We start from the raw sequence: 56,269 nt of genomic DNA on the forward strand, positions 1-56,269 counted from the left end.
GCCCTGTTCGTAAAGGCTACGAGTGATTGCTTGCAACTGAGGGTTATCAGGAAAGTCCCACATAACGCCATGGCCTCCTGTAAAGTAAATTGCTGCGTATTCATCTGGCTCAATTTCTTCAAGAGAGAGGGAATGCGCTAGCGCTCGTTCTTGAAAATCGGCACTTTCATAAACCGCCATAATGGATGAATCTACATATTTCATACTCCGGGGATCCAAAGGGACATAGCCTCCTTGGGGACTAACATAGTCAACTGAAAATCCTGCTTTGGTTACTTCTTCCACGAACTCCGTGGCTTCACCTAGCCAGAGGCCAGTCGGTTCTTCGGTGCCGTGATAACGGGAAACGTTTGTGAGGACCACGAGAATTTTTTTCATGCTTGCTTCCTCCCTGGCATAATCGACGTAATGTGGGTCAATAGTTGTTGGAGTTGCTCAATTTTGGTGGTATCGTGAGAAAGTGAGTAATAATTTTTAGTTCCTTCACTGCGACAATCAATTAATTTGGCTTGTTTCAAAATTTTTAAGTGGTGAGAAACAGCGGGGCGTGAGAGCTGTGTCGCCTCTGTTAACTCAGTGACACGACGGCCAACACAGGCTTGGTCTTCTAACAGTGCAATAATAATTGCTTGGCGTTTTTCATCACCCAATGCGATTAAAAAATCACTAAGCGCAGTAAATTCTGTTTGAATTTCTTCTAATTCTTTCATATTTTTCCGCCTCTTTGGTTCGTATTTTTAAACGATTAAACCATTTTTCGTGTTTTTTGTCAATAAAATACGCTGAGGGCTGAAACTTGACGTGGATTCCATTCTTCGTTAAGATACTAATTGATTAAAGGTTTAAATTTTTAAACCAATAAAAGAGATAGAAAGAGAGGAAAGATTCAATGATGAAAGCCGCTTTAATTCATAAATACGGACAAAAAGAATTAGCAATCGAGGAGGTGCCCTTACCCACCATTCATGACAATGATGTTTTGGTCAAAATTATCGCTGCCAGTATCAACCCGATTGATTTAAAAACAAAAGATGGTAAAGTAAAGATGCTTTTAAATTATCAAATGCCACTGATTTTAGGCAGTGATTTTGCTGGGATTGTTGTCTCTGTTGGAAAAAATGTTCAAAATTTTAGGCTGGGCGATGCAGTTTACGGACGAGTACCCAAAAATCGCGTGGGAACTTTTGCTGAATATATTGCAGTGGATCAAGCGGCTGTAGCTATGAAGCCGAAAAATTTAACGTTTGAAGAAGCTGCGGCCATTCCGTTAGTCGGTTTGACAAGTTATCAAGCGCTACATGATATTATGAATGTGCAGCCAGGCCAGAAAGTCCTGATTCAAGCAGGTTCAGGAGGGATTGGAACCATTGCGATTCAATTAGCAAAACTAGCAGGCGCTTACGTTGCCACCACCACGAGTAGTAAAAATAAAGAATGGGTTCAAGCGTTGGGAGCAGATGAAGTGATTGACTATCGGACACAAAATTTTGAAGAAGTTTTATCCGACTACGATTATGTGTTTGATACAATGGGGGGGACAATCTTAGAAAAAGCTTTCTCAGTGGTTAAACCTCAGGGAAAAGTCGTTACATTGTCAGGCATTCCCAACGAACGTTTTGCTAAAGAGTATGGCTTGCCGCTTTGGAAACAATGGGCCTTTAAAATAGCTACTCGCAAGATTCATCGATTGGAGCAAGCCACAGATGTTAGTTATCATTTTTTGTTTATGCGTCCAGATGGCGAGCAATTAGCTTTACTCACTGAGTTCATTGAACAGGGAAAATTACAGCCGATAATTGACCGAGTCGTTCCTTTTAGCCAAATTCAAGAAGCGGTGGATTATTCACTGACAGGACGAGCACAAGGGAAAATTGTTGTGAAAATCGCCGATGTTGATCACGACTAAGTAAAGGAGAATTGCAAGAAAAATAGGCCTGTTTTTCTTGCAAGTCTCAAAATTTACCATTTAAACGCCGCCTAACGAAAGTGATTTTAGGCGGGAAAAGATTTTTATAGAAAATCCTCATTTTTCCAGTTTCTATTTTGCAAATTCGTTATTTTTTGTTATTCTATTGATGACTGTGTATGCGCTTTCTTTTTAGGCGGATACACAAAAATGAATGGAGTGCAGAAAGGAATGGTGTTCAAAGTGGGGAACGATTTATCGACAGGAAGAGGAGAAAACAGAGAAACAATTGTCAGTTGGCTGGGTCTTTTGTTATTGGTTGGCTTGACGTTTATCTTATTTAGTCTGTTTCATCAACCAATGGTCAGCCAAGCCAATGAGCCGACCCAAGAGAAACATTTTATGGTTTATTATCGGGCTTGGCGTGACAAAACGATGCAAGGAGTTAATACAACATTGCCAGATGAAAATTGGCTAACGATGCACGATATTCCTTATGGTATTGACATTGTGAATGTCTTTAGTTATGTGCCAAAAGGACAAGAAGCACTTGCACAGCCATTTTATGATACGTTAAAAAATGAGTATGCGCCAGCATTACATGCACGAGGTGTTCGTTTAGTTCGAGGGATTGATTATAGCGAGCTATTAAAAGTTCCTTATGCAGGAACAACGCCTACAGAAGCAGAATTTGATGCTTATGCGAAAGAGTTGCTAACCAAATTTGTTGATGATTTAGGAATTGATGGGTTAGATATTGACATGGAAACTCGTCCAAGTGAAAAAGATATTGTTTTATCTAATGGTGTCATTCGTGCATTATCAAAATACATTGGACCGAAGTCGGGAACGGATCGTCCATTTTTGTATGATACCAATGCAGAATATTTACCACCTTTACAAGATGTCAGTGACTGTTTCGATTTTCTCGCGTATCAACAGTACGGCAGCGATGACCAACGCACGCAACGAGCATTAAATAATTTAAGTCCGGTTCTCAATGGGGAACGATTTGTTCCAGGATTAACTTTCCCAGAAGAGCAAGATCGCAACCGCTGGTATGACACAAAAGAGCCGTATATGGAAAGTAACATGTATAAAGTAGCTCGTTATTCTTATGAAAATAATTTAGGGGGCATGTTCCTCTATGCCTTAGATCGCGATGGTCGCACCTATAATGAAGACGATTTAAATCAGATAAAACCTTCTAATTTACTTTGGACAAAAACGGCCATTGCAGAGAGTAAAGGCGTTTCTCTTGCAGAGATGAAAGCGGCTGCGCAACACTATTTAAAACGAATTAGCTACGCCAACACAGACCTTGAAGCACAAAATAGAGCCGCAGAAGCAGTGACACAAGCAACAACGCTTTATGATGTGAATAAAGCTATTTTAGGTGGCGATTATGGCCAAGGGATTTCAAATACCTATGATGCTGAATTAGAAAAAGGCCTGTTAGCCATTGACTTAACCACTTTATATCGTACGTTGGATCAAGCAGTTACAGCCATTGAAAAGGCAGAAAACTATACACCAGAAACGATTCAAGCACTACAAACAACAAAAGAGACAGTCGCAACAGAACTTGCGGGAAAAACGTATACAGCCGCGCAAGTGACTACTTGGCAAACGGAGGTCCAAACAGCTTTGGATAATTTAAAAGAGAAACAAACACAACCTTTAAAAAGTGTCTTCTCCATTGATGCGGGAAGAAAATATTTTTCCGTGGAACAACTGGAAGAATTAGTGGCCAAAGCCAGTCAAAATGGGTACACAGATGTCCAATTAATTTTAGGAAATGATGGCTTACGGTTTATCTTGGATGATATGTCGGTCAATGTGAATGATAAAAAATACAACCACAACCGGGTTTCAAAAGCAATCCAACGAGGCAACAACGCGTATTACAATGATCCTAATGGCAACGCGTTAACACAAAAAGAAATGGATCGGTTGTTGGCTTTTGCGAAAGCGCGCAACATCAACATCATTCCCGTGATTAACAGTCCAGGACATATGGATGCGTTGTTAGTGGCTATGGAAAAACTAGCGATTAAAAATCCCACTTTTGATGGCTCAAAACGCACAGTAGATTTAGGAAACCAAAAGGCAGTGAATTTCACAAAGGCGATTATCAGTAAGTACGTGGCTTATTTTTCCGCGCATAGTGAAATTTTCAATTTTGGTGGCGATGAGTATGCAAATGATGTCGACACAGGCGGTTGGGCGAAACTGCAATCTTCTGGGCGCTACAAGGATTTTGTCGCTTATGCGAATGATTTAGCTAAAATAATTAAAGATGCGGGCATGCAGCCAATGAGCTTCAATGATGGCATTTATTACAACAGCGACGATTCTTTCGGTACATTTGACCCAGAGATTATTATTTCTTATTGGACAGCCGGTTGGAGCGGATATGACGTAGCCAAACCTGAGTACTTTGTTCAAAAAGGACACAAAATTTTTAATACCAATGATGCGTGGTATTGGGTCGCTGGCAATGTTGATTCTGGCATTTATCAATATGACGATGCTTTAGCAAATATGTCGAAAAAAGCATTTACAGATGTGCCAGCAGGTAGCCCAAATCTTCCAATTATTGGAAGTATTCAATGTGTTTGGTATGATGACCCTCGTCGTGACTATGATTTTGAACGAATTTATACGCTAATGGATACGTTCTCGGAAAATTATCGTGAGTATATGGTGGTTAAATAAAACTAGTTAAAGCTAACGAGTTATCTATAAAGACTGGCACGAATCAAGCTTGATTCGTGCCAGTCTTCTTTAACGGAAGAAGATTTGTTTGAGTGCCAACAATCAATTTAGGAATGCCTTATTGAAATGTTCCTGTTCTTATTGTAGACTGAAAGAAGTGGTGGTGGAAAGCTATCACCATTAATAGAAAAGCAGGAAAATAAAAAGGATCTTGTTGGAAGTTTAACGCTTGGAAATGTAAGCGGAATCATTTTTGTTGGAATGCTAAAAAAGGGAGTAGAGTTATGAGTAATGAAAATATCGTCTTAGCAAGAAATACAGAGCGTGCACCAAAGCATCCTCTCGCAGCCCAAACAGTCGCATTTTCCCACTATAATCATTTGTCAGCACAGTTACCTATTGAGCCAACCTCTGGACAATTGGTAGAAGGTGGCATTCGGTCCCAAGCGACACAATGCTTGAAAAATATCCAAGCGGTTGTTGAAAGTATCAACCATGTGATGAGTGACATTGTCAGAATGACCATTTTTGTCAAAGATATGCGGGATGTTGCCGCAGTTGAGGAGGTCTATGCGGCCTTTTTTACCCATTATTATCCAGCTAAAACAGTGGTCGCCGTCGCAGATTTGCCGTTAGGCGCTTCTGTTCAAATGGAGGCACTTGTTTCAAATGGGGAAGGAACTATCCCTAATGCACCTCAAGCTGGGGATTTAATTAAATTAACAAATCAGACGGTTCAGGCACCAATTGATGCTTTAGCCAGTCAAACGGTTGCGTTTTCTCACTATAACAATCTGTCTGCACAATTGCCTATAGATCCTCAAACGGGCAGAGTTGTGGCTGGCTGTGTTAAAACGCAAACAAAACAATGTTTGAAAAACATAAAAGCCATTTTAACCAGTATTGATGTGCCTTTTGATGATATTGTGAAGATCAACATTTATTTAAAAGATTTATCTAAGCTGGAAGCTGTCAATCAAGTATATGCCGCTTTTTTCCCAGATTCAGGAATTGCGCGCACGGTCAATTATATGCCAGCACGAACAGTGGTTGCTGTTGCTGATTTACCAATGGGCGCGGCGGTGCAAGTAGAAGCGGTGGTTTCTCATGGAGATGGTACACCACCACAAGCGATTGAAGATCGACATGGATTAATTATTGAAGCAAATAATACAGATCACGCACCGAAGTGTCCATTTTCGACACAAACTGTTGCTTTTTCTCATTACAACCATCTATCAGCTCAGCTACCATTGGACCCTAAAACAAATGCGTTAGTCGCTGGCGGAATCAAGGAACAAACGACGCAATGTTTAGAAAACATTAAAGCGATTATTGAAAGTGTGGATCACAGCTTAGCTGATCTGGTGAAAGTGAATATTTTTGTGAAAGAGATTGAAGAGCTGGCGGCAGTAGATGACGTCTACCAAACGTACTTCCCTGAAGGCACGCCTGCCAGAAGAGTGATTGGTGTGACGGATTTACCAAAAGGTGCTCAGATTCAAATCGAAGCGATTGCTGGGAACGCAGAAGGTACGCCACCAATTGGTTAAACAGTAGAAGAAACAAACGTCAGCTGGCTTCTGAAGCCAGCTGACGTTTTTAGTATTTAGATAAATCAGTAAAGTAAGCTAGTTGCCATTTTTGTGTTTTTTTCGCGGTTTGATTAAGGTTTTGGCACCAAGAAGGATAAAAACGGGCTGCCATTTTGCCTTTTTGTTGGTGTGTTTTGAGAATTTTTTGTTGGATTAAACATTCTTTCGGCAGAAGAAAGAGACCTTGCTTTTCTTGATCAGAAATGACAATTGCTAACATTTCAGGGGCTTCCGTTGCATCAAAGGCTTCGTTCTGATTTTGTTGATTTTTTTCCCAAAAGGCTACAAAATAGCCTTCTTTTTTCGGCGTTTTTTTTGGCTAAGCGACTGCGGATAAGTTGTTGCGATTCATTAACTTGGCATAAAAAGCCTTCATATTCGGCATTTTGTTGTTCTTCGGAAAGCAGCGTGATCGCGCCGACTGCTTTTTCAAGTATCGGTAATGAATTCATCATCTTCCTCCAAATTAAATAGAATAGTTGCGAGAAACAAAGGGGACTTCTTCACCATTTTCGAGCTGATTTAGATACAAAGCTAACATGAAAAAGTAACCTGAGAATAAGTTGACTACATCATACAGCTGCGGATCAATTTTTTTACCACCATAGTCCATGCGATAAAGTAAACGAACAATATCTTTGGCTTTGGCTCTTAAAATGTGTGCATAAGAGGAACAGATTGTGCCCATCGGTAAAACAAAAGGACGATTTTCTTCGTATGTCAGTTCATTCATAGTATTGACACGTTCCAAAAGCCAAGCTATTTCTTCCTCTGTGACTGTTAATTTTGTTCGGGTCGTTGGATTGACATGGTAGATTAACTCGCAAATTTTAGCTAGTTCTTCTGTTAGTGCAGGCTGTTCAGGGACGTCTAATTGTTGCACATATCCTCGTAGAAGACCTGTCATCGAGGCCAATTCATCAGTCATTAATTCAAAATCACATCGTAAATCTTCTGGTTTAGAAGATAGATACGGGTACGCTTCATACGGACTGCGGTACATTTTTTCCATTCAATTTCCCTACTTTCTAAAAATAAAAAGCCCTCAAAAAGAATGCACGAAAGCCAATCTTTTTGAGCGCCATTGCTCGAATGTTCACAGTACACCATTGTACTTGCTAAGGTAATCATAGCCAAGAGTGAAGGGAGAGTCAAGGGGGAATCAAAGTTGGAGAAAGAAAATGAAGCTAAGAATTACCAGAAGTAAACCAATCAATAAACTGACAAAACCAGAGATTTGACCCAATCGTTGTTGGGTAGAAGAAGGTTGATCGGTAACAGTGAGCAAACTTGAGAAAAAGTTCATTTTTTTCACGAGTATTAAATACGCAACAATAAGCAAAAGAATACCCGAAAAAAGGTACGAAAGGGGCTCAGAAATAAATTTTTGGGCACGAAGTAAAAAAATTCCTATGAAGAGGACAACAAAACCATACTTAAGAAAAGTTGCTTTTGACATGTTGAAATCGCTTCCTTTTAATTGATGAATTTTATTAATAGCCACTATTCTTATGATTAAATTATAGGACTTTGAGGGCGGTGGAGCAAAGGAAAAACGGAGAATGGTGGGAGGAAAGTGTGATAACACAAAAGAAAACCCGCTAGAAACACCTATAAAATAGGTTTTCTAGCGGGTTGATTGTTATTCCCACTCCACAGTTGCAGGTGGTTTTGAAGTAATATCGTACACGATACGGTTTACATGTGCAACTTCGTTCACGATGCGCACAGAGATTTTTTGTAAAACATCCCAAGGGATACGAGCAAAGTCAGCGGTCATGCCGTCGATAGAAGTCACAGCACGGATACCGACTGTGTAATCGTAGGTACGGCCGTCACCCATAACGCCTACTGAGCGGATGCCAGGTAAGACAGTAAAGTACTGCCAAATGTCACGATCTAAGCCAGCTGCTGCGATTTCTTCACGTAGGATAGCATCTGAATCACGAACAATTTGTAATTTATCTTCTGTAATTTCACCAAGCACACGAATACCTAATCCTGGTCCTGGGAATGGTTGGCGCCAAACGATTGCATCAGGCATGCCAAGTTCAGTTCCTAAGGCACGAACTTCGTCTTTGAATAATGTATTTAAAGGTTCAATTAATTCAAATTGCATGTCTTCAGGAAGACCACCAACGTTGTGATGTGATTTAATTGTTTGCGCAGTTTCTGTACCAGATTCGATGACGTCTGTGTAAAGAGTTCCTTGTGCTAGGAATGAAACGCCTTCTTCCCCAGCAAGTTTAGTTGCTTCGTCATCAAAAACATACACAAATTCGTTACCGATGATTTTACGTTTTTGTTCAGGGTCAGAAACGCCTGCTAATTTGCTTAAGAAGCGTTCTTTTGCATCTACTTTAATAATGTTTAAGCCAAATTTACCGCCTAAACTTTCCATTACTTGTTCCGCTTCACCTTTACGTAATAATCCATGGTCAACGAAGATACAAGTTAATTGGTCGCCAATAGCTTTTTGTAAAAGCACGCCGACAACACTTGAGTCAACGCCACCTGATAAACCAAGTAAGACTTTTTTATCGCCTACTTGTTCACGAATTTTAGCGACTTCCATATCGATGAAGTTTTCCATGCTCCAGTCACCAGTACAGCCACACACATCAAAAGCAAAGTGACGTAATAAGTCGTTACCATATTCTGAATGACGAACTTCTGGGTGAAATTGTACGCCGTAGAATTTGCGGTTGGCATCTTCGATAGAAGCGATTGGACAGTCGTTGCTTGTCCCAACTTTTTCGAATCCAGGAGCGATTTCTGTTACTAAATCACCGTGGCTCATCCAAACGGTTTGTTTCGCAGGTGTTCCTTGGAATAATGTCGCATCACCAAGGATTTCTAATTCTGCTTTTCCGTATTCACGGTTTGCGGCAGGTTCTACTTTTCCGCCTAAGTTATGAGTCATTAATTGCATACCGTAGCAGATGCCAAGAATGGGAATTCCTAACTCATAAATTTCTGGATCAATGCTAAAAGCATCTTTGTCATACACGCTGTTTGGTCCACCTGAGAAGATGATTCCTTTAGGCGCGATTTTGCGAATTTCTTCTGCCGTAGTTCGGTGGCTTAATAACTCAGAGAATACGCCAAATTCACGAATACGACGAGTAATCAATTGGTTAAACTGACTACCAAAGTCTAAAACAATAATTTTTTCGACAGATGTCAAATCGGCAACGTTAGTCACGTCTATTACCCCTTATCCATTTAAATTTATCTAAAGAAAAGGCGGTTAAAAAGTGGTCAGCACCAAGAATTAAGAGAGGATTTTCAAAAATTGTTTTACGATTTTTAGAAAATTTTGGCTTAATTCCGCAGGGGCTACTTTTAAACAGCCGAAAATCAGGCGGTTAAAAAGTGGTTCACTTTTGCTCCGTACTCTTCTTTGTCTAGCTATACTTATTAAAACATTTTACTCCTTGAAAGTCATGCATTCTGCTGAAAATTTTCAAGGATATTTCTACAAAAGATACAGGATATTTCTTAGCTCGTCAACCCTTAATATTTACGTAGATAGATTTGGTCAATCAAATGATTTTCCGTTTTATGCAAAATAATGTCCGCACGTCCGCGCGTTGGCAAGATATATTCCTCCAAGTTCGGCAAGTTCACGGTTTTCCAAACATTCCGTGCCATGGCGAAAGCATCTTCTCGTTTGCCAATTGCATATTGGTAATAATAATTATTAGGATCTAAGAAAGCCGTATCTAATAAGGCCCCAAAACGTTCTAGGTACCATTTTTCAATTAAGGCTGGATCGGCATCCACAAAAATAGAAAAATCAAAAAAATCACTCACATAAATTTGTTGATTGGCGGGTAACTGTAAGGTGTTAATGCCTTCAACAATCAGAATATCTGGTTGTTGAATCAACTCATATTCGCCTTCGATAACATCGTAGACACTGTGAGAATAGACGGGTGCTTTAATTTCGTCTTTGCCGCTTTTGACTTCGTTTAAGAAATTAATTAGCTTTTCCATGTCATAACTTTCAGGAAACCCTTTTCGGTCCATCATTCCCTGTTCTTCTAACACTTTATTGGGATACAAAAATCCATCCGTTGTAATGAGTTGAACGTTTCTTCGTTTAAACGTTCGGGCCAGAATTCTTTGCAAAAGACGAGCGGTGGTGCTTTTACCAACGGCGACACTGCCGGCAATTCCAATGATGAATGGTGGTACAGAGACATATTCATGTAGGAATAATCCTTTGCTAAGTGTTAGCGATTCAAATTCTTTCATGTATAAATGAATAAGATGCGTTAAGGGTACATAAATTTCTTGTACATCTTTTAGTGAAATTTGGTCGTTCACACTTTTAATGTTATCCAATTCTGCTTCGGTTAACGGTGCTTTGCCGTCATGATAAAACCCATGCCATTCTTCTCTGGAAATTGGGTAGTAATTCATTTTATCGTCCATTGTTCCTCCACCAAACCCTGTTCAATCTTTGTACATTTTACCATAATTTCACAAGGGAAACACAGGATTTTACAAAAGAATTCCCTTCTTCGCCAATTTATGATGAAAATGGTATCATGAAAAGAGAAAACTGTTAGAAAAGAGGGGAAAAGCCATGAGAAAAATTGTATTATTTGGTGATAGCATTACTGCTGGTTATTTAGACGAAGCCGTCTCACCTGTTCTTGTTGACTTAGTGAAACGGGATATTGCTGCGATGGGTCTAGAAGAAGTGGCTGTTATTAATGCTGGAATGCCTGGCGATACAACAGAGGATGGTTTAAAACGATTAAATAAAGAAGTACTAATTGAGAAACCTGATGAAGTGGTGATTTTCTTTGGCGCCAATGATGCGTCACTGGATCGAAATATAACAGTAGCCACGTTTAGAGAAAACCTTGAAACAATGATTCACGAAATTGGTTCAGAAAAGGTGATTTTAATTACGCCACCATATGCGGATAGTGGCAGACGTCCAGAACGGCCACAAACGCGTATCAAGGAATTGGTCAAGGTTGCACAAGAAGTCGGAGCGGCACATAACCTACCAGTTATTGATTTGTATAAAGCAATGACTGTTTATCCCGGAACGGATGAATTTTTACAAGCAGATGGTTTGCATTTTTCACAAGTGGGCTATGAATTATTAGGTGCCTTGATTGTTCGAGAAATAAAAGGTAGACTAAAACCAAAACAAGCATAGATAGGAAGAACAAAATGGCGAATCATTATTATACAGAAAATCCAGAATTAGCACATGATTTAGAAAGCTGGTCTTTTCCATTACGTGGTCGGACCTTTCAGTTTACGACCGATAGTGGGGTCTTCTCAAGAGGAACAGTGGATTATGGTTCTCGTGTGTTGATTGATGCCTTTGAATGGGAAAATTTACCAGCAGGCCGTTTGTTAGATGTTGGTTGTGGCTATGGACCAATTGGGTTGTCCTTAGCAGCGGCGACTGGTCGACTGGTGGAAATGGTGGATGTCAACCAACGGGCAGTTGGGCTAGCTCAAATGAACGCCCAACGCAACCAAATTACTACTGTGGATATCCATTCTTCCAATGTGTATGAAACCTTAAACGAAACGACCTACGCGGCGATTGTTAGCAATCCGCCCATTCGTGCAGGCAAAAAAGTTGTCCATGGCATTTTAACAGGGGCTTTTCCGTTATTGAAAGTTGGTGGCACACTAACGGTGGTTATTCAAAAGAAACAAGGTGCACCTAGTGCAGAAAAGAAAATGGCTGAAGTATTTGGCAATGTTGAAATTGTGACAAAAGACAAAGGCTATTATATTTTACGAAGTGTTAAAGAAGCAGAGTAAAAAAGAACCTCCACTTTAGTGGCGGTTCTTTTTTAGAATAGATACGCTTGATCAATTTTTTGGTTCAACAGTTTTTTTTCGTCTGGCGATAAAAAAGCACCTGCAAGCGCATTTTTAGTGAGTTGCTTCATTTCGTCATAACTTAATTGATACCAAGTGGCCAATTTCATGAATTCTTTCGTTAACGTAGTATCTGAAACAGTGCGATTATCGGTATTGATGCAGACGGCTAAGCCAGCCTCTATAAATTGTTGAAAAGGGTATTCAGCCAATGTTTTGACGGTGCCTGTTTGGAAGTTGCTAGTTGGACACATTTCTAAAAGAACCTTTTTTTCTTTTAAGAGCGCCAAGTATTCGGGTGTATCTTTCAAAGCAATACCGTGGCCAATCCGAGTGGCACCTAAAGTGACAGCATCAGCGACATTTTTGCCACAGCCGCATTCCCCAGCGTGGAGTGTTAATGGAATTGACAATTGGTTGGCTAAAGCTAATACGTCTTCAAATGTGTAGGGAGGAAAATCGACTTCATTGCCAGCTAAATCAAAGCCGACAACGCCTGTCTCTCTGAAATCATGCGCTAAGTGAACGATTTTTTCTATGGCTTGTTGTTGATCATGCCGCATGCCGCATAACAGTGCATTGCTTTTTACACCAAAATCTTCTTCGCCTTGTTTTAAGCCAGTTAAAACAGCAGTCACGATTTCAGGTAACCGTAAGCCTTTTTCTGTATGTTGCGAAGGCGCAAAACGCACCTCTATGTAAGCCACGCCATCTTCGGCAGCTTGGCTAATCACGTCATACGCCGCTGCTTGCAAAGCTTCAGCTGTTTGTAGACAGGTGAGCACGAAGTCGAACCGAGTTAAATAATCATTCAAATCGGTGCATTTTTCAGGGGCAACCACTAACTCTTTCAAGGCTTGTTCGTCTTGGGGTAATGGAATGTTTTGTTTTTCAGCAATGGTGCGTAAAGTGGTTGGTCGAATCGACCCATCTAAGTGACAGTGCAGCTCGATTTTTGGTAATTGACGGACACGGGATTCTTCCATGAAAAAAATAGCCTCCATTTTCTTTTGTTTTTTAATCTTTTTAGTCTATTTCTTTTGTCTTTTTTTTGTTAAAATGTAAAAGATTCGATAAGTATTTTGAAGACTGTAACACGTCTACAAATGTCTGTCAATGCAAAAGGAGACGTTGGGAGGGGCGCGATGAAACTAACGATTAAAGAAATTGCTGATATGGCTGGTGTTTCTGTCACAACCGTCTCACAAATTCTGAATAATAAAGGGAGTCGTTTCAGTGAAAAAACCCGCAACAAGGTGTTGGCGGTAGTCGCTGAAAATCATTACAAACCAGATTACTTTGCTTCGAATGTAATCAACCGTCATTCCAAAACCATTGGTATGATTGTGCCAGATGTGACGGATTTCTTTTTCTCAAAAGTGATTGAAGGTGTGGAAACATATTTAAATTCGTTAGGCTACATGATTTTGTTATGCAATTCAAAGCATGATTCCGAACAAGCGATGCAATATGTTGGCGAGCTGATTCATCGGTCGGTAGATGGCATTATTTTTGCCACGCCGAATGTTTTGCCAGAAAATCATATTTTAAAAGACCGACGAGAACATCCGATTCCTGTCATTCTTGTCGATCGTGGGATTAATCCACGAGATAGTGGACGATTAATCGTTAAAGAGTACGAAGGTGCTTATCAAGCGGTCCATCATTTGATTCAACAAGGGCATCAGCATATTGGCATGTTGCGTGAAAGTGCCGGCTATTATCGTTTAACGGAACGAGTGACGGCGTATCAGCATGCGTTACAGGACAACAATTTACCTTTTCGTCCGCATTATGTTTGTGCTGGGGAATTGAACTTGCATGGCGGCTATGCTGCGGCGAAAGAAGTTTTGAAAAATGAAGAAATCACAGCAATTTTTTGTGGCAATGATGAAATGGCGATGGGAGCTTATCAAGCCATTGAAGAAGCGGGCAAGAAAATTCCTGACGATATTTCGGTGGTTGGTTTTGATGGCTTGGAAATTTCCGAATATTTGGTGCCGAGTTTAACAACCGTCTATCAGCCGAGTTTTGATATTGGCTATTATGCAGCAAAATTTTTGGTGGAAGCTATTGCAGATCCAACAGGGAAAGTTCCGAATAAAGTTTTCGATGCGACGTTTATTGCTAGAAAAAGCACAAAACCGATTTAAAAAACAGCTTAGAAATAGAATGTTCGTGTTGTTTGCGTTTTCACAAGAAAAAAATAATAGTAAACTGGTTTACTAAATGGTTTAAAGCTGAACGATTTTGTTGTATAATACATTATCGGGAAATCGGAGGGAACGAATTCATGAGAATGGTAGACATTATTGAAAAGAAACGTGACGGGCATCAACTAACAAGCGAAGAAATTCAATTTATTATCAACGGATACACAGATGGTTCAATTCCAGATTATCAGGTAAGTGCCTTTTTAATGGCTGTTTTTTACCAAGATATGACAGACGAAGAAATTACACAAATGACGTTAGCAATGGTCCATTCAGGCGAAATTGTGGATCTTTCTTCTATAGAAGGAATCAAAGTCGACAAGCATTCTACAGGTGGCGTAGGCGACACTACGACGCTTATTTTAGCGCCATTAGTTGCTAGTGTCGGGGTCAATGTAGCAAAAATGTCTGGTCGTGGCTTAGGCTACACGGGCGGTACGTTGGATAAATTAGAAGCGATTCCTGGTTTTAAAGTTGAATTGACAGAAGAACGTTTTATTCAATTGGTGAACGATACAAAAGTGGCAGTAATTGGTCAGTCAGGTGATCTAGCACCAGCAGACAAAAAACTTTATGCGTTACGTGATGTGACCGCCACTGTTGACTCAATTCCATTAATTGCAAGTTCCATTATGAGTAAAAAAATTGCCGCAGGGGCAGATGCGATTGTCTTAGACGTGACTACTGGTGAAGGGGCCTTTATGAAAGACCTAGCAAGTGCTCGTCGATTAGCGGAAACAATGGTTCGCATTGGGAAACTGGCAAATCGCCAAACGATGGCAGTGATTTCAGACATGTCACAACCTTTAGGGGAGGCCATCGGAAACAGTTTAGAAATCGTTGAAGCAATCGAGACCTTGCAAGGAAATGGACCAGAAGATTTAGTGGAGATGTGCTATGTCTTAGGAAGTCAGATGGTCGTTTTAGCTAAAAAAGCCGATACGTTAGACGAAGCAAGGGCTTTATTAGAAGAAGCATTAACAAGCGGTCGAGCACTCGCAAAATTTAAAGAAATGATTGAAAATCAAGGCGGCGACAGTTCCGTTGTTGACCAGCCAGAAAAATTATTAACCGCAACTTATCAATTTGATTTACCTGCCAAAGAAAAAGGCGTGGTACAAAAAATCGTTGCCAATGAAATTGGTGTTGCCGCAATGTTGCTGGGCGCTGGTCGTGCTACGAAAGAAGATACGATTGATTTTGCAGTTGGCTTGAAACTTCACAAAAAAGTAGGGAGCCCAGTTGAAAAAGGCGAATCATTACTAACTATTTATGCCAATCGTGAAGACGTGACAGAAGTCGAACAATTGCTTTATAAAAACATTGAAATTGGACCAACCGGCGAAGAGCCTATTTTGATTCACGATATTATTACGGAATAAAACAATAAGAAAAGAGGAATTCTCATCATGGAATTAAACCGCATGATTGACCACACTATTTTGAAACCAGAAGCGACAGAAGCCGCTGTCCAAAAAATTATTGACGAAGCTAAGGAGTACAACTTTTTCTCTGTATGTATCAATCCTTGTTGGGTCGCTTTTGCTAGCGAGCAATTAGCAGATACCGACGTCGCTGTGTGTACCGTTATTGGCTTTCCTTTGGGGGCAAATACACCAGAAGTTAAAGCATATGAAGCCGCTGATGCGATTAAAAATGGTGCGAATGAAGTGGATATGGTGATTAATATTGGTGCATTAAAATCACAACAATACGATCACGTACGTCAAGACATTCAAGGCGTAGTAGATGCAGCCAAAGGAAAAGCGTTAGTCAAAGTGATTATTGAAACAGCATTATTAACAGACGAAGAAAAAGTTAAAGCTTGTGAATTAGCCAAAGAAGCAGGTGCCGATTTCGTTAAAACATCTACTGGCTTCTCAACAGGCGGCGCTAAAGTAGCAGACGTTCGTTTAATGCGTGAGACAGTTGGTCCTGACATGGGCGTTAAGGCTTCCGGTGGCGTGCATAATGCAGAAGAAGCGTTAGCAATGATTGAAGCGGGGGCAACACGCATCGGTGCAAGTACGGGTGTAGCAATTGTTTCTGGCGTAACTGGCGAAGGGTATTAATTCGTATTTCAAATTAAACGAAGGTGTGGCGAAAAAGATGACAGTAAAACAAGAATGGCTTGATTGTGCCGTAGAAGCATTGGCACACGCCTATGTACCGTATTCTAACTTTCCTGTGGGCGCTTGCTTAGTGACTACAGACGGGAAAATGTATCAAGGAGTCAACATTGAAAATGCCTCCTTTGGTTTAACAAATTGTGCAGAAAGAACGGCGATTTTTAAAGCCATTTCAGAAGATGAACGGACCTTCCAACATTTAGTTGTAGCAGGTAATACAGAGGCACCCATTTCTCCATGTGGCGCTTGTCGTCAAGTAATGGCTGAATTCTTTGATCCACAAATGCCGGTCACGCTAGTTGGTAAAGATGGCGCGACTAAAACAATGACAGTTGAGGCATTATTGCCCTATTCATTTACAGATAAAGATTTTTAAAAAAAGGACATAAGGTTTCGTTGGGCTCAAAGTAGATTTCAATAGCATAAATGCGAATGAAATAATAGATAAAATAGTAGGGGGCTTTTCGGAAAGTGAAACAAGTAAAATTTTTAGGTCTAGGATTGGCAGCAGTTGCCTTAACCATTGGGTTAGCTGCATGTGGCGGCAATAGCAAAAAGAACGCCAACACAAAAGGTGATCCACAACATAGTGTCGTAATGGTCACAGATACAGCCGGCATTGATGACAAATCTTTTAACCAATCTGCGTGGGAAGGAATGCAAGAGTGGGGCAAAGAGCACAAACTTCCAGAAGGACCTCAAGGGTATGCGTATATTCAATCAAATGAAGCATCTGATTATACATCAAACATTGACCAAGCCATTTCAAGTCAATTTAAAACGATTTTTGGCATTGGCTATTTACTAAAAAATGCAGTAGTAGATGCAGCGGACGCCAACCCAGAAACGAATTTCGTTCTAATCGACGATACAGTTAATGGGAAAAACAACGTCGCTTCTGCAACATTTAGAGATAATGAATCTGCGTATTTAGCAGGTGTGGCAGCAGCTAACACTACGAAAACCAACAAAGTAGGATTTATCGGTGGGGTTGAAGGACCTGTTATTGGTCGTTTCCAAGCTGGTTTTGAAAAAGGTGTAGCAGATGCTGGCAAAAAATTAGGAAAAGATATTCAAATTACGTCTACTTATGCAGGGACATTTGCAGACGCTTCAAAAGGACGGGCCTTAGCTTCTTCTATGTATCAAGCAGGTGCCGACATTATTTATCACGCAGCGGCGACTACAGGACAAGGAATCTTCCAAGAAGCCAAAGCGCTAAATGAAACAGGTTCAAAAGATAAAGTTTGGGTGATTGGTGTTGACCGTGACCAAAACGAAGACGGTAAATATACAACCAAAGATGGCAAGGATGATAACTTAACGTTAGCTTCAACCATTAAAGGGGTAAATATTGCTGTGAAAAAAATCTCTGATCTTGCATTAGAAGATAAATTCCCTGGCGGCGAACATTTAACTTATGGATTGAAAGATGGCGGTGTTGATTTAACAACAGAAGCCCTAAGCGATCAAGCCAAAACGGCAGTTAAAGAAGGCAAAGAACAAATCATCTCTGGTGACGTAAAAGTCCCAGACCAACCTTAGAAACAACTTAGTTGTTTAAATACATTAAACTATTTTTAGGAGGCTTTACAGAAATGAAAAAAGCAAAATTATTCGGTTTTAGTTTGATTGCATTAGGTTTATCAGTTTCACTTGCAGCATGTGGTGGTGGCAAAGGCAAAACCGCTGAAAGCGGCGGTGGCAAAGGGGATGCAGCGCATAGTGCTGTAATCATTACAGATACAGGCGGCGTGGATGACAAGTCGTTCAACCAATCTTCTTGGGAAGGATTGCAAGCTTGGGGTAAAGAACATGATTTACCAGAAGGTTCAAAAGGGTATGCATATATTCAATCGAATGATGCAGCTGACTATACAACAAATATTGACCAAGCGGTATCAAGTAAATTCAACACAATCTTTGGTATTGGCTACTTGCTAAAAGATGCAATTTCTTCTGCAGCAGATGCCAACCCTGATACAAACTTTGTTTTAATCGATGATCAAATCGATGGCAAAAAGAATGTCGTTTCTGCAACATTTAGAGATAATGAAGCAGCTTACTTAGCCGGTGTTGCTGCTGCAAACGAAACAAAAACGAACAAAGTCGGTTTTGTTGGTGGTGAAGAAGGGGTCGTAATTGACCGTTTCCAAGCTGGTTTTGAAAAAGGTGTGGCTGATGCTGCGAAAGAATTAGGTAAAGAAATTACTGTTGATACAAAATATGCGGCTTCATTTGCTGATCCTGCCAAAGGGAAAGCTTTAGCTGCTGCAATGTACCAAAACGGCGTTGATATCATCTTCCATGCTTCTGGTGCGACTGGACAAGGGGTCTTCCAAGAAGCAAAAGACTTGAATGAATCAGGTTCTGGCGACAAAGTTTGGGTAATCGGTGTTGACCGCGATCAAGATGCTGATGGCAAGTACAAAACAAAAGACGGCAAAGAAGACAACTTCACGTTAACTTCAACCCTTAAAGGTGTCGGCACAGCAGTTCAAGATATTGCCAACCGTGCGTTAGAAGACAAATTCCCTGGTGGCGAACATTTAGTTTATGGATTAAAAGATGGTGGCGTTGACTTAACAGACGGCTATTTAAACGACAAAACAAAAGAAGCTGTTAAAACAGCAAAAGATAAAGTAATCTCAGGTGACGTAAAAGTCCCAGAAAAACCAGAATAATTTAAGCTCCTAAATGAAAAAAGAAGGGCTCATTATTGTTCCTTCTAAAAATGAAGTGGTCCTTGGCAGCGACGGCTGCCAAGGAAACCCTTTATGATGTTTGGATTTTTAACTAAATAGTTGAGGTTCTTCAACTACTTAGTTAAGGGTCAAAATTACCCTCTAAAGTATTGCCAATATAATTTTGTTAGGAAGTGAATAGACCTTGTCTCAAGAAGAAAACGTAATTGAGATGCGTAAAATCACCAAAGAATTTGGGACGTTCAAAGCCAACGACCAAATTGATCTACAAGTAAAACCTGGTGAAATCCACGCACTGCTAGGTGAAAATGGTGCAGGCAAGTCGACCTTGATGAATATCTTATCAGGGCTATTGGAACCGACCTCAGGTGAGATTTATATGAATGGCGAAAAAGTCAACATTACAAGTCCTACTGCAGCCAATCGTTTAGGAATCGGAATGGTCCATCAGCATTTTATGTTAGTTGAAGCCTTTACTGTGACTGAAAATATTATCTTAGGTAGTGAACCTACCCATGGCGGTATTTTAGACCGGAAAAAAGCGAAAAAAGAGATTGAAGAAGTGTCTAAGCAATACGGGTTGGATGTAAATCCCAATGCCTATATTCGCGATATTTCTGTGGGTATGCAACAACGGGTTGAAATTTTAAAGACCTTATATCGCGGGGCGAACGTTTTAATTTTTGACGAACCAACCGCAGTATTAACGCCACAAGAAATTGATGAATTAATGATTATTTTGAAAGAACTAACCGATGAAGGCAAATCGATCATTTTAATTACACATAAGTTAGATGAAATTAAAAAAGTGGCGGACCGTTGTACGGTCATTCGCCGGGGGCAAAGTATTGGCACCGTCAATGTGAAAGACGTTTCTTCGCAACAGTTAGCCGATATGATGGTGGGCCGTTCTGTTTCTTTCAAAACAGAGAAAAAACCAGCGCAACCGAAAGAAACAATTCTATCAATTAAAGATTTAGTAGTGAAAGAAAGCCGCGGCTTAGATGCGGTGAAAAATCTTAGCTTAGATGTCCGAGCAGGGGAAGTTGTTGGGATTGCGGGGATTGATGGCAATGGACAAACAGAATTAATCCAAGCCTTAGCAGGATTAACGAAAGTCGAAAAAGGCTCCATTCATTTGAATGAAAAAGAGATTACTAATCGCAAACCTCGGGAAATTACGGAAATGGGTGTCGCCCACGTTCCTGAAGACCGACATAAATATGGTTTGGTATTAGAGATGACATTGGCTGAAAATATTGGCCTACAAACGTATTACCAAAAACCATACAGTTCAACAGGTATTTTAAACTATCGAATGATTAACAAACATGCCCGTGAATTAATTGAAGAATATGATGTACGGACTCCTAATGAATTAGTACCAGCTCGGGCGCTTTCAGGTGGGAATCAGCAAAAAGCGATTATTGCCCGAGAAGTTGACCGCGATCCAGATTTGTTGATTGTTTCTCAACCAACACGCGGTTTAGATGTCGGAGCTATTGAATACATTCATCGTCGACTAATTGAACAAAGAGATAAAAATAAAGCTGTTTTATTAGTAAGTTTTGAATTAGACGAAATTTTAAACGTTTCTGATCGTATCGCTGTTATTCATGCGGGGGAAATCGTCGGAATTGTTGATCCGAAAGAAACGACAGAAAATGAATTGGGCTTGTTAATGGCTGGCTACTCATTGGAAGAAGCCCGTGCTGAGTTATCAAAAGTAGAGGCAGGTGAAACTGTTGAATAATCGTTCTGAAAAAATAAGAAATATTTTAGTCCCTGTGTTATCTGTTATTATGGGTTTCCTCTTAGGGGCAATTATTATGGTTATCTTTGGCTATGACCCAGTGGCTGGGTATCAAGCGATGTTTGAAACAGCTTTCCAAGGAAAGAAAAGTATTGGTGAGATTTTTGTAACCGCAGCACCGTTGATTTTTACCGCTTTAGGATTCTCGGTGGCAAATTCGGCTGGATTCTTTAATATCGGGCTTTCTGGACAAGCCTTATGTGGTTGGGTGGCTAGTATTTGGGTCGCTTTATCCATGCCTGATGCACCCCGGATGATTGCATTGCCGGTGGCGATTATTGTTGGCGCGGTTGCAGGGGCTTTAGCAGCAGCCATTCCAGGTTTCTTGCGTGCCTATTTTGGAACGAGTGAAGTTATTGTTACGATTATGTTGAATTATATTTTATTATACACAGGAAATCATATTGCTAATAATGTCATGAAACCAAGTATTATGGCGAACAAAGGGATCACCAAAATGATTGGTGCGAATGCATCATTACGCTCACCGTTTTTAACAAGTATCAGTGATGGCTCTCGTTTGAACATCGGCATTTTCTTGGCCTTCATTTTCCTTATTCTTGTGTGGTTCTTGATGAAAAAAACAACGCTTGGTTTTGAAATTCGGTCGGTGGGGTTAAACCCATTTGCTTCTGAATATGCTGGAATGAGCAGCAAGCGAACGATTATTTTATCCATGATGATTTCAGGAACGCTGGCTGGTTTAGGTGGTGCGGTCCAAGGATTGGGGACTTTCCAAAACTTCTTTATTCAAAACACATCGTTGAGCATTGGGTTCGATGGTATGGCCGTGTCTCTATTAGGAGCAGGTAGTTCAATCGGGATTTTACTTTCCGCATTACTGTTTGGAATGTTAAAACTTGGTGGACAAGGAATGCCGTTGATAGCTGGTGTACCAACCGAATTAGTTGATGTTGTTATTGCAGCGATTATTTTCTTTGTGGGAATTAGTTATTTAATTCGTTTCTTGTTAGCAAAAGCGTCTGGTAGTAAAAAAGAAGTAGCGATTGTAGAAACAATTGAAGCGGCGCCAGACAAAAACAATCAAGAGGGGGGAGACATCTAATGGATTTAGCAACAATTTCCTCAATCATCACGCAAACATTAGTGTATGCAACTCCGCTCATCTTGACAGCATTAGGCGGAACGTTCTCAGAACGAAGTGGTGTGGTTAACGTTGGCTTGGAAGGTATTATGGTAATGGGCGCTTTCAGTTCGGTCGTTTTTAACTTGACGTTTGCTGATACATTTGGCGCGGCGACACCATGGATTGCTTGTTTAGTAGGAGGCCTTGTCGGGATTGTCTTTTCTCTCTTACATGCCGTTGCAACTATTAACTTACGAGCAGATCATATTATCAGTGGTACTGTCATTAACTTGATGGCACCGGCGCTAGGGGTTTTCCTAGTAAAAGTTATTTATCAAAAAGGACAAACAGATATGATTACACAATCATTTGGTTATTTTTCTTTCCCAGGATTGTCAAAAATTCCAGTGATTGGTGAACTATTCTTTGCAAAAACCTCTTTGCCAGCTTTCGTAGCAATTTTGATTGCGATTTTAGCTTGGTTTGTCATTTATAAAACACGTTTTGGCTTACGGTTACGTTCTGTGGGGGAACATCCACAAGCTGCAGATACATTGGGAATTAATGTCTACTTAATGCGTTATTCTGGCGTCTTGTTATCCGGCTTCTTAGGCGGTATGGGCGGAGCTGTCTTTGCTCAAAGTATTGCGGGTCGTTTTGGGATTACCACAATTGCAGGACAAGGGTTTATTTCAATGGCCGCAATGATCTTTGGTAAATGGAATCCACTTGGGGCAATGGGCGCAGCCTTATTCTTTGGTTTTGCACAAAACTTGAGTATTGCTGGGGAAAACCTACCAATTATTTCAGAAATTCCAAAAGTTTATCTACAAGCAGCACCATACGTGTTGACCATTTTAGTCCTAGTTGTGTTCTTTGGAAAATCATCGGGACCAAAAGCGAACGGGAAAAATTACGTCAAAACGAAATAAGAAAAAGACCTTCGTCAATCTATGACGAAGGTCTTTTTTCTTAACGATAATTAAGCGCGTAACTCGTGAACATCAGTAAAAAGAAGAGCATGATGATACTGGACCTTAAGAACCGCTAAAATCGAAGGAATCAGTGAAAATTTTAATGCTCTTTCAGGCAATAATAGCGGATTCATGGTATAATTGAAGAGCTGAGAATAAATAGATTGTTCTGTTTGATTCTCGAGACTATTTAAAAGGCTAGCGTAAAATAATTGTCATTCTTGACGTATTTACGACCTTAGAGGAGGAAGCAAGTGTGTTTAAACGTGTTCATTTAATCGTACTAGATTCAGTCGGTATTGGTGAAGCACCAGATGCTGAAAAATTTGGAGATGTCGGCAGTGATACACTGGGTCATATTGCCAAAGAAGCGGGACTAACCATTCCTCATTTAGAAAAACTTGGATTGGGAACTATTGCTCCTTTAACAGGTGTCAAAGCAGTGGCAGACCACGATGGCTATGCCACCAAATTAGAAGAAATTTCTGTTGGAAAAGATACTATGACCGGTCACTGGGAAATTATGGGCTTGAACATCAAAAAACCTTTTCGGGTATTCCCAAATGGCTTTCCTGAAGAATTGCTGAAACAAATTGAAGATTTTTCTGGGCGAAAAGTTGTTTGTAACAAACCATATAGCGGGACAGCAGTCATTGATGATTATGGCGAACATCAAATGAAAACTGGGGATTTAATTGTTTATACTTCAGCAGACCCTGTTTTACAAATTGCGGCGCATGAAGACATTATTCCATTAGAAGAATTGTATAAAATTTGTCAATATGTTCGTGACATTACGAAAGACGAACCTTATATGATTGGTCGGATTATCGCCCGCCCGTATGTTGGTGAACCAGGTAATTTCACTCGAACCAGTAACCGTCATGACTATGCTTTAGATCCTTTTGGCCATACTGTTTTAGATTCGTTGAAAGAAAACGGCAATGATGTGATCGCTGTTGGGAAAATTAACGACATCTTTAATGGACAAGGAATTACTGAAGCTATCCGCACGAAGAGCAATATGGATGGGGTGGATCAATTATTAACGGTCATGAACAAAGATTTCACAGGTTTAAGTTTTACTAACTTAGTGGATTTCGATGCGCTGTATGGCCACCGTCGTGATGTGAAGGGCTATGCAAAAGCCATCGAAGATTTTGATGGTCGTTTGCCAGAGATTATGGCAGCTATGGCCGAAGATGATTTGCTTTTAATTACAGCAGATCACGGGAATGATCCAACTTTCCCAGGAACAGACCACACACGTGAATATGTGCCTTTATTGGCTTATAGTAAAAAAATGACAAAACAAGGCAGCTTGCCACAAGGATTTTATTCAGATATTTCAGCAACGATTGCTGAAAACTTTGAAGTTCCTGCAACGGAAAACGGTCAAAGCTTTTTAAATCAATTACAATAATTCGAGGAGGCAACACATGACAACGTTAACGAATCATTTAAACGAAACAACTGAGTTTTTGAAAGAAAAAGGGGTGCAACAAGCAGACTTCGGTCTAATCTTAGGTTCAGGGTTAGGTGAATTAGCTAATGAAATAACCGATGCGATTGCTATTCCTTTCTCTGAAATTCCCCATTTTTCTGTTTCAACAGTCGTTGGACATGCTGGACAATTAGTTTACGGAACGCTTTCTGGAAAAAAAGTTTTGGCGATGCAAGGACGTTTTCATTATTATGAAGGACATTCGATGCAAACGGTCACTTATCCTGTTCGTGTGATGGCTGCTTTAGGCATTCATTCAATGATTGTAACCAACGCAGCTGGTGGCGTAAATGAAACATATACACCGGGGAATTTGATGTTAATCAATGACCACATTAATTTTACAGGCGATAATCCGTTAATTGGTGAAAATGATGAAGAAATCGGGCCGCGTTTTCCAGATATGAGTCATGCTTACACGCAAGAATATCGGGAAGTGGCAAAAAAAGTGGCTGCGGAACAAAATATTGATTTAAAAGAAGGCGTGTATATGGGCTTTTCTGGCCCGACATATGAAACGCCTGCAGAAATTCGGATGTCACGGACGATGGGTGCGGATGCAGTTGGCATGTCAACTGTTTCGGAGGTTATTGTAGCTGTGCATAGTGGCATGAAAGTACTAGGTATCTCTTGTATTACGAATTTAGCAGCTGGTATGCAAAGTAGTTTAAATCATGCAGAAGTAGTTGAAACAACTGAACGCGTTAAAGGACAATTCAAAGAGTTAGTGAAAGCAACACTAGCAGCTTTATAAAAAAAGGAGTAAACCAGAATGAGTGTGCATATCGAAGCAAAACCAGGTGAAATTGCCGATAAAATTTTACTACCAGGGGATCCCCTCCGAGCAAAATATATTGCGGAAACTTTTTTAGAGAATCCTGTCTGCTATAATCAAGTTCGTGGGATGTTAGGTTACACAGGAACGTATAAGGGACAGCGTGTTTCGGTCCAAGGGACAGGGATGGGGATGCCTTCAGCAGGTATTTATGCCCATGAGTTAATTAACTCTTACGATGTGAAGAAGTTAATTCGTGTTGGTACGTGTGGTTCTATTTCAGAAAAAGTCAACGTTCGTGAATTAGTTATCGCACAAGCAGCAGCGACGCCTTCTTCCGCGATTCGCAATGATTTTCCTAAATATGATTTTCCACAAATTGCGAGCTTTGATCTTTTACTCAAATCTTACGAAATTGCCAAAGCAAAAGGCTTTACTACCCATGTTGGTAACGTATTGTCAGATGATGTTTTTTACAAAGATAGCTTAGATGATGTCTTTCGTTTAGGTCGATACGGGGTATTAGCGATTGAAATGGAAGCGGCAATGTTATATTATTTAGCAGCAAAATTTGATGTAGAAGCATTGGCGATTATGACGGTGAGTGATAGCTTGGTGACAGGCGAAGAAACAACGGCAGAAGAACGCCAAACGACGTTTAATGAAATGATTGAAGTTGGCTTAGAAACGGCAATTGCTAATTAAAAAAATGCTTGGATGAAAACAATCATCCAAGCATTTTTTTTAATTTAAGAGCGCTTTTTTTACATCTTCAACAATTTGGGTATTCGCAATAGGTCCGTTGTATAACCAACTACTTTTTTTATCATAGGTATGAACTTGGTTATTTTTCACAGCAGGTAAGTTCTTCCAAATTGCTTCTTGGAAAAGAGGTGCTGATTCATCACTGTTTACAAGGAAAATATGGTCTGCGTCAAGCTCAGCTAATTTTTCTAAAGAAACTTGATTCCAATCCGCAGTAGCATTTTTAGAAATTTCTTCCACTAATTTTGGAACTTGGAGGCCTAAGTCCTGATAGAGCACGGTTCCGCTTGAGCGATTATCGCTAACCATAAAGACTTGGTTGTTGGTTACCCATAAGACTGCCGCAGATTTGCCAGCATCTTTCTTGCCAAGGTCTTCTTGGACGCCTTTGGTTAAGGTATCATAATCTTCTAACACTTTTTTCGCTTGTTCTTTTTTATCTAAAACAGTCGCAATATCTTCCAATTGATCACGCCAGGTGACATTTTCGCCATTTTTGACCACATAAGTTGGCGCTATTTTACTGTATTCTTTGTATTTACCGCCTTCAACTAGAGCAGATGAACTGATTAATAATAAGTCAGGTTCAAATTTTAGAACCGCTTCATATGGCAAGTCATAGGAAATAGTGGGGACATCTTTCAATTCTTTCGCTAAATAATCTTGAATGCTGCCTTGTCCAACTGTCCATTGTGCCACTGGTTTTTCTCCTAATGCAACTAGATAATCTTCTAAATAGCTCGCAATAATCCGTTTGGGTTTCGCGGGGACGGTTACTTTATTGCCTAAGGTATCTGTTACTTCATGTGTTTTGTCAGCGTTGTTGGCTTCTTTATTCGTATTACCACAAGCTGCGAGTAAGAATGAACCAAGAAGAAGGGTGGTACCAATTAGGACCGTCTTTTTTAAAAGTTTCATTGTGTAACTCCTTTATTTTTAGTTGATAACGATTCTCATTATCAGTTAAAAACGACCGTTTGTCAATCATCGCTTGCTTTTTTGAGCAAATAAGTTGCATTTTTTAGATAATTCGTTTTTTGATTGGAAGAAACATTGCTTTTTAAGGAAGGGTCTTTTATAATCAAGGAACAATGAGTGAGAACGATTCTCAATAAATGTAAAATAACGACAGAAAAATTAAAGAGGAATGGTTATGAATTATTTAGAGGCAGAGGACTTAACTACAGGATATGGTCGTCAAGTGATTAGTGAAGCGCTGAACTGTTCATTTGAAGCGGGAACTATTACAAGTATTATTGGACCAAATGGTTGTGGCAAATCGACCTTGTTAAAAACACTTGCGCGTATTTTGCCAGCCGAGAAAGGCAAGGTGTTCATTAAGAACCAAGAACTTCAACATTTTTCTTCAAAAGAAGTGGCGCAAGAACTAGCGATTTTATCACAAACGCCAGAAAATACAATCGATTTATCTGTTTTTGACCTCGTCTCTTTTGGGCGGTATCCATATCAATCGGGCTGGAAAAGTGTCACCACAGAAGATCAAGAGTACATACAATGGGCATTAGAATTAACAGGCTTAACTGAATTAGCTAGAGAGTCTGTGGCGATTTTATCAGGTGGACAACGCCAACGGGTTTGGATTGCTATGGCGCTAGTGCAGGATACAGATATTTTAATTTTAGATGAACCGACCACCTATTTGGATCCAGCGCATCAGCTAGAAATTTTAAATGTGTTAAAACGAATTAATCAAGAACATCAGAAAACTATCGTGATGACGATTCATGATATTAATTTAGCTTCTCGTTTTTCTGATCGCGTGATTGCGATGAAAGAGGGAAAGATTATCAATGAGGGAACACCGCAAGAAGTGATTACTGTTACTGGCTTAGCGGATGTTTTCGCTATTCAAGCAGAAATTAGTTATCATAGTCAGACACAGCGGCCACTAGTGCTTTCTTATGAGTTGATGGAAATGGAGCTGGATGGATGAAAGGCATAAGCGGATTTTATAGACACCAATGGCAAGTGTTACTTGTCTGTCTTTTTTTGCTACTGGGGACAATGCTTCTGTCGCTGATGTTTGGTGCGACGTCGGTTTCGATTCAAACGATTATTGAATCATTTACGCACTTCGATGCGACCAATCAAGCGCATCAAGTCATCCAAACTGTTCGGTTGCCGCGGATTTTAGGGGCCGCTTTTGTGGGAGCAAGTTTAGCGGTGAGTGGGGCGTTAGCGCAAGGGATTACGCAAAACCCATTGGCAGATTCTGGCTTGCTGGGTATCAATGCTGGGGCTGGCTTGGGCTTAGCGCTTGTTTTTGCTTTCCTCCCTCAGGCAAGTTATTGGTGGCTTTTAGTTGTTTCTTTTCTTGGTGCCGGCGTGAGTGTGGCACTGATTTATTATCTTTCTAATCATTCAATTCGAGGAGCAAGCCCCATGCGTCTGACCTTGGTGGGAGCTGGTATTAGTGCCCTTTTTTTATCATTTAGTCAATTCTTAGCCATTCAGTTCAATTTGAGTCAAGAGTTAACGTTTTGGTTTCTTGGCGGTGTCAGCGTTATTTCTTGGGCACAATTAAAAATAGTCGTCCCGATCTTTCTGGGCGCATTTGCATTAGCAATTCTGATTAGTCCGTCGGTGACTATTTTACGGTTTGGCGATGATGCAACAATTGGTTTAGGGCGAAATCCGCAGCGTATTCGGTTGTTCGCCAGTATAACGATTTTGCTTTTATCAGGATTGTCTGTGGCGCTGGTTGGCTCGGTCAGTTTTGTTGGTTTGGTGGTGCCTCATGTGATGCGAACAGTTTCTGGAGAAAATTACCGTCGCTTGATTCCGTTCTCGGCGTTAGGCGGTGCGCTCCTCGTTTTGGTGGCAGATTTAATCGCTCGAATGGTGAATCCGCCTTTTGAAACACCATTTGGGATTATCACGGCCTTAATTGGCATCCCATTCTTTCTTTATTTATTTCGTAAAGGAGGGCAACTAGGATGACACAGAAAAAAGTGTCCCGTTGGGTGGCTGTCTTAATAGTTGGGATTATCCTAACTGCTTGTATCAGTTTAACGCAAGGGGAATTATCTGTTTCCGTCATGGATTTAAAAGCCCTTCTTTTGGGACAGGGAAGTCAGGCCAAACAACTGTTAGTTTGGGATTTTCGGTTACCACGGATTGTGCTAGCGGTCCTTTCGGGCGCAGCTTTAGGCTTAAGCGGCGCTATTCTTCAAGGAATTACTCGGAATCCGTTGGCAGATACTGGGATTTTAGGCATTAATGCCGGTGCGGGTTTGGCAGTGATTTTGTTTATTAGTTTTGTTGAGACGACAAGTATCACGACGTTTGCACTTCCGCTTGTGGCCTTAGTTGGCGGCTTGCTAGCGGCTGTTGGGATTTTGGTAATCGCGTATCATCATCGTTTAGGATTAACGCCAGTTCGAATGGTCTTAGCGGGTGTCATTTTGAGTACGGGTATTTCAGCACTCACCTTATTAATTACATCAAAAATTGACACTGAAAAGTACCGTTTTGTTACAATGTGGCAAGCAGGCAGTATTTGGGGCAGTAATTGGTTCTTTGTGGGCGCTTTGTTGCCTTGGCTAGTCATCGGGTTCTTATTTGCGATGAAGCGTCATCGTCTGTTGGATATTTTACAATTGGGGGACGAAACAGCTATTTCTGTAGGTATTGCTGTGAAAAAAGAACGAATCGTTTCGCTGCTGTTAGCGGTGATGTTGGCGGCTTCAGCGATTTCCGTTACAGGGGGAATTAATTTTTTAGGTTTACTTGCGCCACATATTGCTCGCAAATGTGGTTTTACGCAACAAAAACAGGTATTGCCATTGGCGGCGTTGTTTGGGAGTTTACTTTTATTGGTTAGTGATACGATTGGTCGGCTATTGCCTGGCAATGGAGAAATGCCTGCAGGGATTATTGTTGCGATCATCGGTGCGCCTTATTTTCTTTATTTGTTAATCAAAACAAGCGATTCGTTATAAAAAAGAATCGAAAGCTGGGTCAAGCGATCGTTGTGAAAGCAACTGTCATTTGCTCGGCTTTTTTATTGGCGGATTTTTGAAAAAATAGTATGATAAATGCGTAAGAGCATTGAATGGAGGATGAAAGAATGGAAAACTTTAATTTTTATGTACCAACAGACATCCGTTTTGGGAAAGATCGTTTAGACGAATTACCTGCTGTGTTAGATCAATTTGGCAAAAATGTCTTACTTGTTTATGGTGGTGGTAGTATCAAACGTAATGGCTTGTACCAACAAATTACTGATTTGGCCCAAAAAAACGGGCATACACTGATTGAGTTGAGCGGTGTCGAACCAAACCCGCGCATTGAAACCGTTAGAAAAGGAATTGAGTTGTGTAAAGAAAACCAAGTCGATGTTATTTTAGCAGTTGGCGGTGGTTCAACCATTGACTGTTCCAAAGCAATAGCTGCGGGCTTTTATTCGGAAGAAGATATCTGGACAGTTATTGCAGCCAGAAAAGGGTATACAGGTCCTGCTTTACCAATCGTGACCATCTTGACTTTAGCAGCGACAGGTAGTGAAATGAACGCAGGTGCTGTCATTTCTAACTTAGAAACCAATCAAAAATTAGGCTTTGGTGGTCCGAATATGATTCCAAAAGTTTCGTTCTTGGATCCAACGAATACTTTTACGGTTCCTCAAAATCAAACAGCAGCTGGCTCAGCGGATATTTTCAGTCATTTGATTGAAAACTATTTTAGTATTTCGACAGGCACGGACGTCCAAGATTTTGTGTCAGAAGGCTTAATGCGAACGGTTATCAAAAATTGTCCTATTGCTTTAGAAAATCCAGAAGATTATGATGCACGTGCTAATTTAATGTGGGCAAGTAGTTTAGCCTTAAATGGTTTAACAGGGCGCGGCAAACAAGGTGTTTGGTCTTGTCACCCAATGGAACATGAATTAAGTGCGTTTTATGACATTACGCATGGGATTGGTTTAGCAATTTTAACGCCTCGTTGGATGAATTACGTTTTGTCTGAACAAACCGTAGGCAAGTTTGCACAGTTTGCTCGAAATGTTTGGGGAATAGTCGAACAAGAAGAGGAAGTAGCAGCGAAAAAAGGTATTCAAGCATTGTATGATTACTTTGTGGCTTGTGGCATTCCAATGACATTACCAGAAGTTGGCATCGAAGCAGATAAATTTGAAGAAATGGCACAACAAGCTGTGGCCCATAGTGCAATTGCCGAAAAGGCTTATGTACCATTGGATGCAGCGGATATAGTAGCGATTTATAAAGATTGTTTAACCGAAAGTCAATTTATTTAATCCATAAAAAAGCGGTTTGCCAAGGCAAACCGCTTTTGTTAATAAGAAACAAGTTCTTATAAGTAGTATTTTTCTTTCACAGTTAAATCATCGTTTAATTCATAAACTAATGGTTTACCTGTTGGGATTTCAAGATCCATAATATCTTCATCAGAAATGCCTTCGATGTGTTTAGCTAAAGCACGTAATGAATTACCATGAGCCGCTACTAAGACAGTTTTGTTGTCTTTTAAAGCTGGCGCAATTTCATCTTGCCAGAATGGTAATGCACGTTCCAAAGTAACTTTCAAGTTTTCGCCACCAGGAATATCGCGTTGATCTAACATTGCATAACGACGGTCGTTTGCTGCAGAACCTTCATCTGTTGCTTCCATTAATGGAGGAAGAGTATCGTAAGAACGACGCCAGATGTGGACTTGTTCGTCTCCGTATTTTTCAGCAGTTTCTTTTTTGTTTAGTCCTTGTAATTTACCATAGTGACGTTCGTTTAAGCGCCAAGATTTGATTTGAGGTACCCATAATTGATCTGAGTATTCTAGTAAATAGTTACAAGTTTTGATGGCACGAGTTAAAACAGAAGTATAAGCAACGTCGAATTCGATGCCTGCTTCTTTAATTTTACGTCCGCCTTCTTTTGCTTCTTCAACACCTTCAGGTGCTAAATCTACGTCAGCCCATCCAGTAAATTGGTTTAAGGCATTCCATTCGCTAAGTCCATGACGAGAAAAAACTAATTTTGGCATGTATAAGCTCTCCTTTGAGTTTAGTTTTCTGAAAATAAGATTTCCACGTTTATTGTACACCGTTTTGCGCAAGATTTCCAATGGAAAATAGTAAAAAAACGTGAAAGTTGCTGAAAAATTAGAGTGAAATCGAATCAAAAAAGAAGCCCCATCTGAAGGACTTCTTTTTTATTCTTAGGAATACAGCCGTTCGACATCTGTCTCAGGTAAATTGATGTACTTATAACAAGTGCCCACCGAAACGCCGCATTTATTAGAAATAAATTGGATGGTTTCTTTGTTTTCGTAATATAATGCACGGATTTTGCGGACGGTGCGTCCATCGATTTTGGGCCGTCCACCTACTTTTCCGTTTTCACGAGCTTTGTGGAGCCCGACGAGTGTTCGTTCTTTAATTAGTGCACATTCCATCGCAGATAAGCTCTCCATTAATTGGAAATAGGCTTCACCTGTTGGAAGGTGAGTATCAATTCCTTCTGAAATGCTGACAAAATCAACTTGTTTTTCCTTTAACATTTTCATAAAGTCTGTTAATTGGCGGGTTGTTTTACCTAAATGGTGCAATTTACAAACAATAAGTGTATCCCCAGCAGAAAGAAGTTTTTCGACTTCGTCTAAGACACTGATCTCCGCTTGAGGATCAAATGTCTCTTGGAAAATATCATCACAACCAAACGATTGGAGAGTGGTTAGTTGATTTTTTAAATCTTCTTCAATAATAGTTGTGCGTGCATAACCAATTCGTTTCATATATTATCCTTCCTATATAAATAATCTTTTTTCACACATTCTTAACGTGCGGGAACATGTAAGGTTTTCGGTCCATCTTCATAACCGACGATTACCATAGAAACCATATTTAAAAATAAGCCGTGTTCAACGACGCCAACTAAGTTGTCTAAATAAGAACCTAAAGCTTCTGGATCTGTAATTTTTTCTAAATGCAAATCGATGATATGGTGGCCTCCATCTGTTATTAATGTTTCGCCAGCAGCGTTTAGACGAAGTGCTGGGTGATAGCCTTTTTCTTCAAATAAATGCACTAGTTGGCAGCTGCCATAAGGGACAACCTCAACAGGAAGTGGGAAAGCCCCTAAATCGTCCACCATTTTTGATTTATCCACAATCCAAATACATTTCTTTGAATAAGTGGCCACAATTTTTTCAAAAAGTAAGGCAGCGCCACCGCCTTTGATTCCTTGAAAATCAGCGCTGATTTCATCGGCGCCATCAATCGTAAGATCCACATACGGAACCTCATCAATACCCTTTAAAGGAATGCCCAAGGCTAAGGCTTGTTTCTCTGTTTCTTTTGAAGTAGTAACCCCCACGATTGACAATCCTTCTTCTTTTACGCGACGACCAATTTCGTCTACCATAAATTTTGCTGTTGAGCCAGTACCCAAACCGACAATCATGCCGTCTTCTACATATTTTGCAGCTTCGATTCCTACCATTTGTTTCAGATTCATCGCTGTTTTCCGCCCCCTTCAATAGTCAAAGATATTGTACCGTTATTTAACTAAAAAAGATAGAAAGTTTTTGAAAAAGTCATAAAAATTTTTAAAGAAAAAGTGCATTTAAATAGAAGGAAAAGCTTTTTTACGAAAGGCGAAAGAAGAGGGTTGACAGCTGATACTTATCGTGGTATCCTAACAAAGGTGCTTTATCTACAGGTTCCTTATAGGGACGTGCTGACTGTCTATCAAAGCATATTTGATAAAGAGTGCAGAGATTGCATTATTTTTTATCGCGAAAAAAGAACCACCTGGATGTGTGGAACTAGAAGCGAAGTAAGGAAGGAGGAGAACAAGGAATGCCTACAATTAACCAATTAGTACGTAAACCTCGTAAATCTAAAGTAGAAAAATCTGATTCACCAGCCTTAAACAAAGGATATAACAGTTTTAAGAAAACTCAAACAAACGTTAACTCTCCGCAAAAACGTGGAGTTTGTACACGTGTGGGTACGATGACACCTAAAAAACCGAACTCAGCTTTACGTAAATATGCCCGTGTTCGTTTGTCAAACTTAATCGAAGTTACAGCTTATATCCCAGGTATCGGTCACAACTTACAAGAACACAGCGTGGTATTATTACGTGGTGGACGTGTAAAAGACTTACCAGGGGTACGTTACCATATCGTTCGTGGTGCGCTTGATACTGCCGGTGTTAACGACCGTAAACAAAGCCGCTCTAAATACGGTACAAAACGTCCTAAAGCTTAATTATAATAAGACAATAACAACTTGAAAAATCATATTTCGGAAGGAGGAGTTACGGATGCCTCGTAAAGGTCCTGTTGCAAAACGTGATGTTTTACCAGATCCAATTTATAACTCAAAATTAGTAACTCGCTTAATCAACCGTGTAATGGTTGACGGTAAACGCGGGATTGCTGCTAACATTATCTATAATTCATTTGATATCATCAAAGAATCTACAGGTAACGATCCATTGGAAGTTTTTGAACAAGCAATGAAAAACGTTATGCCTGTTCTTGAAGTTAAAGCACGTCGTGTTGGGGGTTCTAACTACCAAGTACCAGTTGAAGTTCGTCCAGAACGTCGTACAACTTTAGGTTTACGTTGGGTAGTTAACTACGCACGTCTACGTGGTGAACACACAATGGAAGAACGTCTAGCGAAAGAAATCATGGATGCTGCTAACAACACTGGCGCTTCTGTTAAAAAACGCGAAGACACACACAAAATGGCAGACGCAAACCGCGCATTTGCTCATTATCGTTGGTAAGATCCTCTCTGTCTGTCGCGTAAAGTGGCAGCAGAAAGTCAATTTACAATCGATTTAAATAAAGAGAGGAGTAAACATACAAAATGGCAAGAGAATTTTCACTTGAAAAAACTCGTAACATTGGTATCATGGCCCACGTTGATGCTGGTAAAACAACAACAACTGAGCGTATCTTGTACTACACTGGTAAAATCCATAAAATCGGTGAAACCCATGAAGGTGCTTCACAAATGGACTGGATGGAACAAGAACAAGAACGTGGTATCACGATTACATCCGCTGCGACAACTGCACAGTGGAAAGGCTACCGTGTAAATATCATCGATACTCCAGGACACGTGGACTTCACAATTGAAGTACAACGTTCTCTACGCGTATTAGATGGTGCGGTGACAGTTCTTGACTCTCAATCAGGTGTAGAACCTCAAACAGAAACTGTTTGGCGTCAAGCGACTGAATATAAAGTTCCTCGTATTGTATTCTGTAACAAAATGGATAAAATCGGTGCGGACTTCTTCTATTCAGTAGAATCATTACATGATCGTTTACAAGCAAACGCTCATCCAATTCAAATTCCAATCGGAGCTGAAGAAGACTTCACTGGAATCATTGACTTGATTAAAATGAAAGCTGAAATCTACACAAATGATTTGGGAACAGATATTCAAGAAACTGATATTCCTGAAGATTATTTAGAAAAAGCGCAAGAATGGCGCGAAAAATTAGTTGAAGCTGTTGCTGAAACTGACGAAGACTTAATGATGAAATATCTTGAAGGTGAAGAAATCACTGAAGAAGAATTAGTCGCTGGTATCCGTCAAGCAACAATCAACGTTGAGTTCTTCCCTGTATTAGCTGGTTCAGCATTCAAGAATAAAGGGGTTCAATTAATGTTGGACGCTGTTCTTGATTACTTACCATCTCCATTAGATATCGATGCTATCAAAGGGATCGATACTAAAACAGACGAAGAAACAACTCGTCCAGCTGATGACGAAGCACCTTTCGCTTCATTAGCATTTAAAGTTATGACTGACCCATTCGTAGGTCGTTTAACTTTCTTCCGTGTTTATTCTGGTGTCCTTGAAAGTGGTTCATACGTATTGAACGCTTCAAAAGGCAAAAAAGAACGTATCGGTCGTATCCTACAAATGCACGCCAACACTCGTCAAGAAATTGACAAAGTGTACTCTGGTGATATCGCTGCTGCTGTTGGTCTGAAAGACACAACAACTGGTGATACATTATGTGCATTAGATGCACCAGTTATTCTTGAATCTATTGAATTCCCTGATCCAGTTATCCAAGTCGCTGTTGAACCTAAATCAAAAGCTGACCAAGATAAAATGGGCGTGGCTCTACAAAAACTTGCTGAAGAAGATCCATCATTCCGCGTTGAAACAAACGTTGAAACTGGTGAAACAGTTATCTCTGGTATGGGTGAATTGCACTTAGACGTTTTAGTAGACCGTATGAAACGTGAATTCAAAGTTGAAGCTAACGTAGGTGCTCCTCAAGTATCTTACCGCGAAACATTCCGTGCTGCGACTAAAGCAGAAGGTAAATTCGTTCGTCAGTCTGGTGGTAAAGGACAATACGGTCACGTATGGGTTGAATTTACACCAAATGAAGAAGGTAAAGGCTTCGAGTTTGAAAACGCAATTGTCGGTGGTGTGGTTCCTCGTGAATACATCCCAGCAGTTGAAAAAGGGTTAGAAGACTCTATGAACAACGGTGTTCTTGCTGGTTATCCATTAGTTGATATCAAAGCAAAACTTTACGATGGTTCATACCACGATGTCGATTCAAATGAAACGGCCTTCCGTGTAGCTGCTTCTATGGCATTGAAAGCTGCGGCTAAAAATGCAAACCCAGTTATTTTAGAACCAATGATGAAAGTTACAATTACTGTTCCTGAAGATTACTTAGGTGATATCATGGGACACGTAACAAGTCGTCGTGGACGTGTTGAAGGTATGGAAGCACACGGTAACTCTCAAATCGTTAATGCGATGGTACCTTTAGCTGAAATGTTTGGTTATGCTACAACATTACGTTCAGCAACACAAGGACGCGGTACATTTATGATGGTATTTGACCACTATGAAGACGTACCTAAGTCTGTTCAAGAAGAAATCATCAAGAAAAACGGCGGCAACGCATAATTTTCCTTGAGAATAAAAGGTTTGTTTTTAGAACTATCCTTTTTTCAAGATTTCGTGTAAAATAGCTTATGATGATCAGACGATTTTTAGTAACGTCTATCACATATAAAACAAACAATAAAATTTATATTTTTAGGAGGAACATTCAAAATGGCAAAAGAAAAATTTGACCGTTCTAAATCCCATGTTAACATTGGTACTATCGGACACGTTGACCATGGTAAAACTACATTAACAGCTGCAATTGCTACTGTATTATCAAAACACGGTGGCGGGGAAGCACAAAGCTACGATTCTATCGATAACGCTCCAGAAGAAAAAGAACGTGGAATCACAATCAACACTTCTCATATCGAATATGAAACTGAAACTCGTCACTATGCACACGTTGACTGCCCAGGACACGCGGACTACGTTAAAAACATGATCACTGGTGCTGCTCAAATGGACGGAGCTATCTTAGTAGTTTCTGCTGCTGATGGTCCTATGCCTCAAACACGTGAACATATCTTATTATCACGTAACGTTGGTGTACCATACATCGTTGTATTCTTAAACAAAATGGATATGGTTGATGACGAAGAATTATTAGAATTAGTAGAAATGGAAGTTCGTGACTTATTATCAGAATACGATTTCCCAGGCGATGATGTTCCAGTTATCGCAGGTTCTGCTTTGAAAGCTTTAGAAGGCGACGAGTCTTATGAAGAAAAAATCTTAGAATTAATGGCTGCAGTTGACGAATATATCCCAACTCCAGAACGTGATACTGACAAACCATTCATGATGCCAGTCGAAGACGTATTCTCAATCACTGGACGTGGTACTGTTGCTACAGGCCGTGTTGAACGTGGTGAAGTTCGCGTTGGTGACGAAGTTGAAATCGTTGGTATTAAAGACGAAACATCTAAAACAACTGTTACAGGTGTTGAAATGTTCCGTAAATTATTAGACTACGCTGAAGCAGGCGACAACATCGGTGCTTTATTACGTGGTGTTGCACGTGAAGATATCGAACGTGGACAAGTATTAGCTAAACCAGCTACAATCACTCCACACACAAAATTCAAAGCTGAAGTATACGTATTATCAAAAGAAGAAGGCGGACGTCATACTCCATTCTTCACTAACTACCGTCCTCAATTCTACTTCCGTACAACAGACGTTACTGGTGTTGTAGAATTGCCAGAAGGTACTGAAATGGTAATGCCTGGTGATAACGTTGCTATGGACGTTGAATTAATTCACCCAATCGCTATCGAAGACGGAACTCGTTTCTCTATTCGTGAAGGCGGACGTACTGTAGGTTCAGGCGTTGTTACTGAAATCGTTAAATAATTAACTTTTTAACTATAGCTTTAACCAGCGTAAAAAACTGGGGTATTCGGACGTAAGACCAGAGAATTTATTCTCTGGTCTTTTTTTGTTTAGGAATTGGCTGGCTAAAAAATAAGCCAATTGGCTGTTTTAGCAGACTTGTTTCTTCTGTATACTTGGAGAAAAAGGTTAGGTGATTTAATGGAAAAAGTATTGACGATTGCAGGCTCCGATTCAACTGGAGGGGCAGGGATTCAAGCAGATTTAAAAACATTTGAAGAGTATGGAGTTTTTGGATTTTCAAGTTTAACCTCGATTGTGACGATGGATCCTACGACAGGCTGGTCACATGAAGTAACTGAATTGCCAGAAACGCTCTTAGAAAAACAATTGATTTCGGTTTTTGCAGGCGGTCCAGTAGCGGCCTTGAAAACAGGGATGATGGGCAATGAACAAAATATTAAAATGGCTAGCAAATACATTAAACAAGAAAAAATTCAAAAAGTCGTGATTGACCCAGTCATTGCTTGTAAGGGAACGGCACAAATTCTGCAACCCAAAAGTGTGGAAGGCCTAAAAAACGATTTACTGCCATTAGCATTAGTTGCTACGCCTAATTTAATTGAAGCGGGCATCTTATCTGGTTTAGGCGAAATTTCTTCCGTGGCGGAGATGGAAGAAGCGGCAAAACGAATTGTACAAATGGGAGCCAAACATGTCGTGGTTAAAGGGGGACATCGCTTAGCTGGTGAAAAAGCACTGGACTTGTTTTACGATGGTCACACCGCGCATCTTTTGGAAAATGAATTATATCCTACTGATTATAATCATGGTGCAGGTTGTACTTTTTCAGCGGCGATCACAGCTGGCTTGGCGAAAGGTTATTCGGTGTTAGAAGCAGTAACTTTAGCAAAAAAATTTGTAGCAGCGGCGATTAAACACGGTATTCAAGTTAATCCTTATGTGGGGCACGTGTGGCATGGTGCATACACCCATGCGGAACAACGGATGCGTAAGAAAGCATAATGTTTAGAACTAGAGGAGTCTGTCAAGGACTGGCTCTAGTTTTTTTGTGATAAAGAATAACAATAGTAGGTATTACGTTAAAAGAATGTTCAAATTTTTAAAAGAGGAGTAGAATAGAACTGTAATTGAAAAAAAGAAGCGGAACATAGAAGGGGTGTTAACTTTTCTGTGCTTCAGTTTAGAACGGACTGTGGTGTTTGTTTTGACGAACTACCGGAAAGCGACTTCTTTTTGTTTTGGCTTCAAATGGTATTTAATGGAGGGTATGCAATGTTAGAAAAAGAAACGTACAGTCAACTGTTTAAATGGTCTTTTTCAAAAAAGACACAAGTCACATACTGGGATGGTACCGTCAAAGAGTATGGGCAAGGGTCGGGGGATCCGGTTTTTAAAATTGTATTCAATGAAAAAATTCCTGTGAAGGATTTACTGAATAACGCTTCGTTAACTTTAGGGGAAGCCTACATGGATCGCAAAATTGAAATCGAAGGCGATATCCAAGCACTGATTTATGATGTGTATAACCAAAAGGATAGCTTTTTACACAATGCTAAATTTATTAAATGGCTTCCTAAAGAAAGTCATTCAAAAAAACGCTCGCAAGAGGATATTCACAGCCATTACGATCTAGGAAATGATTTTTACAAAAAATGGCTTGACCAAACAATGACATATTCATGTGCTTATTTTAAAACGCCTGAAGATACATTAGAACAAGCGCAAGTGAATAAAGTGCATCATATTTTAGATAAATTGTTTATCAAAGAGGGCGACACTTTACTGGATATTGGCTGCGGCTGGGGCACGTTAATTTTAACTGCGGTGAAAGAATATGGAGCCAAAGCAACTGGGATTACATTAAGTGAAGAGCAATTTCATCATATTCGCCATATTATAGAAAAAGAAGGCCTACAAGATCGAATGACTGTCAAATTGATGGATTATCGTGATTTAAAAGGAGAGTCTTTTGACCATATTACGAGTGTTGGGATGTTTGAACATGTCGGTGCAGAAAATCTACATGAATATTTTGACGTCGTTCAACGAAACTTAGCGCCTAAAGGTACGGCGTTGATTCATGGGATCAGTCGCCAACAAGGTGGGGCTAAAAATGCTTGGATTAATCGTTATATTTTCCCTGGTGGCTATATTCCTGGTGTCACTGAGCTAGTCGGTCATATGACAGAAAATGACTTGCAAGTGATTGACTTGGAAAGTTTGCGCAGAGATTATCAATTGACGTTGGAACATTGGACAAAAAACTTCCATAATATAGAAGCAGAAATTGTTGACGAAAAAGGGGAGCGCTTCTATCGAATGTGGGACTTATATTTGCAAGCATGTGCAGCCTCATTCCAAGCAAGCAATATTGATGTTATTCAATATTTATTGGTTCATCCAGATAACAATGATATTCCAATGCGCCGGATTGGTTAATAGAATAAAAAAGAAAGAATTTGAGATTCTGGTAAAAAAGGAATCCCAAATTCTTTTTTTTATAAAAATAGAATGAAAAGAATTGAAAAACAAAACAAATGCTTTTCAAAACAAGAAAAAATTCTTTCAAAAAAACGCAGAAAATCCTTGCTAACACTATCCTTTCATAGTATAATCAAAAAGGTGCTGTTTACAGGAGTGTAAAAAGCATTGGTAGATCAACGATTTGATTTGCCGGCTGTGAAGCGAGAGGTTGCGACACGCTCGGACGCTTTGCCATGAACGAGCATGCCGGATAAATTTTCGTGGAGCTATGTCTACTTTTAAAATAGGCGAAGGAGGGAACAAGATGGCAAAACAAAAAATTCGTATCCGTTTAAAAGCGTATGAACACCGTATTTTAGATCAATCAGCGGATAAAATTGTGGAAACAGCAAAAAGAACTGGAGCTGACGTATCAGGTCCGATTCCATTACCAACAGAACGCTCACTTTACACAGTTATTCGTGCGACTCATAAATACAAAGATTCTCGCGAACAATTCGAAATGCGTACTCACAAACGTCTAATTGACATTGTGAACCCAACACCAAAAACAGTTGACGCTCTAATGAAGCTTGACTTACCGTCTGGTGTTAATATTGAAATCAAACTATAAAATTAAGATGGAGGTGTACTCATGACCAAAGGAATCTTAGGGAAAAAAGTGGGAATGACACAAATCTTTACTGAGTCTGGTGAATTAATTCCAGTAACAGTAGTTGAAGCTACGCCAAACGTAGTTTTACAAGTAAAAACTGTTGAAACTGACGGATACGAAGCTATCCAAGTTGGTTACCAAGACAAACGTGAAGTTTTATCAAACAAACCTGCGAAAGGTCATGTTGCAAAAGCAAACACGGCTCCTAAGCGCTTCATTAAAGAATTCAAGAATGTTGAGCTAGGAGAATATGAAGTAGGTAAAGAAATCAAAGTAGATGTTTTCCAAGCAGGAGACGTTGTTGATGTTACAGGTACTACGAAAGGTAAAGGATTCCAAGGGGCAATTAAACGTCACGGCCAAAGCCGCGGACCTATGTCTCATGGTTCTCGTTATCACCGTCGTCCTGGGTCAATGGGTCCAGTAGCGCCTAACCGTGTATTTAAAAATAAACGACTAGCCGGCCGTATGGGTGGCGACCGCGTAACAATTCAAAACCTTGAAGTTGTTAAAGTGGACGTAGAAAGAAATGTTATCTTAATCAAAGGAAACATTCCTGGAGCGAAAAAATCTTTAATCACAATCAAATCAGCTGTGAAAGCTAAATAAGTGTAGGGAAAGGAGGAACTAAGGAATGCCGAATGTAGCATTATTCAAACAAGATGGAACTCAAAACGGTGAAATCACTTTAAATGAAGAAATCTTCGGAATCGAACCTAATGAAAGTGTTGTCTATGATGCAATCATCATGCAACGTGCTTCATTAAGACAAGGAACACACGCAGTTAAAAACCGTAGCGCTGTTCGTGGCGGTGGCCGCAAACCATGGCGTCAAAAAGGAACTGGTCGTGCTCGTCAAGGTTCAATCCGTTCACCACAATGGCGTGGAGGTGGCGTAGTCTTTGGACCAACACCGCGTTCATACAGCTACAAACTTCCTAAAAAAGTTCGTCGCTTAGCAATGAAATCTGTATTATCAGACAAAGTTGCTGAAAATAACTTGGTAGCAGTAGAAGGTTTAAGCTTCGATGCACCAAAAACAAAAGAATTCAAACAAGTTCTTGCTAACTTGTCTATCGATACTAAAGTATTAGTTGTTTTAGAAAATGGTAACGACTTTGCAGCTTTATCAGCTCGTAACTTACCAAACGTTTCTGTAGTAACTTCTGATAACGTTAGTGTGTTAGATGTTGTGTCAGCTAACAAAGTCTTGGCAACACAAACAGCTCTTACTCAAATTGAGGAGGTGCTTGCATAATGGAATTACTAGACGTAATCAAACGCCCAGTGATCACTGAAAAATCCATGTTAGCTATGGACGAAAAGAAATATACTTTCGAAGTGGACACTCGCGCAAACAAAACTTTAGTAAAACAAGCTGTTGAATCAGCATTCGATGTTAAAGTAGCAAACGTAAACATCTTAAACGTGCGTCCAAAATTCAAACGCATGGGTAAATATGCAGGTTATACAAAAAAACGTCGCAAAGCGATCGTTACATTAACTGAAGATTCAAAAGAAATTCAATTATTCGAAGCTGCTGAATAAGCAGTCCTGAACAATATCAACGTAGGAGGGAAATAAGACGTGGCGATTAAAAAGTACAAACCTACCACAAATGGCCGTCGTAACATGACAAGTTCTGATTTCGCTGAAATCACAACTTCAACACCAGAAAAATCATTGTTACAGCCATTAAAAAACAATGCCGGTCGTAACAACAACGGTCGCATTACGGTTCGTCACCAAGGTGGCGGTCACAAACGTCAATACCGTGTGATTGACTTCAAACGTAATAAAGATAACGTCGCAGCGGTTGTTAAAACGATCGAGTACGATCCAAACCGTTCTGCTAACATCGCGTTAGTTCATTACGAAGACGGGGTTAAGGCATACATCTTAGCACCAAAAGGATTAGAAGTAGGCATGCGCCTAGTATCTGGTCCAGAAGCAGATATTAAAGTAGGTAACGCATTACCATTGGAAAACATTCCAGTTGGTACAGTTATCCACAACATTGAAATGAAACCTGGTAAAGGTGGACAATTAATCCGTTCAGCTGGAACAAGCGCGCAAGTACTTGGTAAAGAAGGCAAATACGTATTAATCCGCTTAAACTCTGGCGAAGTTCGTATGATCTTAGCAACTTGCCGTGCAACAATCGGTTCAGTTGGTAACGAACAACACGAATTAATCAACATTGGTAAAGCTGGCCGCTCTCGTTGGATGCGTAAACGCCCAACTGTTCGTGGTAGCGTAATGAACCCTAACGATCACCCACACGGTGGTGGTGAAGGTAAAACACCAATTGGACGTAAAGCGCCAGTATCTCCATGGGGTCAACCAGCAATTGGATACAAAACACGTAATAAAAAAGCTAAATCAGACAAACTTATCGTTCGTCGTCGTACTAAATAATTTTTTTGACCATGTGTCGTACATTTTGAGAGGAGGTTCACCATGGGTCGTAGTTTAAAAAAAGGACCTTTCGTCGATGATCATTTGATGAAAAAGGTCGAAGCACAACAAGGTGCCGAAAAGAAAAAAGTAATTAAAACTTGGTCTCGCCGCTCTACAATTTTTCCATCATTCGTAGGTTTCACAATCGCTGTATATGATGGACGGAAACATGTCCCTGTTTACATTCAAGAAGACATGGTAGGACATAAATTAGGTGAATTTGCACCAACCAGAACTTATCGTGGCCACGTTGCTGACGATAAAAAAACTAAACGCTAATTTTGAGGGGAGGATATGCAAATGTCAGAACAAATTACATCAGCTAAAGCAACTGCAAAAACAGTTCGCACTTCACCTCGTAAAGCACGTTTAGTAATCGATCTTATCAGAGGGAAAAGCGTTGCGGATGCAATTTCAATCTTGAAATTCACACCGAACAAGTCTGCTGGAATCATTGAAAAAGTTTTAATGTCAGCAGTTGCTAACGCAGAAAACAACTTTGACTTAGACGTTGAAAGCTTAGTCGTATCTGAAGCATTTGTTAACGAAGGACCAACAATGAAACGTTTCCGTCCTCGTGCAAAAGGTTCAGCTTCACCAATCAACAAACGTACTAGTCACATCACAGTAGTTGTAACAGAGAAATAAGTCTCATGAAATAGGCTGTTTTCTTTATGAAAACAGAGCTTAAACATTTAAGAGGAGGGACAATCAGTGGGTCAAAAAGTACATCCAATTGGAATGCGTGTAGGCATCATCCGCGACTGGGATGCGAAATGGTATGCTGAAAAAGAGTATGCTGAATTCTTACACGAAGATTTAAGAATCCGTAAATTTATCGCAACAAAACTTGCTGATGCTGCTGTATCTACAATTGAAATCGAACGCGCTGCAAACCGTGTTAACATTTCAATTCACACAGCTAAACCAGGTATGGTTATCGGTAAAGGCGGATCTGAAGTCGAAAACCTAAGAAAAGAATTAAACAAATTAACTGGCAAACGAGTTCACATCAACATCGTTGAAATCAAAAAACCAGATTTAGATGCAAAATTAGTAGGCGAAGGAATTGCACGTCAATTAGAAAACCGTGTTGCTTTCCGTCGTGCTCAAAAACAAGCCATCCAACGCGCAATGCGTGCTGGCGCTAAAGGAATCAAAACTCAAGTATCAGGTCGTCTAAACGGTGCGGATATCGCTCGTTCAGAAGGATACTCTGAAGGAACTGTACCACTTCACACATTACGTGCGGACATTGATTACGCATGGGAAGAAGCGGACACTACTTACGGAAAACTAGGAGTTAAAGTGTGGATCTATCGTGGAGAAATTCTTCCAACGAAAAAAAACACTGAGAAAGGAGGGAAATAATCATGTTAGTACCTAAACGTGTAAAACACCGTCGTGAATTCCGCGGAAAAATGCGCGGTGAAGCTAAAGGCGGAAAAGAAGTAGCATTTGGTGAATGGGGTTTACAAGCAACTGAATCTCACTGGATTACTAACCGTCAAATCGAAGCAGCCCGTATTGCAATGACTCGTTACATGAAACGTGGCGGGAAAGTATGGATTAAAATTTTCCCTCACAAGTCTTACACAAGTAAAGCTATCGGCGTACGTATGGGTAAAGGTAAAGGGGCACCAGAAGGCTGGGTATCACCAGTTAAACGTGGTAAAATCATGTTTGAAATCGCAGGCGTTCCTGAAGAAGTAGCTCGTGAAGCTCTTCGTCTTGCATCTCACAAATTGCCGGTAAAAACTAAGATCGTAAAACGTGAGGAAATGGGTGGTGAATCGAATGAAGGTTAAAGAAATCAGAGAATTAACCACTGCCGAAATGCTAGATAAAGAAAAACAATTAAAAGAAGAATTGTTCAACTTAAGATTCCAATTAGCAACAGGTCAATTAGAAAACACTGCACGTATTAAAGAAGTACGTCAATCGATTGCACGCATCAAAACAGTATTGCGTGAACAAGCTAACTAATAGTGGAAGGAGGCCAAACGCGTATGACTGAAGAAAGAAATCAACGTAAAGTTTACCAAGGTCGCGTGGTATCAGACAAAATGGATAAAACAATCACAGTTGTCGTTGAAACAAAGAAAAACCACCCTATCTATGGCAAACGTATGAAATATTCTAAAAAATATAAAGCGCATGATGAAAACAACACAGCGAAAGTTGGAGACATCGTAAAAATCATGGAAACTCGTCCATTATCAGCTACAAAACGTTTCCGTTTACTAGAGGTAGTCGAAGAAGCAGTTATTATCTAATAAAACGAGAATTTCCTAATAGATTGAAGCACAAAATCTGAAAGGGGGATACACATCGTGATCCAACAAGAAAGTCGTTTAAGAGTCGCTGACAATTCTGGCGCACGTGAAATTTTAACGATCAAAGTCCTAGGCGGATCTGGTCGTAAAACTGCTAACATCGGTGACGTTATTGTTGCTACTGTCAAACAAGCAACGCCAGGTGGGGTTGTTAAAAAAGGTGAAGTAGTTAAAGCCGTTATCGTTCGTACAAAATCTGGCGCTCGTCGTGCTGACGGTTCTTACATCAAATTTGATGAAAATGCTGCGGTAATTATCCGTGACGATAAAAGCCCACGCGGAACACGTATCTTCGGACCAGTTGCACGTGAATTACGTGAAAACAACTTCATGAAGATCGTTTCTCTAGCACCAGAAGTATTATAATCTCGAGCCCACGTTAAAGGAGGTGCGAAACAGTAATGTTTGTTAAAAAAGGCGATAAAGTAAAAGTTATCACTGGTAAAGATAAAAACAAAGAAGGCGTTGTCTTAGCAGCGTTTCCTAAACAAGATAAAGTTATCGTTGAAGGTGTCAACGTCGTTAAAAAACACCAAAAACCAAACCAAGCAGCCCCACAAGGTGGAATCCTTGAAGTGGAAGCGCCAATTCATGTTTCTAATGTAATGGTGATTGATCCTTCAAACGGAGAAGCTACTAAAGTTGCGTTTAAAGAAGTCGACGGCAAAAAAGTCCGCGTTTCTAAAAAAACAGGTGAAGTTTTAGATAAATAAAAATTGCGGAAGGAGGGCTTACTGAATGAACCGCCTGAAAGAAAAATATATTAAAGAAGTAACACCATCATTGGTGGAAAAATTTAATTACAGCTCAGTTATGCAAACACCTAAAGTTGATAAAATCGTTATCAACATGGGTGTGGGTGATGCAGTATCAAATGCTAAAAACTTAGACAAAGCTGTTGAAGAATTAGCATTAATCACTGGTCAAAAACCACTTATCACAAAAGCTAAAAAATCTATCGCTGGATTCCGTTTACGTGAAGGAATGCCAATCGGTGCGAAAGTAACGCTACGCGGCGAAAGAATGTACGAATTTTTAGATAAATTAGTAACAGTTTCTTTACCTCGTGTACGTGACTTCCACGGTGTCAGCAAAAAAGCTTTCGATGGTCGTGGTAACTATACTTTAGGTATTAAAGAACAATTAATCTTCCCAGAAGTTGATTATGATTTAGTAGATAAAGTACGCGGTATGGACATCGTAATTGTTACAACAGCGAACACTGACGAAGAGTCTCGCGAATTGTTGGCACAATTAGGTATGCCATTCCAAAAATAATATAAGGAGGCGAACTACGTGGCTAAAAAATCAATGATTGCTAAAAACAAACGTCCTGCTAAACATTCAACACAAGCTTATACTCGTTGTGAACGTTGTGGACGTCCACATTCAGTTTATCGTAAATTTCATCTTTGCCGTATTTGCTTCCGCGAACTTGCCTATAAAGGTCAAATTCCCGGCGTGAAGAAAGCTAGCTGGTAAACAAGTAAACTCGCATAAAGGAGGTAAATAGTTCAATGGTCATGACAGATCCAATTGCAGATTTTCTAACTCGCATTCGTAATGCGAACATGGTTAAACATGAAACTTTAGAAGTACCTGCTTCAAAAATCAAACGTGATATCGCAGAAATCCTGAAACGTGAAGGATTTATCCGCGACGTAGAATACATCGAAGATGACAAACAAGGCGTAATCCGTGTTTTCCTAAAATATGGTAAAAACGAAGAACGTGTTATCACAAACTTAAAACGTATTTCTAAACCAGGTTTACGTGCATACGTAAAAGCTGACGAAGTACCAAAAGTATTAAACGGTCTAGGAATTGCAATCATCTCTACATCAGAGGGTGTAATTACTGACAAAGAAGCTAGAGCGAAAAATATCGGCGGCGAAGTAATCGCCTACGTATGGTAATTCTAAAAAATACACAAGGAGGTGTCTCTAAGTGAGCCGTATTGGTAATAAAGTTGTTGTTCTTCCTGCTGGTGTTGAAATCAAGCAAGACGGAAACAACATTACAGTTAAAGGACCTAAAGGTGAATTAACACGCGAATTTTCTTCTGATATCAAAATGAACATCGAAGGAAACGAAGTGACATTCACTCGTCCAAACGATTCAAAAGAAATGAAAACAATCCACGGAACAACTCGTGCAAACTTCAACAACATGGTTGTTGGTGTTTCTGAAGGTTTCCAAAAAGCACTTGAACTTATCGGGGTCGGATACCGTGCCCAAGTACAAGGCAACAAATTAACTTTAAACGTTGGTTATTCTCATCCTGTCGAAATGACAGCACCAGAAGGCGTAACATTTGAAGTACCTGCGAACACACAAGTTATCGTTAAAGGCATCAACAAAGAAGTTGTTGGTGAATTAGCTGCTAACATCCGTGGCGTTCGTCCTCCAGAACCTTATAAAGGCAAAGGGATTCGCTATGTTGGTGAATTTGTACGCCGTAAAGAAGGTAAAACTGGTAAATAATAACAGCTGTGTAGAAAACAGAAGTCAACAACAAGCAACTGTCATTTTATGGGATTTTTCCAATAAAATGCTTTTGTCTTGTCTGCCAGCTTCTCTTTTCCGTAATCTGCTGACTGCTTGAAATATTAGTAGTAAACATTAAATCAAAGAGGTGAAAATTGTGATTACAAAACCAGATAAAAACAAAACACGTCAAAAGAGACATCGTCGTGTACGTAACAAAATCTCTGGTACTGCTGAGTGCCCACGCTTGAACATTTTCCGTTCTAACAAAAACATCTACGCGCAAGTCATTGATGACGTAGCGGGTGTGACGCTAGCAAGTGCCTCTGCCTTGGATAAAGAAATTTCAGGTGGAACAAAAACAGAAACAGCTGCAGCTGTTGGTAAACTAGTTGCTGAACGTGCCGCTGAAAAAGGCATCAAAAAAGTAGTCTTCGACCGTGGTGGATACCTTTACCATGGCCGCGTGCAAGCTTTAGCTGAAGCTGCTCGTGAAAATGGACTAGAATTTTAGGAGAAGGAGGAACACCATTCATGGTTTATATTGATCCAAAACATTTGGAATTAGAAGACCGCGTTGTAGCGATCAACCGTGTAACAAAAGTTGTTAAAGGTGGACGTCGTTTACGTTTCGCAGCTTTAGTTGTTGTCGGTGACAAAAACGGACACGTTGGTTTCGGTACTGGTAAAGCACAAGAAGTACCTGAAGCTATCCGTAAAGCAATCGAAGACGCGAAGAAAAACTTAGTTGAAGTGCCTATGGTTGGTTCTACTATCCCGCACGAAGTAATTGGCGTATTCGGTGGCGGCCGTATCCTTATGAAACCTGCAGTAGAAGGTTCTGGGGTAGCTGCTGGTGGACCAGTTCGTGCCGTATTGGAATTAGCTGGTGTAGCAGATATTACATCTAAATCACTAGGTTCAAACACACCTATTAACGTTGTTCGCGCAACTGTTGAAGGTCTAAAACAATTAAAACGTGCCGAAGAAGTGGCAGCACTTCGCGGTAAATCTGTAGAAGAAATTATCGGTTAAGGAGGACAAAAATAATGGCTGAATTAAAAATTACTTTAAAACGCAGTGTTATCGGACGTCCTCAAAACCAACGTGCTACAGTTAAAGCGTTAGGTTTAGGTAAAGTGAATAGTACTGTTACAAAACCTGCCAATGAAGCAATCAAAGGTATGGTTAACACTATTTCACATTTAGTGGACGTAGAAGAAGTTTAAGATTTATAGATTTGTAATAGAAGATTGCTTAAGGAGGTGCCAAACCTATGAAACTTCATGAATTAAAACCTGCTGAGGGCTCACGCCAAGTACGTAACCGTGTTGGACGTGGTACTTCATCTGGTAATGGTAAAACAGCTGGCCGTGGACAAAAAGGGCAAAAAGCCCGTTCAGGCGGTGGTGTTCGTTTAGGATTTGAAGGGGGTCAAACTCCATTATTCCGTCGTTTACCAAAACGTGGGTTTACAAACATCAATCGTAAAGATTACGCTGTTGTGAACTTAGATACTTTAAACCGTTTTGAAGATGGAACAGAAGTAACTCCTGTTGTCCTAAAAGAAGCAGGAATCGTTAAAAACGAAAAAGCGGGAATCAAAGTTCTTGCAGATGGTGAGTTAACGAAAAAATTAACTGTGAAAGCAGCTAAATTCTCGAAATCAGCACAAGAAGCTATCGAAGCTGCTGGTGGTTCAATCGAGGTGATCTAATTGTTCAAGCTATTAAAGAACGCCTTTAAAGTCAAAGACATTAGATCAAAAATCTTATTTACAGTTTTAATCTTGTTTGTATTTCGCCTAGGTGCGCACATTACTGTGCCCGGGGTGAATGCAAAGGGATTGTCTGATTTAAGTAGCTTACCCTTTTTGAATATGTTGAATATGGTGAGTGGTAGTGCCATGCAAAACTTCTCTATCTTCTCGATGGGGGTTTCGCCATACATTACAGCCTCTATTATTATTCAACTATTGCAAATGGATATTGTACCTAGATTTGTAGAATGGTCAAAACAAGGGGAAGTTGGGCGTAAGAAATTAAATCAAGCAACAAGATATCTAACGATTGTCTTGGGTGTGGCTCAGTCAATGGGGATTACTGCTGGTTTTAATAGCTTAAGTCAAACTGGGATTGTCAACAATCCAACCTTAGGTACCTTTGTGATGATTGCAGTTATTTTAACTGCTGGGACGATGTTTGTGACTTGGATGGGTGAACAAATTACAGAAAAAGGAATCGGAAATGGTGTTTCAATGATTATCTTTGCCGGGATTATTTCTCGTTTGCCAGGAGCAGTCAAAGAAATCTATGAAGATTACTTCGTCAATATCGAGCCTTCTCGCATTTGGCAATCTGTTATTTTCATTGCAATCTTAGTTATTGCTATTTTGGTGATTGTTACAGTCGTAACGTTCTTCCAACAAGCAGAACGTAAGATTCCAATCCAATATACAAAACGTGTTTCTGGTGCACCAACAAGTAGTTATTTACCGTTAAAAGTAAATGCTGCTGGGGTTATTCCAGTTATCTTTGCCAGCTCGTTAATTGCAACACCAAATGCCATTTTACAAGCTTTCTCATCAAAATTCGCTGGTGAAAATTGGTATGACATTATGACAAAAATCTTCAGTTATAACACAGTTCCAGGGGCAATCATCTATACTGTCCTAATCGTTGCGTTTACGTTCTTCTATGCATTTGTTCAAGTAAACCCTGAGAAATTAGCGGAAAACTTACAAAAACAAGGAAGCTACATTCCAAGCGTGCGACCAGGTAAAGGTACAGAAGAATATGTATCTGGCGTGTTAATGAGATTAAGTGTTGTCGGCTCAATTTTCCTAGGACTTGTTGCTTTACTTCCAATCATTGCGCAAATGGTTTGGAACTTACCTCAATCAATCGGTTTAGGTGGAACAAGTTTACTAATCGTTATCGGGGTTGCATTAGAAACAACGAAACAATTAGAAGGATTAATGATGAAACGTCAATATGTCGGCTTTATCAATAAGTAAGAATCGAGTGTTGAGGTTTTACCTCAGCACCATTCTCACATATGGCTAGCTTCATAAGCCGGTCTTTAAAATTAGGAGGAGAATATATGAACCTCATTTTAATGGGATTACCTGGAGCAGGTAAAGGCACCCAAGCAGAAAAAATCATTGATACGTATGGCATTCCACATATTTCTACTGGAGATATGTTCCGTGCAGCAATGAAAAATGAAACTGCCTTGGGCCTAGAAGCGAAATCTTATATCGATAAAGGTGAACTGGTTCCTGACGAAGTAACAAACGGAATTGTTAAAGAACGCCTTGCTGAACCAGACACAGACAAAGGATTCCTATTAGATGGTTTCCCACGTACACTGGATCAAGCAAAAGCATTAGATACAATGCTTAAAGAATTAAACAAAAAAATTGATGCTGTCATTGACATCCATGTAGAAGAAGATGTATTAATCGAGCGTTTAGCTGGACGATTCATCTGTCGCACATGTGGCGCAACGTATCATAAATTATTCAACCCGCCAAAAGTTGAAGGCACTTGTGATCGCTGTGGCGGACATGAATTCTACCAAAGAGAAGATGATAAGCCCGAAACGGTTAAAAATCGTTTGGCAGTCAACATTGAAAGTAGCGCACCAATCTTGGCTTTCTATAAAGGACAAGGCTTGATGCATACAATCGATGGCAATCGCGAAATCGATACTGTTTTTTCTGATGTGAAAAAAATCATTGACGAAAACTAATTTCCAATTGCCCGCAGTTTAACCCTGTTGTTGTATTCAGTTTCTCTTGCCAAAACATAACTAAATATGGTAGAATATATCAGTCCGACTTCTACAGTTTTGTGACATCAAAATGAATAACGAAGTTAGTTGAGAATTTCTAGGTGGGAGCTGGAGTTTCCGCCGTTTTATCGTGTGAAAACGCGAAACAAGTACAAGGAGGTACTGTGCGTGGCAAAAGAAGATATGATTGAAGTCGAAGGTACAGTCGTCGAAACTTTGCCGAATGCAATGTTTAAAGTCGAACTAGAAAATGGACACCAAGTTCTTGCTACTGTTTCAGGTAAAATCCGTATGCACTACATCCGTATCTTACCTGGTGACAAAGTAACAGTTGAATTATCACCGTATGATTTAACGCGTGGCCGTATTACTTATCGCTTTAAATAATTGTACTCCGTAAAACCACAGGAGGTATTATCATGAAAGTAAGACCATCAGTAAAACCAATGTGTGAACATTGTAAAGTAATTCGCCGTAAAGGACGTGTTATGGTTATTTGCCCAGCAAATCCAAAACATAAACAACGTCAAGGATAATTAGGAGGTGTAACGAATAATGGCTCGTATTGCAGGAGTAGACATCCCTCGTGACAAACGTGTAGTAGTTTCTCTTACTTACATTTATGGTATTGGTAACACTACAGCTAAAAAAGTTTTAGCAAACGTTGGCGTATCTGAAGATGTTCGTGTACGTGATTTAACAAACGAACAAACAGATGCGATTCGTGCGGAAATTGATAAGTTAAAAGTTGAAGGGGATCTTCGTCGTGAAGTGAACTTAAACATCAAACGCTTGATGGAAATCGGTTCATACCGTGGAATCCGTCACCGTCGTGGATTACCAACTCGTGGACAAAACACGAAAAATAATGCACGTACTCGTAAAGGCCCTACTAAAACAGTAGCAGGCAAGAAAAAATAATTCCTAAGTGAAGGAGGTTAGAACTTCATGGCAGCAAAAAAAGTTAGTCGTAAACGCCGTGTCAAAAAGAATATAGAATCAGGTGTAGCACATATCCATTCTACATTCAACAATACAATCGTAATGATTACTGATACACATGGTAATGCATTAGCATGGTCATCAGCAGGATCATTAGGCTTTAAAGGAAGCAAAAAATCAACTCCTTTTGCCGCTCAAATGGCTGCAGAAGCCGCAACTAAAGTGGCAATGGAACATGGACTTAAAACTGTAGACGTAACAGTTAAAGGACCTGGTTCTGGACGTGAAGCAGCAATTCGTTCTTTACAAGCAACAGGTTTAGAAGTGACTGCAATTCGTGACGTGACTCCAGTTCCTCATAATGGATGCCGCCCTCCAAAACGCCGTCGTGTTTAATGAGCGCCACTCATTCTGAGTTTGAATTAGGAACGTCATTGAACAAGACACTTTTCGTTTTGAAAGGGGTATAGATAAGAATGATTGAATTTGAAAAACCAAGAATCGAAAAAATTGATGAAAATAGAGATTATGGTAAGTTCGTCGTTGAACCATTAGAACGCGGTTACGGAACTACTTTAGGTAACTCTCTACGTCGTATTTTATTGTCTTCTTTACCAGGAGCTGCAATTACGAATATTCAAATCGATGGTGTTTTACACGAATTCTCAACCATTCCAGGTGTACGAGAAGACGTAACACAAATTATTTTGAATATTAAAGGCTTAGCATTGAAATTATATGCTGAAGAAGAGAAAACCCTTGAGATCGATATTACAGGACCCGCTACCGTGACTGCCGGCGACATTATCGTGGACAGTGATGTTGAGATCCTAAATAAAGATTTAGTTATCTGTAGTGTTGCTGAAGGAGCTACTTTCCATGCTCGCTTAACAGTGAAACCTGGTCGTGGCTATGTTCAAGCAGACGAAAACAAAAAAGAAGATATGCCAATCGGTGTACTTCCAGTTGATTCCATCTACACACCCGTTCGTCGTGTTAACTACCAAGTAGAAAATACACGTGTTGGTCGTCGTGATGATTTCGACAAATTAACAATGGAAATATGGACAGATGGTTCAATCATTCCTCAAGAAGCACTAAGTTTAGCTGCGAAAATCATGACTGAGCATTTAGATATCTTTGTAAACCTTACTGACGAAGCGAAAAACGCTGAAATCATGGTGGAAAAAGAAGAAACTCAAAAAGAGAAAATGCTAGAAATGACGATTGAAGAACTTGATTTATCAGTTCGTTCATATAACTGTTTAAAACGTGCAGGCATTAATACTGTACAAGAACTTACAAACAAATCTGAACCAGAAATGATCAAAGTACGTAATTTAGGTCGTAAATCTCTTGAAGAAGTAAAACTTAAATTGCATGATCTAGGATTAGGATTACGTAAGGACGATTAAGACTTTTACGAAGTTTCCAGTCCTGCTTAACAGCAGTGGCTCGTGAGAACAGAAACGAAGGAGGGAACCCAACGTGAGTTACCGTAAATTAGGACGCACATCAAGCCAACGTAAAGCTATGCTACGTGATATTACAACTGATTTAATCATCAACGAACGCATCGTAACTACTGAAGCTCGTGCGAAAGAAGTACGTTCAACTGTAGAAAAAATGATTACTTTAGGTAAACGTGGAGATCTTCATGCACGTCGTCAAGCAGCTACTTTCGTTCGTAATGAAGTTGCTAGTGTTCGTGAAGAAGATGAGTCTATCGTTGTTGAATCAGCTTTACAAAAGCTATTTAACGATTTAGGACCTCGTTTCGCGGAACGCCAAGGTGGTTACACTCGTATCTTGAAGACAGAACCAAGACGCGGCGATGCAGCACCAATGGTAGTTATCGAATTTGTTAAATAATTAATAAACCGATCACTTTATAGATGTTTCTTTTAGAGTGTTATGATGTTGGAGGCGACTCCGAGTCTAGCTCTGCTTTCCCTGCTAAAGATGGCTTTAGCAGGGGAGCACTCATCATATAAAGGTGATTTTTTTTTGCTTTGGGAAAACGCTGTTTTCTCAAAGCTTTTTTGTTTCTTAAAAGCATTGCGGAAGCTTTTGCGGTTTGTTATACTGGTTATTAATTGGAATTTTCAGATAATTAAATAATCTGAGTTAGTAGAAGGGGGAATTATATGTCGCAAATGTTTGCTTTTTCGTTGCTGATGGTTATTTTATACATTGGTGATGTAGTTTCTATCAAAACAAAAGCTTGGATTCCATCTGTTTTTGTTTGTGGTGTTTTATTTATTCTTGGTTATTGGACTATTTTTCCACAAAATATTGTGGAAGTGGCAGGGATTCCTACAGTGGTTGCCACTTTATTAATGTATCTGTTGATTACTAATATGGGCACTCTGCTCTCTGTTAAAGAATTGGTTAATCAATGGAAAACGATTGTGATTGCTTTGTCAGGTATTCTGGGGATTATTGCCTTGTTATTAGCTGTAGGGACTTTTGTTTTTGACTTAAAAACAGTTTTAGTTGCAATCCCGCCGTTAGTAGGAGGTTTAGTTTCTTCATTAGTAATGTCAGAAGCGGCTCAATCAGCTGGTTTAGCCTCACTTTCAGTTTTGGCAATTTTAATTTATGTCATTCAAGGGTTTGCTGGTTATCCCTTAACTTCAATTGTTCTAAAAAAAGAAGGAAAGCGGAAGCTTCAAGAATATCGAGCAGGGACATGGCAGCCAGTTCATGAACAAGAGGGGCAAGAAACAGGAGCAGAACCAGATGTGCCTAAACTATTTGAAAAAGTACCCAAACGAT

At 39.9% G+C, this 56,269-nt stretch carries 69 protein-coding genes and 1 pseudogene (2 of these 70 cut by a window edge); 58 read left to right on the plus strand and 12 right to left on the minus strand.

The window, feature by feature from the left end; translation table 11 throughout:
• Positions 1-378, minus strand: the 5' portion of a protein-coding gene (locus tag IGM13_RS00495) for a type 1 glutamine amidotransferase domain-containing protein (RefSeq protein WP_002417819.1). 303 nt of this gene lie to the left of the window's left edge; the window shows 378 of its 681 coding nt (coding positions 1-378); it begins with the start codon at positions 376-378; its stop codon lies off the left edge, out of view.
• A complete protein-coding gene (locus IGM13_RS00500) occupies positions 375-710 on the minus strand; it encodes an ArsR/SmtB family transcription factor (protein ID WP_002356136.1) in 336 nt (111 codons plus the stop codon). Before IGM13_RS00500 ends, IGM13_RS00495 begins: the two co-directional genes overlap by 4 nt.
• Positions 711-889: 179 nt before the next feature.
• Between IGM13_RS00500 and IGM13_RS00505 the strand changes: the two genes are divergently transcribed.
• The 3 genes from IGM13_RS00505 (at position 890) to IGM13_RS00515 (ending at position 6,177) form a co-directional block, all read left to right on the plus strand.
• Complete coding sequence (locus IGM13_RS00505) at positions 890-1,906, plus strand: NADP-dependent oxidoreductase (protein ID WP_002419416.1); 1,017 nt, start codon at positions 890-892, stop codon at positions 1,904-1,906.
• 210 nt (positions 1,907-2,116) lie between these two features.
• Entirely contained in the window at positions 2,117-4,624 is a 2,508-nt protein-coding gene (locus tag IGM13_RS00510; protein ID WP_002419415.1) for an EndoS/ChiA family endoglycosidase, read from the plus strand.
• A gap of 284 nt (positions 4,625-4,908) precedes the next feature.
• Positions 4,909-6,177 carry a RidA family protein gene (locus tag IGM13_RS00515; protein ID WP_002419414.1) on the plus strand — a complete coding sequence of 423 codons (1,269 nt, stop codon included), beginning with the start codon at positions 4,909-4,911 and terminating at the stop codon, positions 6,175-6,177.
• A gap of 49 nt (positions 6,178-6,226) precedes the next feature.
• On the opposite strand, the pseudogene IGM13_RS00520 reads toward IGM13_RS00515, so the two are convergent.
• The 5 genes and pseudogenes from IGM13_RS00520 to coaA form a co-directional block, all read right to left on the minus strand.
• Positions 6,227-6,671, minus strand: a pseudogene (locus IGM13_RS00520) (MepB family protein).
• Between the two features lie 14 nt (positions 6,672-6,685).
• Positions 6,686-7,231, minus strand: a complete 546-nt coding sequence (locus IGM13_RS00525; protein ID WP_002419411.1) for an ATP:cob(I)alamin adenosyltransferase — start codon at positions 7,229-7,231, stop codon at positions 6,686-6,688.
• A gap of 150 nt (positions 7,232-7,381) precedes the next feature.
• Positions 7,382-7,723: a hypothetical protein gene (locus tag IGM13_RS00530; protein ID WP_002383834.1), complete on the minus strand. Its 342-nt coding sequence runs from the start codon at positions 7,721-7,723 to the stop codon at positions 7,382-7,384.
• A 138-nt stretch (positions 7,724-7,861) separates the two neighbouring features.
• Entirely contained in the window at positions 7,862-9,424 is a 1,563-nt protein-coding gene (gene guaA, locus IGM13_RS00535) for a glutamine-hydrolyzing GMP synthase (RefSeq protein WP_002356158.1), read from the minus strand.
• A gap of 311 nt (positions 9,425-9,735) precedes the next feature.
• The gene (gene coaA / locus IGM13_RS00540) at positions 9,736-10,659 is read right to left on the minus strand and encodes a type I pantothenate kinase (protein ID WP_002361524.1); all 924 of its coding nucleotides are present in this window, start codon (positions 10,657-10,659) and stop codon (positions 9,736-9,738) included.
• 154 nt (positions 10,660-10,813) lie between these two features.
• On the opposite strand from coaA, the gene IGM13_RS00545 reads away from it, so the two are divergent.
• Both IGM13_RS00545 and IGM13_RS00550 read left to right on the plus strand, forming a co-directional pair.
• On the plus strand, positions 10,814-11,401 hold the full coding sequence (locus IGM13_RS00545) for an SGNH/GDSL hydrolase family protein (protein WP_002356161.1): 588 nt from the start codon (positions 10,814-10,816) through the stop codon (positions 11,399-11,401).
• A gap of 14 nt (positions 11,402-11,415) precedes the next feature.
• Positions 11,416-12,024 carry a class I SAM-dependent methyltransferase gene (locus IGM13_RS00550; protein ID WP_002356162.1) on the plus strand — a complete coding sequence of 203 codons (609 nt, stop codon included), beginning with the start codon at positions 11,416-11,418 and terminating at the stop codon, positions 12,022-12,024.
• A gap of 32 nt (positions 12,025-12,056) precedes the next feature.
• On the opposite strand, the gene add is transcribed toward IGM13_RS00550, so the two are convergent.
• On the minus strand, positions 12,057-13,088 hold the full coding sequence (gene add / locus IGM13_RS00555) for an adenosine deaminase (protein ID WP_002356163.1): 1,032 nt from the start codon (positions 13,086-13,088) through the stop codon (positions 12,057-12,059).
• Between the two features lie 141 nt (positions 13,089-13,229).
• Here add and IGM13_RS00560 point away from each other — a divergent pair, with 141 nt between their 5' ends.
• The 12 genes from IGM13_RS00560 (at position 13,230) to deoD (ending at position 25,989) form a co-directional block, all read left to right on the plus strand.
• On the plus strand, positions 13,230-14,237 hold the full coding sequence (locus IGM13_RS00560) for a substrate-binding domain-containing protein (protein WP_033591602.1): 1,008 nt from the start codon (positions 13,230-13,232) through the stop codon (positions 14,235-14,237).
• 140 nt (positions 14,238-14,377) lie between these two features.
• Positions 14,378-15,679: a pyrimidine-nucleoside phosphorylase gene (locus IGM13_RS00565; RefSeq protein WP_025188640.1), complete on the plus strand. Its 1,302-nt coding sequence runs from the start codon at positions 14,378-14,380 to the stop codon at positions 15,677-15,679.
• Between the two features lie 27 nt (positions 15,680-15,706).
• Positions 15,707-16,369, plus strand: coding sequence for a deoxyribose-phosphate aldolase (gene deoC / locus IGM13_RS00570; protein ID WP_002419408.1), 663 nt, complete (start codon positions 15,707-15,709; stop codon positions 16,367-16,369).
• Between the two features lie 37 nt (positions 16,370-16,406).
• Positions 16,407-16,802, plus strand: a complete 396-nt coding sequence (locus IGM13_RS00575; protein WP_002368569.1) for a cytidine deaminase — start codon at positions 16,407-16,409, stop codon at positions 16,800-16,802.
• A 95-nt stretch (positions 16,803-16,897) separates the two neighbouring features.
• A complete protein-coding gene (locus IGM13_RS00580; RefSeq protein WP_002419406.1) occupies positions 16,898-17,971 on the plus strand; it encodes a BMP family lipoprotein in 1,074 nt (357 codons plus the stop codon).
• A 53-nt stretch (positions 17,972-18,024) separates the two neighbouring features.
• Positions 18,025-19,110 carry a BMP family lipoprotein gene (locus IGM13_RS00585; protein ID WP_002356169.1) on the plus strand — a complete coding sequence of 362 codons (1,086 nt, stop codon included), beginning with the start codon at positions 18,025-18,027 and terminating at the stop codon, positions 19,108-19,110.
• 205 nt (positions 19,111-19,315) lie between these two features.
• Complete coding sequence (locus IGM13_RS00590) at positions 19,316-20,884, plus strand: ABC transporter ATP-binding protein (RefSeq protein WP_002383844.1); 1,569 nt, start codon at positions 19,316-19,318, stop codon at positions 20,882-20,884.
• Entirely contained in the window at positions 20,877-22,010 is a 1,134-nt protein-coding gene (locus tag IGM13_RS00595; protein ID WP_002356171.1) for an ABC transporter permease, read from the plus strand. Before IGM13_RS00590 ends, IGM13_RS00595 begins: the two co-directional genes overlap by 8 nt.
• Positions 22,010-22,963 carry an ABC transporter permease gene (locus tag IGM13_RS00600; RefSeq protein WP_002383846.1) on the plus strand — a complete coding sequence of 318 codons (954 nt, stop codon included), beginning with the start codon at positions 22,010-22,012 and terminating at the stop codon, positions 22,961-22,963. The genes IGM13_RS00595 and IGM13_RS00600 overlap by 1 nt, the downstream gene beginning before the upstream one ends.
• Positions 22,964-23,261: 298 nt before the next feature.
• Positions 23,262-24,428 (plus strand): phosphopentomutase, encoded by a 1,167-nt coding sequence (gene deoB / locus IGM13_RS00605; RefSeq protein WP_002356179.1) that lies wholly within the window; start codon positions 23,262-23,264, stop codon positions 24,426-24,428.
• A gap of 16 nt (positions 24,429-24,444) precedes the next feature.
• The gene (locus IGM13_RS00610) at positions 24,445-25,263 is read left to right on the plus strand and encodes a purine-nucleoside phosphorylase (protein WP_002356180.1); all 819 of its coding nucleotides are present in this window, start codon (positions 24,445-24,447) and stop codon (positions 25,261-25,263) included.
• 18 nt (positions 25,264-25,281) lie between these two features.
• Positions 25,282-25,989 carry a purine-nucleoside phosphorylase gene (gene deoD, locus IGM13_RS00615; protein WP_002359338.1) on the plus strand — a complete coding sequence of 236 codons (708 nt, stop codon included), beginning with the start codon at positions 25,282-25,284 and terminating at the stop codon, positions 25,987-25,989.
• 39 nt (positions 25,990-26,028) lie between these two features.
• Here the strand turns inward: deoD and IGM13_RS00620 are convergent, their stop codons facing one another.
• Entirely contained in the window at positions 26,029-26,967 is a 939-nt protein-coding gene (locus IGM13_RS00620; protein WP_002361532.1) for an iron-hydroxamate ABC transporter substrate-binding protein, read from the minus strand.
• A gap of 229 nt (positions 26,968-27,196) precedes the next feature.
• On the opposite strand from IGM13_RS00620, the gene IGM13_RS00625 reads away from it, so the two are divergent.
• The 4 genes from IGM13_RS00625 to IGM13_RS00640 all read left to right on the plus strand — a co-directional run bounded on the left by IGM13_RS00625 (position 27,197) and on the right by IGM13_RS00640 (position 31,327).
• A complete protein-coding gene (locus IGM13_RS00625; RefSeq protein ID WP_002356183.1) occupies positions 27,197-28,003 on the plus strand; it encodes an ABC transporter ATP-binding protein in 807 nt (268 codons plus the stop codon).
• Positions 28,000-29,010 (plus strand): FecCD family ABC transporter permease, encoded by a 1,011-nt coding sequence (locus tag IGM13_RS00630; protein WP_002367634.1) that lies wholly within the window; start codon positions 28,000-28,002, stop codon positions 29,008-29,010. The genes IGM13_RS00625 and IGM13_RS00630 overlap by 4 nt, the downstream gene beginning before the upstream one ends.
• Positions 29,007-30,011, plus strand: coding sequence for a FecCD family ABC transporter permease (locus IGM13_RS00635; RefSeq protein WP_002419405.1), 1,005 nt, complete (start codon positions 29,007-29,009; stop codon positions 30,009-30,011). The genes IGM13_RS00630 and IGM13_RS00635 overlap by 4 nt, the downstream gene beginning before the upstream one ends.
• 113 nt (positions 30,012-30,124) lie before the next feature.
• A complete protein-coding gene (locus IGM13_RS00640) occupies positions 30,125-31,327 on the plus strand; it encodes an iron-containing alcohol dehydrogenase (RefSeq protein ID WP_002408242.1) in 1,203 nt (400 codons plus the stop codon).
• A gap of 56 nt (positions 31,328-31,383) precedes the next feature.
• Here the strand turns inward: IGM13_RS00640 and gpmA are convergent, their stop codons facing one another.
• The 3 genes from gpmA to rpiA form a co-directional block, all read right to left on the minus strand.
• Positions 31,384-32,070: a 2,3-diphosphoglycerate-dependent phosphoglycerate mutase gene (gene gpmA, locus IGM13_RS00645; protein ID WP_002359343.1), complete on the minus strand. Its 687-nt coding sequence runs from the start codon at positions 32,068-32,070 to the stop codon at positions 31,384-31,386.
• 174 nt (positions 32,071-32,244) lie between these two features.
• On the minus strand, positions 32,245-32,820 hold the full coding sequence (locus IGM13_RS00650; protein WP_002419404.1) for a recombinase family protein: 576 nt from the start codon (positions 32,818-32,820) through the stop codon (positions 32,245-32,247).
• A 41-nt stretch (positions 32,821-32,861) separates the two neighbouring features.
• Positions 32,862-33,542: a ribose-5-phosphate isomerase RpiA gene (gene rpiA, locus IGM13_RS00655; RefSeq protein ID WP_002383851.1), complete on the minus strand. Its 681-nt coding sequence runs from the start codon at positions 33,540-33,542 to the stop codon at positions 32,862-32,864.
• 344 nt (positions 33,543-33,886) lie between these two features.
• Here rpiA and rpsL point away from each other — a divergent pair, with 344 nt between their 5' ends.
• The 37 genes from rpsL to IGM13_RS00840 form a co-directional block, all read left to right on the plus strand.
• Positions 33,887-34,300, plus strand: a complete 414-nt coding sequence (gene rpsL, locus IGM13_RS00660; protein ID WP_002356190.1) for a 30S ribosomal protein S12 — start codon at positions 33,887-33,889, stop codon at positions 34,298-34,300.
• Between the two features lie 55 nt (positions 34,301-34,355).
• On the plus strand, positions 34,356-34,826 hold the full coding sequence (gene rpsG / locus IGM13_RS00665) for a 30S ribosomal protein S7 (RefSeq protein ID WP_002356191.1): 471 nt from the start codon (positions 34,356-34,358) through the stop codon (positions 34,824-34,826).
• Positions 34,827-34,909: 83 nt separating this feature from the next.
• Positions 34,910-36,991 carry an elongation factor G gene (gene fusA / locus IGM13_RS00670; protein ID WP_002356192.1) on the plus strand — a complete coding sequence of 694 codons (2,082 nt, stop codon included), beginning with the start codon at positions 34,910-34,912 and terminating at the stop codon, positions 36,989-36,991.
• A 150-nt stretch (positions 36,992-37,141) separates the two neighbouring features.
• Positions 37,142-38,329 carry an elongation factor Tu gene (gene tuf, locus IGM13_RS00675; protein WP_002356194.1) on the plus strand — a complete coding sequence of 396 codons (1,188 nt, stop codon included), beginning with the start codon at positions 37,142-37,144 and terminating at the stop codon, positions 38,327-38,329.
• 180 nt (positions 38,330-38,509) lie between these two features.
• The gene (gene thiD, locus IGM13_RS00680; RefSeq protein ID WP_002364530.1) at positions 38,510-39,334 is read left to right on the plus strand and encodes a bifunctional hydroxymethylpyrimidine kinase/phosphomethylpyrimidine kinase; all 825 of its coding nucleotides are present in this window, start codon (positions 38,510-38,512) and stop codon (positions 39,332-39,334) included.
• A gap of 270 nt (positions 39,335-39,604) precedes the next feature.
• A complete protein-coding gene (locus tag IGM13_RS00685; protein WP_002391607.1) occupies positions 39,605-40,771 on the plus strand; it encodes an SAM-dependent methyltransferase in 1,167 nt (388 codons plus the stop codon).
• A gap of 349 nt (positions 40,772-41,120) precedes the next feature.
• Positions 41,121-41,429 carry a 30S ribosomal protein S10 gene (rpsJ, locus tag IGM13_RS00690; protein WP_002389727.1) on the plus strand — a complete coding sequence of 103 codons (309 nt, stop codon included), beginning with the start codon at positions 41,121-41,123 and terminating at the stop codon, positions 41,427-41,429.
• A 21-nt stretch (positions 41,430-41,450) separates the two neighbouring features.
• On the plus strand, positions 41,451-42,080 hold the full coding sequence (gene rplC / locus IGM13_RS00695; RefSeq protein WP_002356199.1) for a 50S ribosomal protein L3: 630 nt from the start codon (positions 41,451-41,453) through the stop codon (positions 42,078-42,080).
• A 25-nt stretch (positions 42,081-42,105) separates the two neighbouring features.
• Positions 42,106-42,729 carry a 50S ribosomal protein L4 gene (gene rplD / locus IGM13_RS00700; protein WP_002356200.1) on the plus strand — a complete coding sequence of 208 codons (624 nt, stop codon included), beginning with the start codon at positions 42,106-42,108 and terminating at the stop codon, positions 42,727-42,729.
• Positions 42,729-43,019 carry a 50S ribosomal protein L23 gene (locus IGM13_RS00705; RefSeq protein WP_002356203.1) on the plus strand — a complete coding sequence of 97 codons (291 nt, stop codon included), beginning with the start codon at positions 42,729-42,731 and terminating at the stop codon, positions 43,017-43,019. Before rplD ends, IGM13_RS00705 begins: the two co-directional genes overlap by 1 nt.
• 39 nt (positions 43,020-43,058) lie before the next feature.
• Positions 43,059-43,889: a 50S ribosomal protein L2 gene (rplB, locus tag IGM13_RS00710; protein ID WP_002356204.1), complete on the plus strand. Its 831-nt coding sequence runs from the start codon at positions 43,059-43,061 to the stop codon at positions 43,887-43,889.
• A gap of 42 nt (positions 43,890-43,931) precedes the next feature.
• A complete protein-coding gene (rpsS, locus tag IGM13_RS00715) occupies positions 43,932-44,210 on the plus strand; it encodes a 30S ribosomal protein S19 (protein ID WP_002356205.1) in 279 nt (92 codons plus the stop codon).
• Between the two features lie 21 nt (positions 44,211-44,231).
• Positions 44,232-44,579, plus strand: a complete 348-nt coding sequence (gene rplV / locus IGM13_RS00720; protein WP_002356206.1) for a 50S ribosomal protein L22 — start codon at positions 44,232-44,234, stop codon at positions 44,577-44,579.
• A gap of 66 nt (positions 44,580-44,645) precedes the next feature.
• Positions 44,646-45,302, plus strand: coding sequence for a 30S ribosomal protein S3 (rpsC, locus tag IGM13_RS00725; protein WP_002356207.1), 657 nt, complete (start codon positions 44,646-44,648; stop codon positions 45,300-45,302).
• Between the two features lie 2 nt (positions 45,303-45,304).
• Positions 45,305-45,739 (plus strand): 50S ribosomal protein L16, encoded by a 435-nt coding sequence (rplP, locus tag IGM13_RS00730; protein ID WP_002356208.1) that lies wholly within the window; start codon positions 45,305-45,307, stop codon positions 45,737-45,739.
• Positions 45,729-45,917 (plus strand): 50S ribosomal protein L29, encoded by a 189-nt coding sequence (gene rpmC / locus IGM13_RS00735; RefSeq protein WP_002383858.1) that lies wholly within the window; start codon positions 45,729-45,731, stop codon positions 45,915-45,917. Before rplP ends, rpmC begins: the two co-directional genes overlap by 11 nt.
• Before the next feature lie 23 nt (positions 45,918-45,940).
• Positions 45,941-46,207 carry a 30S ribosomal protein S17 gene (gene rpsQ / locus IGM13_RS00740; RefSeq protein ID WP_002359348.1) on the plus strand — a complete coding sequence of 89 codons (267 nt, stop codon included), beginning with the start codon at positions 45,941-45,943 and terminating at the stop codon, positions 46,205-46,207.
• Positions 46,208-46,264: 57 nt separating this feature from the next.
• Positions 46,265-46,633, plus strand: coding sequence for a 50S ribosomal protein L14 (rplN, locus tag IGM13_RS00745; protein ID WP_002356211.1), 369 nt, complete (start codon positions 46,265-46,267; stop codon positions 46,631-46,633).
• Positions 46,634-46,668: 35 nt separating this feature from the next.
• Positions 46,669-46,980, plus strand: a complete 312-nt coding sequence (rplX, locus tag IGM13_RS00750) for a 50S ribosomal protein L24 (RefSeq protein ID WP_002356212.1) — start codon at positions 46,669-46,671, stop codon at positions 46,978-46,980.
• 25 nt (positions 46,981-47,005) lie between these two features.
• Positions 47,006-47,545, plus strand: a complete 540-nt coding sequence (gene rplE / locus IGM13_RS00755; protein ID WP_002356213.1) for a 50S ribosomal protein L5 — start codon at positions 47,006-47,008, stop codon at positions 47,543-47,545.
• An 18-nt stretch (positions 47,546-47,563) separates the two neighbouring features.
• Complete coding sequence (locus tag IGM13_RS00760) at positions 47,564-47,749, plus strand: type Z 30S ribosomal protein S14 (RefSeq protein ID WP_002356214.1); 186 nt, start codon at positions 47,564-47,566, stop codon at positions 47,747-47,749.
• A 35-nt stretch (positions 47,750-47,784) separates the two neighbouring features.
• Complete coding sequence (rpsH, locus tag IGM13_RS00765) at positions 47,785-48,183, plus strand: 30S ribosomal protein S8 (protein ID WP_002356215.1); 399 nt, start codon at positions 47,785-47,787, stop codon at positions 48,181-48,183.
• 31 nt (positions 48,184-48,214) lie between these two features.
• On the plus strand, positions 48,215-48,751 hold the full coding sequence (gene rplF / locus IGM13_RS00770; RefSeq protein WP_002356217.1) for a 50S ribosomal protein L6: 537 nt from the start codon (positions 48,215-48,217) through the stop codon (positions 48,749-48,751).
• 160 nt (positions 48,752-48,911) lie between these two features.
• On the plus strand, positions 48,912-49,268 hold the full coding sequence (gene rplR, locus IGM13_RS00775) for a 50S ribosomal protein L18 (protein ID WP_002356218.1): 357 nt from the start codon (positions 48,912-48,914) through the stop codon (positions 49,266-49,268).
• 20 nt (positions 49,269-49,288) lie between these two features.
• Positions 49,289-49,789: a 30S ribosomal protein S5 gene (gene rpsE / locus IGM13_RS00780; protein WP_002356219.1), complete on the plus strand. Its 501-nt coding sequence runs from the start codon at positions 49,289-49,291 to the stop codon at positions 49,787-49,789.
• 14 nt (positions 49,790-49,803) lie between these two features.
• Complete coding sequence (gene rpmD / locus IGM13_RS00785; RefSeq protein ID WP_002356220.1) at positions 49,804-49,983, plus strand: 50S ribosomal protein L30; 180 nt, start codon at positions 49,804-49,806, stop codon at positions 49,981-49,983.
• 47 nt (positions 49,984-50,030) lie between these two features.
• On the plus strand, positions 50,031-50,471 hold the full coding sequence (gene rplO, locus IGM13_RS00790; RefSeq protein ID WP_002356221.1) for a 50S ribosomal protein L15: 441 nt from the start codon (positions 50,031-50,033) through the stop codon (positions 50,469-50,471).
• Entirely contained in the window at positions 50,472-51,770 is a 1,299-nt protein-coding gene (secY, locus tag IGM13_RS00795) for a preprotein translocase subunit SecY (protein WP_002383860.1), read from the plus strand. It abuts the gene before it with no gap.
• A gap of 86 nt (positions 51,771-51,856) precedes the next feature.
• A complete protein-coding gene (locus IGM13_RS00800; protein ID WP_025188638.1) occupies positions 51,857-52,507 on the plus strand; it encodes an adenylate kinase in 651 nt (216 codons plus the stop codon).
• 210 nt (positions 52,508-52,717) lie between these two features.
• Positions 52,718-52,936 (plus strand): translation initiation factor IF-1, encoded by a 219-nt coding sequence (gene infA / locus IGM13_RS00805; RefSeq protein ID WP_002356224.1) that lies wholly within the window; start codon positions 52,718-52,720, stop codon positions 52,934-52,936.
• A gap of 32 nt (positions 52,937-52,968) precedes the next feature.
• The gene (gene rpmJ / locus IGM13_RS00810; protein ID WP_002288710.1) at positions 52,969-53,085 is read left to right on the plus strand and encodes a 50S ribosomal protein L36; all 117 of its coding nucleotides are present in this window, start codon (positions 52,969-52,971) and stop codon (positions 53,083-53,085) included.
• 19 nt (positions 53,086-53,104) lie between these two features.
• Entirely contained in the window at positions 53,105-53,470 is a 366-nt protein-coding gene (rpsM, locus tag IGM13_RS00815; RefSeq protein ID WP_002356225.1) for a 30S ribosomal protein S13, read from the plus strand.
• A gap of 27 nt (positions 53,471-53,497) precedes the next feature.
• On the plus strand, positions 53,498-53,887 hold the full coding sequence (rpsK, locus tag IGM13_RS00820; RefSeq protein WP_002356226.1) for a 30S ribosomal protein S11: 390 nt from the start codon (positions 53,498-53,500) through the stop codon (positions 53,885-53,887).
• 80 nt (positions 53,888-53,967) lie between these two features.
• Positions 53,968-54,906 (plus strand): DNA-directed RNA polymerase subunit alpha, encoded by a 939-nt coding sequence (locus tag IGM13_RS00825; RefSeq protein ID WP_002356227.1) that lies wholly within the window; start codon positions 53,968-53,970, stop codon positions 54,904-54,906.
• Positions 54,907-54,979: 73 nt separating this feature from the next.
• A complete protein-coding gene (gene rplQ, locus IGM13_RS00830; RefSeq protein WP_002356228.1) occupies positions 54,980-55,363 on the plus strand; it encodes a 50S ribosomal protein L17 in 384 nt (127 codons plus the stop codon).
• Between the two features lie 45 nt (positions 55,364-55,408).
• Positions 55,409-55,612: a hypothetical protein gene (locus tag IGM13_RS00835; protein WP_002383863.1), complete on the plus strand. Its 204-nt coding sequence runs from the start codon at positions 55,409-55,411 to the stop codon at positions 55,610-55,612.
• 26 nt (positions 55,613-55,638) lie between these two features.
• Positions 55,639-56,269, plus strand: partial view of a DUF819 family protein gene (locus tag IGM13_RS00840; protein ID WP_002356229.1) — the 5' portion only. 569 nt of this gene lie beyond the right edge of the window; only the first 631 of its 1,200 coding nucleotides appear in the window; its start codon is at positions 55,639-55,641; its stop codon lies off the right edge, out of view.

The sequence above is a fragment of the Enterococcus sp. DIV0561 genome, assembly GCF_050539875.1.
GTDB classification, from domain to species: Bacteria; Bacillota; Bacilli; order Lactobacillales; family Enterococcaceae; genus Enterococcus; species Enterococcus faecalis.

What these genes read in the sequence shown, in the direction of transcription:
- IGM13_RS00800 (WP_025188638.1), top strand. Translation starts at nt 51,857, where the DNA reads ATGAACCTCATTTTAATGGGATTACCTGGAGCAGGTAAAGGCACCCAA.
- IGM13_RS00620 (WP_002361532.1), bottom strand. Translation starts at nt 26,967, where the DNA reads ATGAAACTTTTAAAAAAGACGGTCCTAATTGGTACCACCCTTCTTCTT.
- deoD (WP_002359338.1), top strand. Translation starts at nt 25,282, where the DNA reads ATGAGTGTGCATATCGAAGCAAAACCAGGTGAAATTGCCGATAAAATT.
- rplP (WP_002356208.1), top strand. Translation starts at nt 45,305, where the DNA reads ATGTTAGTACCTAAACGTGTAAAACACCGTCGTGAATTCCGCGGAAAA.
- IGM13_RS00635 (WP_002419405.1), top strand. Translation starts at nt 29,007, where the DNA reads ATGACACAGAAAAAAGTGTCCCGTTGGGTGGCTGTCTTAATAGTTGGG.
- rpmC (WP_002383858.1), top strand. Translation starts at nt 45,729, where the DNA reads ATGAAGGTTAAAGAAATCAGAGAATTAACCACTGCCGAAATGCTAGAT.
- rpsL (WP_002356190.1), top strand. Translation starts at nt 33,887, where the DNA reads ATGCCTACAATTAACCAATTAGTACGTAAACCTCGTAAATCTAAAGTA.
- rpsH (WP_002356215.1), top strand. Translation starts at nt 47,785, where the DNA reads ATGGTCATGACAGATCCAATTGCAGATTTTCTAACTCGCATTCGTAAT.
- IGM13_RS00685 (WP_002391607.1), top strand. Translation starts at nt 39,605, where the DNA reads ATGTTAGAAAAAGAAACGTACAGTCAACTGTTTAAATGGTCTTTTTCA.
- rplD (WP_002356200.1), top strand. Translation starts at nt 42,106, where the DNA reads ATGCCGAATGTAGCATTATTCAAACAAGATGGAACTCAAAACGGTGAA.
- rplV (WP_002356206.1), top strand. Translation starts at nt 44,232, where the DNA reads ATGTCAGAACAAATTACATCAGCTAAAGCAACTGCAAAAACAGTTCGC.
- rpsQ (WP_002359348.1), top strand. Translation starts at nt 45,941, where the DNA reads ATGACTGAAGAAAGAAATCAACGTAAAGTTTACCAAGGTCGCGTGGTA.
- fusA (WP_002356192.1), top strand. Translation starts at nt 34,910, where the DNA reads ATGGCAAGAGAATTTTCACTTGAAAAAACTCGTAACATTGGTATCATG.
- IGM13_RS00545 (WP_002356161.1), top strand. Translation starts at nt 10,814, where the DNA reads ATGAGAAAAATTGTATTATTTGGTGATAGCATTACTGCTGGTTATTTA.
- deoC (WP_002419408.1), top strand. Translation starts at nt 15,707, where the DNA reads ATGGAATTAAACCGCATGATTGACCACACTATTTTGAAACCAGAAGCG.
- rplC (WP_002356199.1), top strand. Translation starts at nt 41,451, where the DNA reads ATGACCAAAGGAATCTTAGGGAAAAAAGTGGGAATGACACAAATCTTT.
- rpsJ (WP_002389727.1), top strand. Translation starts at nt 41,121, where the DNA reads ATGGCAAAACAAAAAATTCGTATCCGTTTAAAAGCGTATGAACACCGT.
- IGM13_RS00575 (WP_002368569.1), top strand. Translation starts at nt 16,407, where the DNA reads ATGACAGTAAAACAAGAATGGCTTGATTGTGCCGTAGAAGCATTGGCA.
- IGM13_RS00610 (WP_002356180.1), top strand. Translation starts at nt 24,445, where the DNA reads ATGACAACGTTAACGAATCATTTAAACGAAACAACTGAGTTTTTGAAA.
- add (WP_002356163.1), bottom strand. Translation starts at nt 13,088, where the DNA reads ATGGAGGCTATTTTTTTCATGGAAGAATCCCGTGTCCGTCAATTACCA.
- IGM13_RS00630 (WP_002367634.1), top strand. Translation starts at nt 28,000, where the DNA reads ATGAAAGGCATAAGCGGATTTTATAGACACCAATGGCAAGTGTTACTT.
- thiD (WP_002364530.1), top strand. Translation starts at nt 38,510, where the DNA reads ATGGAAAAAGTATTGACGATTGCAGGCTCCGATTCAACTGGAGGGGCA.
- IGM13_RS00650 (WP_002419404.1), bottom strand. Translation starts at nt 32,820, where the DNA reads ATGAAACGAATTGGTTATGCACGCACAACTATTATTGAAGAAGATTTA.
- IGM13_RS00550 (WP_002356162.1), top strand. Translation starts at nt 11,416, where the DNA reads ATGGCGAATCATTATTATACAGAAAATCCAGAATTAGCACATGATTTA.
- rplX (WP_002356212.1), top strand. Translation starts at nt 46,669, where the DNA reads ATGTTTGTTAAAAAAGGCGATAAAGTAAAAGTTATCACTGGTAAAGAT.
- rplO (WP_002356221.1), top strand. Translation starts at nt 50,031, where the DNA reads ATGAAACTTCATGAATTAAAACCTGCTGAGGGCTCACGCCAAGTACGT.
- IGM13_RS00825 (WP_002356227.1), top strand. Translation starts at nt 53,968, where the DNA reads ATGATTGAATTTGAAAAACCAAGAATCGAAAAAATTGATGAAAATAGA.
- IGM13_RS00500 (WP_002356136.1), bottom strand. Translation starts at nt 710, where the DNA reads ATGAAAGAATTAGAAGAAATTCAAACAGAATTTACTGCGCTTAGTGAT.
- tuf (WP_002356194.1), top strand. Translation starts at nt 37,142, where the DNA reads ATGGCAAAAGAAAAATTTGACCGTTCTAAATCCCATGTTAACATTGGT.
- coaA (WP_002361524.1), bottom strand. Translation starts at nt 10,659, where the DNA reads ATGGACGATAAAATGAATTACTACCCAATTTCCAGAGAAGAATGGCAT.
- IGM13_RS00505 (WP_002419416.1), top strand. Translation starts at nt 890, where the DNA reads ATGATGAAAGCCGCTTTAATTCATAAATACGGACAAAAAGAATTAGCA.
- rpsM (WP_002356225.1), top strand. Translation starts at nt 53,105, where the DNA reads ATGGCTCGTATTGCAGGAGTAGACATCCCTCGTGACAAACGTGTAGTA.
- IGM13_RS00625 (WP_002356183.1), top strand. Translation starts at nt 27,197, where the DNA reads ATGGTTATGAATTATTTAGAGGCAGAGGACTTAACTACAGGATATGGT.
- IGM13_RS00585 (WP_002356169.1), top strand. Translation starts at nt 18,025, where the DNA reads ATGAAAAAAGCAAAATTATTCGGTTTTAGTTTGATTGCATTAGGTTTA.
- IGM13_RS00835 (WP_002383863.1), top strand. Translation starts at nt 55,409, where the DNA reads ATGTTGGAGGCGACTCCGAGTCTAGCTCTGCTTTCCCTGCTAAAGATG.
- rpsG (WP_002356191.1), top strand. Translation starts at nt 34,356, where the DNA reads ATGCCTCGTAAAGGTCCTGTTGCAAAACGTGATGTTTTACCAGATCCA.
- rpsK (WP_002356226.1), top strand. Translation starts at nt 53,498, where the DNA reads ATGGCAGCAAAAAAAGTTAGTCGTAAACGCCGTGTCAAAAAGAATATA.
- rpiA (WP_002383851.1), bottom strand. Translation starts at nt 33,542, where the DNA reads ATGAATCTGAAACAAATGGTAGGAATCGAAGCTGCAAAATATGTAGAA.
- gpmA (WP_002359343.1), bottom strand. Translation starts at nt 32,070, where the DNA reads ATGCCAAAATTAGTTTTTTCTCGTCATGGACTTAGCGAATGGAATGCC.
- IGM13_RS00525 (WP_002419411.1), bottom strand. Translation starts at nt 7,231, where the DNA reads ATGGAAAAAATGTACCGCAGTCCGTATGAAGCGTACCCGTATCTATCT.
- rpsE (WP_002356219.1), top strand. Translation starts at nt 49,289, where the DNA reads ATGGTTTATATTGATCCAAAACATTTGGAATTAGAAGACCGCGTTGTA.
- IGM13_RS00560 (WP_033591602.1), top strand. Translation starts at nt 13,230, where the DNA reads ATGAAACTAACGATTAAAGAAATTGCTGATATGGCTGGTGTTTCTGTC.
- IGM13_RS00640 (WP_002408242.1), top strand. Translation starts at nt 30,125, where the DNA reads ATGGAGGATGAAAGAATGGAAAACTTTAATTTTTATGTACCAACAGAC.
- rpmD (WP_002356220.1), top strand. Translation starts at nt 49,804, where the DNA reads ATGGCTGAATTAAAAATTACTTTAAAACGCAGTGTTATCGGACGTCCT.
- IGM13_RS00600 (WP_002383846.1), top strand. Translation starts at nt 22,010, where the DNA reads ATGGATTTAGCAACAATTTCCTCAATCATCACGCAAACATTAGTGTAT.
- IGM13_RS00510 (WP_002419415.1), top strand. Translation starts at nt 2,117, where the DNA reads ATGAATGGAGTGCAGAAAGGAATGGTGTTCAAAGTGGGGAACGATTTA.
- rplE (WP_002356213.1), top strand. Translation starts at nt 47,006, where the DNA reads ATGAACCGCCTGAAAGAAAAATATATTAAAGAAGTAACACCATCATTG.
- rpmJ (WP_002288710.1), top strand. Translation starts at nt 52,969, where the DNA reads ATGAAAGTAAGACCATCAGTAAAACCAATGTGTGAACATTGTAAAGTA.
- IGM13_RS00515 (WP_002419414.1), top strand. Translation starts at nt 4,909, where the DNA reads ATGAGTAATGAAAATATCGTCTTAGCAAGAAATACAGAGCGTGCACCA.
- rpsS (WP_002356205.1), top strand. Translation starts at nt 43,932, where the DNA reads ATGGGTCGTAGTTTAAAAAAAGGACCTTTCGTCGATGATCATTTGATG.
- IGM13_RS00705 (WP_002356203.1), top strand. Translation starts at nt 42,729, where the DNA reads ATGGAATTACTAGACGTAATCAAACGCCCAGTGATCACTGAAAAATCC.
- IGM13_RS00565 (WP_025188640.1), top strand. Translation starts at nt 14,378, where the DNA reads ATGAGAATGGTAGACATTATTGAAAAGAAACGTGACGGGCATCAACTA.